This window comes from Pontibacter rugosus (assembly GCF_042678745.1).
GTDB classification, from domain to species: domain Bacteria; phylum Bacteroidota; class Bacteroidia; order Cytophagales; family Hymenobacteraceae; genus Pontibacter; species Pontibacter rugosus.
On the sequence record NZ_JBHTLD010000011.1, the window covers coordinates 1 to 46,433 of the forward strand.

Below are 46,433 nucleotides of genomic sequence, written 5' to 3' on the forward strand. Positions count from 1 at the left end.
TGTAATTTAACTATAATATCTTCATCATCTTTGTTTTTAACCATTTCAACTTCTCCTCCGGCGTAAAGTCTGCCGGGAGCCATGCGGTCAAAACGCAGAATCTTAAATATACCTAGTGCTTGTGTTCTTATGTCCATCTCACCATTCGGATGCTTTTTCTCTATGTTCAGCAATTTCATTTCTGTACCGAACAAGCCTACGCCATCCTGAATGTAGGTAGGTATACCAAACGTTACATCATTTTCGATGCACTCGAGCACCAGCTGTTTATAACGGGGCTCAAATACGTGTAGATTTAATTTCTCACCAGGAAATACAACAATACTTAAAGGGAAAAGCGGGAGGTATTTAGTCATAACGTTGGTTTTAAAACAGCAGTCTACTTCTAATAATGCTAAGATTGCGCATTTGTTTTACTGTAGGAGTCAATACTTTGCCAGTATAGAGGTACGCGTATGGCTATACGCTTGTTGAGGTAAGCAGGCACTATAGCAGTAGGAAAATGTTACAAACTGCTTACCTTTGCGGCCATAAAATAAGTTTTTAAAATGGCTAAAAAACGTTTGGGATGGAAGGCTGTTTGGCTACTTTTCTTGAAGCTGATGCTAAGCCTTTTCCTGATAAGTATAGTATGGGTGCTTTTGTACAGATGGGTTGCTCCGCCGGCTACTCTACATATGGTACAAAGGCGTGCAGAAGCAGGTACGGCAGAAAAAGAAAATCCTGAAATTAGCTATACATTTGTTTCGCTGGAGGAAATGTCGCCTCAGCTTCCGTTGGCTGTAGTAGCTTCTGAAGATCAGCTGTTTTTGCAGCACAGCGGCTTCGACTTCAATGCTATTTGGGATGCTTTTAAGAGAAACAACAAGGGTGGGAATATACGAGGCGGCAGCACCATCAGCCAGCAGGTTGCCAAAAATGTATTCCTGTGGCACGGGCGCAGCTATTTCCGGAAAGCCGTGGAAGCTTATTTTACTGTTTTGATAGAAGTACTTTGGGGTAAGGAGCGCATTATGGAAGTATACCTGAACATAGCAGAAATGGGAGATGGAGTTTTTGGTGTTGAGGCTGCTTCTCAAAAGTTCTTTAATAAACCCGCTAGTGAAGTAGGTCGGCAGCAGGCTGCTTTGCTGGCAGCAGTTCTACCTAACCCCATCAGGTATTCAGCAAACAAACCTTCCAGCTATGTGCGCACCCGCCGCGGACGTATTGCGCAGGCGATGCGCAGGTTAGGCGGCACAACATACATAGACAAAATTTTACCGCAGAAAGATGAGAAATAGCTTCTTCAGTATCGTATGCTTTGTATTTATACTTGCTACAGCGTGTGCGCCAAAGCAGCACACGCAAAGCCCAGCAAGCGCCAAAGCAGCAGTGCGCCAGGTGCTGGAGGAGCAGGCAAACTGCTGGAGTCGGGGAGACTTAGAATGCTATATGCAAGGCTACTGGAAGTCTGATTCGCTTTTGTTTGTGGGCTCCCGCGGCCTAACCTATGGCTGGCAACCAACGCTTGACAACTATAAGCGCGGCTATCCTGACACTGCTGCCATGGGAGAGTTGCAGTTTGATCTAAAAGAAATGCGCCAGCTTTCTCCTGAAACCATGTTAGTAGTAGGCAAGTGGCACCTGAAGCGAGAAGCCTCTAAGGGTGATCTAGAAGGCCATTTCTCCATCATCTTACAGTATTTTCCGGCAGGATGGAAAATTATAGCTGACCATTCCAGCTAAAAAGTGACAGGAGGAGGGTCAGCCGGCATAGGTTATACTTACAACTTCCACATCCTCTTCAATTCGGCCCATCTTTAGTTTCACTATTTCACCAGTTTTTGCCCCTATTACAGCATGTGCAATAGGAGCCATATAACTTATTTTGCCGGATTCAATAGAGGCTTCATCTACACCAACTATCTGGAACTTCCTTACTGTTTTTTTGCTGCCACCTAAAGTGTGTAACATGACCGTTGCACCAAACCTTACCTCGTTTACAGGCTGACTTTTCAAATCGATGACGCGAGCGCTGGCTAACCGGGAAGAAAGAGCACTCAACCTGCCGTTAAGAATAGTGAGTTGACGGGTGCGGTTTGCCTCATCTTCATGGTTCGCTTCAACGGCAGCCCTTTCGGCCTCCAGATCCGAAAACTCTTCTCGCAGTTGCTCCAGCCCTAGTGGTGTGACATAGTTGGTGGCACCAGGAGGTAAAGCTGCGCGTGGTGGTATGATAGGTGGGTCTCCGGAATCATCTTCTTTTACAAATGCTCTGCTCATGTCTTAAATAAACGCAGCACAAAAATATGAGTTATACATGCTCCGAAACGGATAAATAATTTGTTATAAATTTACTGAGTTCCAGTCCTCTTCCAGTATAGCAAACTCAAAATTATCAGACCAGCCGCTCTTAAGTGGCAGCACCTTTCTTTTGCGTCCTTCTTTAGCCATACCTACTTTTTCAAGTACCCGGATAGAAGCCGTGTTAGCTACAGCGCAACCAGCTTCTATGCGATGAAGTTCTAAAATCTCAAAGCCATACTTAAGTACGGCTTTTAAAGCCTCTGTTGCATATCCTTTTCCCCAATGAGCAACGTGCAGCTTATACCATACTTCACCACGGTTATACTTCTCGCTTCCAAGTTTCAGAGCTACCAGACCAACAAAAGACTTAGTGCCTTTGTCTCTTATAGAAAAAGTGTATGCTTTATTAGTGATTGCGTCGGATGCTGCTATCCAACTCTGAAGAATTTGCTTTGTCTGTTCAATATCTTCAGGTATTCCTAAGGTATTAAATTCATCTGTTTCAGGGAGTGCGTGTAAGGCGTGAACATCATTTAAATCACTAAGCTCCACCAGTTGCAGGGAAAGCCGGGTTGTGGACAGGGAAAGTAGCATTCAAAAAATATAAGTAAAAAAATTTTACAAGCTCTGTGTTAAAAAAGGCATGGAAACTCTGCTGAAAGGCGAGGTTCTATTTAGACTGACAGCTTTTAGCGGAACACATTTCTTAACTTATACCCCAGGCTCCTAGGTGTCCACTGTTTTACTATCACAACTTCACCTAACAGCATGTCTTCCACTTTTAAACTTATGTCACCCAAGTATAACGATTGCTTGTTGCTTATCTCTTTTTCAAGAGTTGTAAATCCGATATACCTGATAATTAAGGTGGCCTTAGGTAAATCAGCTGCAGGTAGAACTAATGTAAATCTACCATCAGCGTCAGTTGCTGTGCCTGTCTGTGTACCTTTAAGAAGTATGGCTACACCTGCTAGTGGAAGCAGTTCATCGGTATGTACAATTCTGCCGCTAACCTGCCTTAAGGAATCTGATAGCACTGGTGATTTCGCATCTGATTTAGTGGAAGCTGCTATAATAGAAGCAACGTTCAGCTTTGGTGCTGCTTTTGTGGGAAGAGAAATTATAGCAGCAAGTATACCTACCGAAGCAGCAAGTAAAGTGGATAATTTACATATACGCCCTTGCCCTTCATTTAAAAAACCAAGCTGTTCGGCACGGAACCTGCCACAGGTTTTTCTGTTTTCTTCAGTAAAGTATGCAAACAGTTGCTTCTGAGACATCTGAGTAAAATCAACAACTTCTTTGTGGCAGTTGTTACAATAGCCTCCTTTCTCTGTTGGCACAAAGTTGCTAAAGTCCTCCTTGCAAGGCTCTTTTAGAGAAATGTTGAATGACTTTGACATATAAAAGAGAAGTTGCAGGTGAATGGATCACATTAATATAGTCAAAAAAAATCATTCTACTCTTTTTAATATTGCCATGCAGCTGTACTATAAGTCTCCTTCCTCGTCTACTGCTGCCTCTTGTTCTACATCAGCTACTTTGTCCTGGTAGATAAAGCCACAATCGGCTGCATGGGCAGCGGCGGCGGCGGTATTCTTTACAAGCACCATCTCCACTTCACCTTCCTTCTTGAGTTCATCGGCAATGGTGGTTACCGCTTGTGCTCTCCTTTCTATATTAACATCCCGAATATAGATCGCCATTACCCGACCAGGGTGTTTCTCTACTACTTCGCGGTAAATAGTAGCATCAGCTTGCCCGCTATCTCCAATAAGTATAAAATTTAGTTTCGGATAGGTAATTAGTATGTTCTCAATCTCTTTATACTTATGGCTCATGTGGTCTGATTGCAGAAACTTCTTTTCATCAATACCGAAGTCGCGCAGCAGGAGGGGGCCCTGTGGGATTTCGTTCAGCTCCAGGAAATGGTAGAGTAAATCATAGCTGTTCCAGGGGCTGCTGCTCACATAAAAAAAAGGGTTGTTACGCTTTCCGTTTCGGCCTAGCTGCAAAGAGCGATAAAACTCCGAAACTCCGTGAAAAGGAATTCTGCTGTGGGCATTGTTCAACAGAACGTTTCTGCCCGTCTGCAATAAGCTGGTAGCCCCTGTTCTTACAATAGTATCATCTATGTCAGAAATCACACCATACTCCGCATCCGGCGGCGGCACCAGCACATGGGTAGTTTCTTTTATGCCTGGAGCAAAGTTTTTTACCGGAGCATCAATGAGTTCTATTTCAATTTCATGCCATATATCATCTAATTGCAGCGGAGACTCAGGTTGCAGGTTCATTACAAAATAGCCTTCTACATCTGTTGTAATCACATGCTCTTTACCCTGTAGCTTTAACATTAGTCGGGCATTGGGTATTTCATCGCTTTCAAAGCGGCGGTACATGTTCAAGAGGTTCTCCCAGGTGGTATCATTCTCTTCTGATCGGGCAATCCTTTTATCAACCAGCACACGACCTTTTACATACAACCTGGTAGGGGTTCCGTAGCTGCGGTAAGCAACAATCTGCAGCGGATTATTAAGCCCTAATTTGTTTTTAAGCTGAAAGGTGAGCAGGTCTAGCTTTTCTTCTCCCTTTAGTATGGTGTTTGTTACTTTATGTTTGATATTTTTCATGGTGCTATACTTTAAAAATTAATGCCTGCTGGTCTAGGGCAGGCATTTCATGTTTTATAGGCCAAGAGCGCTTTTAAGCTGTTGAAAGTCTGTGTCAGCAGCAGAGGCGGTGCGGCAATTGCGATCCTTTGCCAGCTGCTGTATATGCGCAATTCTGTTATCCGGGCTGGGGTGGGTACTAAGGAATTCTGGAGGTGCACCTTGCTGCGAATCCTGCTCCAGTTTAACAAAAAATCCAGCTGCCCCATCGCAGGCGTAGTGATTTGTTGCACCCAGGTACCTTACAGAAGTCTCATCGGCTTCTGTTTCTGCATCGCGGCTAAACTTAAGACCTGCCAAAGAACCTGAAAGCTGTGCTGCAATTTGCTTAAGCGTACCTGGGTCATTCCCTAAGGCTACAGATAAAAGCAAGGCTATGCCATAATCGCGTTGCAACTGCTTTATACTATGGCGCTTATCGGCATGTGCTATTTCGTGCGCCAATACGCCTGCAAAGTGGTCTTCGTCCTCTAGAAACTTTATCAAGCCTGTAAAAACATAGATATTACCGCCAGGAGTGGCAAAGGCATTCAGTGTTTCATCGTCCTTGATGATCTTCACTGTCCAGTTAAATTCCTGCTTATACTTTACCTCGCCTGAATTAAGGATACGGTTTACGATGCGGTCCAGGTTTTGATAAGCCTTCTGCACATTGGCGTTACTATTGCTGCGGTCTAGTAGTTGCCCTTTGGCTTTATAAGTGGAGTCTACCTCGTGTGCAACCTGCTGCCCTAGGTTTATATCATCTTGCGTAGAGAAGAGAACTCCGTCATTATCCTCACAACTGCTTAGTAATAACATACAGGCTGTTGCCAAAAAGAAACAGGGTAAGATATTCAGTCTTTTCATGTGTTTGTAGTTGTTCTGTAGCAACGTAAGCACCTGCTTCTGTTGTATAGCAGGTGGTCTAGTACCTTCGCTGCGTTGCCCAATGCTTTACGTTGCCTGTGGCAGGCAGGGTTGCAGCATGGTATGACTTGCCTTCATAATAGCCCTTTAACTAAAAAAAGCCATTGACTATCAATGGCTTTTTTTATGATTGATCTGAAGAAAAAATCTAACCTATACCTGAGGTTACCGTGTCTCTTTTATTACCTGTTTAGCAAACATCACAGAAACGGATAGGGTGAGAAGTGCGATGACAAGCATGGCCGTAGTTAGCAAAAACGCCATACCGGCTGTTTCGGTAGTATCTATACTATGCGGTTGCTGAATAAGGTTTAGCAGTTGAGAGAAATATGTTGCAGAACGCCAACCTAAAATAAGCGTTAGCAAGCCTGCCTCAATGGTGCCTAGTAAAAAGCCCCAGCGCTTGCCACGGTTCAGAAAATGACCTGCCGTTAAGCCAATCAATCCACCTGCTGCACCTGTTATTAAAGCTGTCATGGCCTGTTCGCCAGCCAAATCAACGGCCACTACACCACAAGCCAACATAAAGAACCCGAAAAAGGCATAGAGGTAGGAGATATTCTTATGCATAATTTACTTCTGGTGTTTTAGATGAATACCGTAAAGATAAAGCAGAAAGCTTGAAGTATAAAAATTGTTGAGATAAGAGTGAGGGAGTAACTTTAGTCATATAGCTATTCCATATTTACCCTGCTCAATTGCACAACTTTTGAGCAATTAGGGAGTATGTAGTGCAGGAGGTAAAACACGAGGCCTCAGAAGATGGGAAAGAGACAAGAACTACACGAACTATATGCTGACCCCAGCAAATCTGCTGAACTGGCAGGCTTACGTTATACATCAGATGACAGACCCGGCTATACCCGTAAAAAGGCAGGCAAAGGTTTCACTTTTCTGGATGAGAAAGGGGAGCGTATAGACGATGAGAAGAAACTGGAGCGCCTGAAGTCTCTGGTTATTCCGCCAGCCTGGGAAGATGTATGGATTTGTAAATCTCCTAAAGGGCATCTGCAGGTAACAGGCCGGGATGAAAAGGGACGAAAACAGTACATGTATCACCCGCAGTGGCAGGTGGCTCGCAACCTGACTAAGTTTGGGCGCATGATTGAGTTCGGAGAGCACCTTCCTAAGCTTCGCGAGCGGATAGAGCACGATATTTCATCCAGAAGCTTAAATAAACGAAAGGTTACGGCTGTAGTTCTTTCGCTTATGGATAATGCTTTGATTAGAATAGGTAACCGCCACTACGCCAAATCAAACAAATCTTATGGCCTTACCACTTTGCGCGATAAGCACGTAAAAATTGACGGCAGCAACATTAAATTCTCTTTCAAGGGCAAAAAAGGGGTAGAGCATGAGATCGACGTAAAGGATCGTCGGCTGGCCCGCCTTGTAAAGAAATGCAAGGATATTCCCGGGTATGATCTTTTTCAGTATTTTGATGAAGATGGGGAGCGGCATACGATTGAATCCGGAGATATAAACGAGTATCTGCACGAAGCTACCGACCTGGATTTTACAGCAAAGGATTTCAGAACCTGGGGAGGAACAGTTAAGATGGTTGAATGCCTGGAGGATGTGCTGGAATTACAACCAGAGCAATCAAAAGACAAAAGCATTAGAGAAGCTGTAAAGCAGGTAGCCAAAAGTTTAGGTAATACACCAACCGTCTGCAGCAAATACTACATACACCCAGAGGTGGTAAACCTGTTTAAAGAAGATAAATTACTTACTTATCTGAAGCGGCATGATGTAGAGGCGTCTAGTACGCAGCACCTCTCACCAACAGAGGAGCATGTACTGAAGATGCTGAAACGCGTGGCGAAGGAAAAGCAAAAGGAGGTATAAGAGAAAACCCGTTAATCCGGCACATTGTCCAGCGACTGCCACAGGTATTTACTGGCAATGGTGCGGTATGGCTTCCAGTTAGCAGCAATCTCCTGCATTTTCAGCTTGAGCTCTTTCCCTTTCAAATCGAGCCTATAGTGTCGCTTCATAGCATTTTGTATTCCCAAGTCATCTACCGGAAAAACATCAGGCCTTTCCAAGGCAAACATCAACAGCATTTCTACAGTCCATCTGCCTACACCTTTAATTTGGGTCAAGTGTTTGATAAGCGCCTCGTCTTCCATGGCATCAATCACAGCATGTTCCATATTTCCATCAGCAGCAAAAGCTGCCACATTTCGGATGTAGCCCATTTTCTGAGATGATAACCCTGCACTACGCAGCGTTTCATCTGATGCCGCTAAAACTAAGTGGGGGTGTGGGTAAGCATCTGGAAATAATTCGTTGAATCGTCTGAAAATCACAGCAGCTACTTTGGTGCTTAGCTGCTGTGATACAATAGATCCTACCAGCTTAAAGTACAAGTCTTCAGAACGGGAAGATTTTAACGGCTGCCCTTCCTGTATGATTTTATAAATAACAGGGTCTTTGGCCAGTACGGTCATTACATTCTGGTCAGGAAAAGCAACAGGTTCAGTCATGGCATAGAACTAAGGGTTAAGCAGAAAATGGTGCTTAAGAGCTACAAACACCATTTTTATGCTTAACATATGAATTAATATGTTGTATTAAGCAGGCACTTCCTGCTCATTCAGACTTTGGAGAACTTGTACTAAATTTTGCTGCATGTCGTCTGTAACATCAAGGTGCGTTACAAATCGGATCATTTGCGGTCCAAAGCTGGATGCCAGTATATTTTGCTGGGCAAGAGCCTGTACAAAGGCCGCATCTGTATACCTGTTGTTGAGTTTAAAGATGACAATGTTTGTTTCAACGGGCAGTACGCTCTCCACGTAATCAGACTGTAGAAGTACTTGCTCCAGTTCTTTAGCCTTCCGGTGATCGTCTTGCAGGCGCTCTGCGTGGTTGTCGAGCGCATACATGCAGGCGGCAGCCAGATAACCAGCCTGCCGCATTCCTCCACCCAAGACTTTTCGGATTCTTCGGGCTCTCTTAATGAAATCTTTGCTACCTAACAGAACAGAACCAACGGGAGCGCCCAAGCCTTTCGATAAGCAGATCGAGATACTGTCAAAGTATAAACCGTAGTCGCTTGCTTGGTCGCCTGATGCAGCTAAGGCATTGAATACGCGCGCTCCATCCAGGTGCAGCGCCAGGTTGTGCCGCTTGCATACTTCATAAATAGCTGCTATCTCCGCTAATGTGTAAAAAGCGCCACCGCCCTTGTTACAGGTGTTCTCCAAAGCTACTAACTTCGTCTCCGGAAAGTGAATGTTGTCGAGCGGACGAATATGCGCCTCTACCTGTTGCGGAGTCATTTTTCCGCGTTCACCATGTACAAGTGCCGTAGAGGCTGCTGAGTTAAAGGCAATGCCACCTCCTTCGTACTGATGGATGTGAGCTGAGATATCGCAAATAACCTCTGTTAAGGGGGCCGTGTGTACTTTAATGGCTATCTGATTAGTCATGGTGCCGGAAGGGCAGAAGAGGCCTGCCTCCATGCCAAATAAGGCTGCGGCCTTTTCTTCCAGCGCATTAATGGTTGGGTCTTCTCCATACACATCATCTCCAACAGGAGCGGCAAACATGGCATCGAGCATAGCCGGTGTTGGCTTGGTAACGGTGTCGGATCGTAAATCTATCTTCTGAATCATCAATTTGCTTTCTAAAATGCTTTACTTTGTAAAATTAAAAACTTACTTTTGCCGTTCAAATTAAATTATTGCAACGATGGGAGTTACTAGATTAAAAAGAAAAGATCGCAAAAATAAGGCTAGAGCAAACAACAAAGTAGCTAGAATTAAGCAGCTTTTGTTAACACCAGTAATCAAAAATGTTGATATGGACGAGCTGAGAGCTCAGTTCGGTGAAGCTCCTAAAAACAAACCAGCTACAGAAGAAACTGCTGCTGCTGAATAGTCGTTTTTTAGCACCTTTAGTAAGACCATCTGCCGCTGCTATTAATAAGCAAATGGCGGCGGCTTACTAACCAAAGACTTCAAGTGTGTTTGCCAAGGCGAGCACACTTTTTTTCATGCCCGTTTGCCCAGCTCTATTACCTGCAGGTCCTTTACCAGTCCTGCCTCCACACTAAAGCGCACCATAGTTCTGATTTTATGAAAACCATGTTTGCCAGCTGCACCCGGATTAATGTGCAACAGGTTGTTCAGGTTCTTATCTGACATAACTTTCAGTATGTGTGAGTGGCCCGTTATGTACAGCTTGGGCGGGTTTTCTTTGATGATGTCACGTACGTCCGGATGGTATTTACCCGGGTAGCCTCCTATATGCGTCATCAGCACGTCAAGGCCTTCTACATCAAACCGCTGCACCTTTGGGTGAACCTGGCGGATGTCCTGCCCATCCATGTTGCCATAAACACCGCGCAAAGGTGCTATTTCCTGTAATCTATCTGATACTTCTATACTTCCAAAGTCACCGGCATGCCAGATTTCATCACAGCCTGTTAAGAGCCTCATTATCTGATCATCTATATAGGAGTGGGTGTCGGAGAGCAGACCTATCTTCATTTTGTGTATGTTTGATTCTTGCTGTTTTACTAGTTGAGAGGGAAAGGGTTTATACTTGATCCGCCGTAGTATATCTCTTATGCTCGGAAAAGATGAATTCTAAAGCGGTACTAGTCACTCTAAGTACCTATTATACTTGATCGTACCAGCTACAGCTGTTACATGTAATCAATCGAATTTCAGAAACAAAGGGTGTATGCTTTAAGCTAATTTCATCCCTATACTTAGCTTCCTGAGTATAGGGATGAAATTAGCTTAAAGCATACTAAATACCTGTTATTGTGTAAGAAGCCCGGTAGAAGTATAGTGTCCCTTCCCCCGGTAGTTACGCTTCTGCGAATTGCGTGGGGAGGGGCACTCTATCAACAAGATCCTTTCAGGAGGACTAAATAGCTTAAGCTAAATTTGTCCGAGTTCTTGCTTATAAAAGCCTTTAACATGTACTTTTTTACGAGCTGAAAAGTATAAAAAAGCAGGTGCATAAAATGGCATCTACTTATACATAGCTTATTTGAGATGCTGTATGAAATTCATCCGCTTGCGCTTCAATGATGAACTTTCAGAAGAGTCTAAGGGAAACTAAATTCCCCAGGTTTCAGGAGATCTACGCCAGTCTGCTAACGTATCCATAGCAGATGCTGCAATGTAGCCATGCTCTGCTGCTGCTTCCACTAAGGCGTTGTAATCGCTCAGGCAATGCAATGGGATGCCTGCTTTATTGAAGTTCTCCTGCGCCAAAGCAAATCCATACGTAAAGATGGCTGCCATGCCTATTACGTCAGCACCAGCGGCTTTTACGGCCTCGGCTGCTTTTAAGGAGCTGCCTCCGGTAGAGATAAGGTCTTCTACCAGTACTACTTTCTGTCCTTCCAGTAAACGGCCTTCAATCTGATTTCCCATGCCGTGTTTCTTTGGCTCCGGACGCACGTACAAGAAGGGCATCTCCAGTAAATCAGCAACCAACGCACCTTGCGCTATACCTGCGGTTGCGACGCCTGCAATGGCATCGGCTTCCGGAAAATGAGTTTTTATTGATTCGGCTAGCTGCTGTTTTATATAACTGCGTATGTACGGAAACGAAAGCGTAACACGATTATCGCAGTATATAGGGGAGTTCCAGCCGCTGCTCCATTTGAAGGGTTGATCTGGCCTAAGCTTTACGGCCTCTGTTTCCAGCAGGAAAGAGGCTACCTGATGTGCTGTTGTCGTAGATTGCATGGCCGAATTTACATAAAAAGTCGTTCTTTTTCAGGGAACATGTTTTCATTACCGCTATTTATTTCTTGTTTTGTAAACTTAGTGTATCATCCTAAGCACCTAAACCACATGAACGTTTTTATTAACGATATTCCACTGATCCTCAAAAAAGCGAAAGAGAAGGTATATAAGCATGACTATGATCTTGTTATCAAGTCGGGCGAACATTTTACTTCTAAAGACCTTATAGGTGATGTGCTTTTTAAAGATGCTGATGTTGAGCTGATCGATAGACTGATACGCTTGATGGAAGTAAAGAAACTGAAAAAGCTGCGCTCTCTAACGCTGGTAACAGACAAAAAGAACAAGCTGATTGATCACCTGAAAGATCAGTTTAAAATAGTGAAAGCAGCCGGTGGCCTTGTAATCAAAGACGGTAAAATTCTGATGATGTACCGCCTGGGCGTTTGGGATTTACCTAAAGGCAAGCTGGAGAAAAAGGAAGAAGTGGAGGCCGGTGCTCTTAGAGAGGTAGAGGAGGAGTGTGGCATACAGGTAGAAGTGCTGGACAAGTTGCCTAAAACCTGGCATTCTTATGCCTTCAAGGGTAAAAAGATTCTGAAGAAGACCAGCTGGTTCTTGATGAACTGTACGGATGACAGCCTGATGAAGCCGCAAGCAGAGGAGTTTATCGAAGAAGTACGCTGGATGACACCTGAGGAAGTGCTTGAGGTTTTACCAAAGGCTTATACTTCTATTGCCTTCGTTATCAGACACTATCTGCAATCTCTGAAAACTGGAAAGGTATAAATTCATCTACGTTACCACCAAAGCGATGAATTTCGCGAATAATAGTTGAGCTGATGGCGGCTAATTGCGGTGATGTGATTAGGAATACGCTTTCCAGCTCCTTGTTTACATGACGATTGGCCTGTGCAATGGTATTCTCATACTCAAAGTCAGTGGTATTGCGCAGGCCACGCAGCAGGAAGTTAGCCCCAGACTCACGTGCGAACTCAGCTGTTAACCCTTTGAACTCTTGTACCTTAATATTGGCATGTCCCTCAAACAGTTTCTTCATTACCTGAAGCATTTTATCAACAGGAATATAGCGCTGCTTACTGCTGTTATTACCAATGGCTACAATCACTTCATCAAATAGCTTAGCCCCACGCATTACCACATCGTAGTGCCCGTTTGTGAACGGATCGAAAGAGCCAGGAAAAAGCGCAATTCTTTTCATAGTTTCAAGGTTGGATAACTGAATTGTTTATACGGAGTGTTTTATAGCTTATTAAAGAACTAAAGTCTCTGGTCCGATAACAGAGAACATGATGTTCTGTTACTGAAAACCGCATTTACTCACAGAGGTGAAGGCTATAGAGCTCGAAATAGCGATGCTCGAACACATTATCGAATTTATAGCTGTAATCCATGTCAGCGGGCCTTCTGCCTAATTTTATCTGCCGAATATACTTTTGCAGAATATTAAATAGAGAAGAATCATGCGTAATGTCTCCCCAGATGGTCAGCGTTTCCTGTTCCGGATTCATCTTCTGCTCCTGCATTACAAATATAATGAAGTAGATAAAGTCTTCAGGGCTGGCATAATGAAACACATTGCAAAACTCCAATCCTGCAGGACCTACTACTAGCAGAGTAACAAGGTTCCGCTCCACAAAGGCATACATACTTCGCAGGGTGGTACGCGGGGTTACATGTAGTATACTTCGTATCAGAGCACTTGTCTGGTGTATGTATTGCAGGTTTTGAGCAGGAAATAGGTCTTGCATGGCCTGCTGAACACCAGTATCAACGGCAAATATGTTGATGGCTTCCAGACCACTATGGCGATAGGTGAAGACCACGTCTTGCAGCGGGTTCAATTCTGCGTGCAGCCGCAGGTAATCGAACTGGTGGCTGGGATCGTAAAGGGTTTCCGGAACCAGGGTAAACTGCTGGTTGCTAACAGCTACGCGAACCAAACCCCAATCTGAACTTTGCAAAAAAGTATTTTCCTGCGCAATCAGGCGAAGTTGCTCTGCTACCTGCAGAGGAGTGAATACGGTGATCAGCTCATAATCTTCCAGCACTACAAATTTGTTCCGTGCCGTATCGGCTACGGCCAGGCGGATAGCTTTTTGACTTAACGATATGTATAGATGGCATTGGGCCGCCTGCGAAAGCGAGAACGCCTCATCCTGGATCTGGTAAGAAAGCCTGTAGTGTGTATTGATGGTATTCAAAGTATGCTGACGTCTTGAAAAAGCTTTGGCCGGATTATCCGACCTACTGCAAGTATAAAAAAAATATGCCAAATGGCAGCAAAGCCTGGCTTAAGCGATGAAATTATGCTTCATGCCCAGCAAGTCGTCCAGCGAAAACAGATACCACAGCGACTTGTGCTTATCAGAAGTAGGCAACTTTTGAATTTCTCTGACACTAAGCCAGCAGGTTTCTTCTATCAGCTGCTTTTCCGGCGTTACTTCCGGATCAGTGCCGGTAATTATTTCGCCTGCTTCTACAGCAACCTCAAAAAAGAACTCCACAGCGTGAAGCGGAGGGTTAACATACTCATTTACAAAAAGAAACCGGCAAACTTGTACCTGCAAGCCTGTTTCCTCCAGCATCTCCCGCTTCAGCCCCTGGTGCATTGTTTCACCAAACTCAATACCACCACCGGGAGGTGCCCAAAAAGCTTTGTTATCAATTGTGTTGGAGTGGCGAACCAGTAATAACTTATCTTCTTTGATACAGATGCCGCACACTCGCACACGCAGTTTATCGGCATACGGAAGGGCATTCGGATTTAGGTCTGGCATGTTGGTTGGGTATACTCGTGTTTTGGTCGTAAATTTACAGAATGATTAAGACGTATAATCCAGATTTTGAAAAAGACATACGTTTAAAGCTGGAACGACAGGGCTTCATGAAGCTTATGGGCTTTAACGTAACAAAAATAGAAGTCGGTAAGATAGAGGGTGAATTAGTATTAGAACCCCATCATCTGCAGCACAAAGGATTTACACATGGGGGAGTTACCGCAACACTAGCAGATATTGTAGCAGGCTTTGCTGCTGTTAGCCTGGTGCCAAAAGATCATCATATGGTTACAGCTGAAATAAAAGTGTCTTACTTTCATCCGGGAGTAGGAGATAAGCTGCTGGCAAAAGGATATGTGCTAAAGCCTGGGCGGAAGCTTAACTTTTGTGAATCAGAAATATACATTGTAAAAGGAAATGAAGAGCCGCTGCTTATTGCCAAAGCATCTGCCACCATGGCTACTATTAGCCCTGAAGACATTACGAGCAGAGTCACGAGTTCTGAGTCATGAGTGCTGAGTTGAAGGCTTTCTTGCAAGCTATTTTCACCCATTTGTAATTCTTAATTCATCATTCTTAATTAAAAATAAAATGCGCCCGGTAGAAGCTTTAAGAAATAGTTTTCCTTTTGAACCAACAGAGGACCAGGCGAAGCTTTTTGCTAAACTTGATGAGTTTATACTTAATAAGACTGACGAGCGGCAGGTGTTTTTGATAAAAGGATATGCCGGTACTGGAAAAACTACCGTCGTTACTTCCCTTGTTAAAATATTAAATCAATTTGGTTACAAGTATGTGCTGCTAGCCCCGACGGGACGTGCTGCCAAGGTGATGTCCAGCTACAGTGGCCGCTCCGCCCATACGATACATAAAAAAATCTATCGACAGACTTCCAATCCTTTTTCGGAAGGGCTTTCTTTTACACGCCAGCCGAACAAAGCAGATCATACTATTTACATTATAGATGAGGCATCCATGATCTCTGATGAAAGTAGCTTTGGACAGAACGGCTTATTACAGGACCTCCTTCAGTTCGTGTTTGATAAGAAGAATAACAAGCTGCTCTTGATTGGAGACACAGCCCAGTTGCCACCGGTGGGGCAGGCTTTAAGTCCGTCGCTGGATGAGGAGTATATGAAGCACAAGCAGCGCTGCCATGTGCAGCAAATAGAATTGCGCCATGTAATGCGGCAGGCCGAGTCATCAGGTATTTTGATGAATGCCACTCAGCTGCGTGACCGCATGAAGCAGGAGCCTATAGATATTAAGCTGTTTACCCGTGGTTGGCGCGATATCTATAAGATGACAGGAGAAAAGCTGGAAGACGGCTTACGCTATGCATATGATAAGTTTGGCACAGAAAATACAATTGTAATTTGCCGTTCCAATAAAACAGCTAACCAGTATAACCAGCACATACGGCGCACCATTTTTTTCTCAGAAGACGAGCTGGGCGTGGGGGATTACCTGATGATTGTTCGGAACAACTATTTCTGGCTGGCAAAAGATTCGGACATAGGTTTTATGGCTAACGGAGATTTTGTGGAGGTAACAAAGATTATTCGCTTCGAAGATATGTATGGCTTTCGGTTTGCAGATATACGTATACGCTTTGTTGATTATCCAGAGGCACAGGAAGAAGAGGTGAAGATTATGTTGGATACTCTTTATACAGATGCTCCTGCGCTACCGGCAGATCAAACCAAGAAGCTGTATGAAGAAGTGCTGCAGGATTACCAGGACATCAAGACAAAGAAGGAGCGAAGCAAAGAGCTGAAGAAGAACCCTTATTTAAATGCCTTGCAGGTAAAATTTGCCTATGCTCTTACCTGCCACAAGGCACAAGGTGGGCAGTGGCCTGCTGTTTTTGTTGATCAGGGGTACCTGAAAGATGAGATGGTGAACGAAGAATTTGCCAGATGGCTTTATACCGCGATTACCCGCTCATCAGAAGAGCTTTATTTGCTGAACTTTAACCAACATTTATTAGTTGACTGACAAAAGAAAATATTAATTTGCATCGTTTTTGATGTAAGTCAAGTATAAGTGCTATTGCTGTAACCATAACCTTTTTATAAGATGAAAAAATTACTCCTATCTTTTGCTTTTGCCGGCCTTATAGCTGGTGGTGCTGTAGCTCAGGAAAAACCAAAAGCATCTGCCCCACAGGAGCAGGCTAAAAATGGCCCGGCCATTACTTTCGAAGAAACTGAGTTTAACTTTGGTGACATCACACAAGGTGATGTAGTGGAGCATACGTTCAAATTCAAAAACACAGGAACACAGCCACTTGTAATCGATCGCGTTGATGTTACTTGCGGTTGTACTACGCCAGCTTGGTCTAAAGAGCCAGTAATGCCTGGTAAAACTGGTTTTGTTACGGCTAAATTTAATAGTGCCGGTAAACTTGGTCAGCAGAAAAAAGCTATCACGGTACACTCTAACGCTGCCGAAGGTGCAAAATATGTATATATCGTAACAGATATCAAAACGAAAACTACTGCTAGTGCCCAATAAATAAAGCAGAATTCCTAAACAGAAAGAGCGGCTCCTGATATAGGAGCCGCTCTTTCTGTTTAGGACATATAAATGAACTAATTTTAAAGCTTAAGGTATGCAAAATAGAAGCGGCAGGTAAAAAATTATACCTACTGCTTCTCATTTCAAACATAATGCTTAGAAAGCCTTTGCGATTGCATAGAATAAGGCACCCCAGCCTACAATTAGCAAAACGCCACCTATAGGTGTGATAGCGCCCAGCCACGTGATTCCTGTAGCGCATAAGGTATAGAGGGAGCCAGAGAAAATAAGTATGCCCAGAAAAAAGCACCAGGCAGCAACCTGTAGTGCCGGCTGCTCCACTTTAAACAGCAGAAGCCCTACAGCCAGTAAAGCCAGCGTATGATACATCTGGTATTTTACAGCAGTTTCAAATGTATCTGTACGGCCAGAAGCCTGTAGCATGGGAGCTAGCGCGTGCGCACCAAAAGCACCGATGGCTACTGTCAGTCCGCCTAATGCGCTTGCTATAAGAAGTATAATTTTTTGGGTCACGTTAATACGATTAGTGCTTGTTCAGGTAGGCTATATATAGCTACACCAGATTCCACATGCAGTAAAATGCCCTGCAGCTTAGAAGGCATGCAGGTATGAAAAATTGCGCTAACTAGTTGGGCTACTTCCAAATTCAGGTGTAGGTCCAGCTATATTATTCTGCTTCTAAAGCCTCAATAACCTGCTGCTCAAACTCTTCCTGGCTATCGTATTGCGTAAACTCCAGCGTTTTTCCTGCTGCTTTTAACTGCGATACTACATCAAGGGCAACTACAAGTGGCTCAGCCTCTTTACCAATTAAGTTGGTGTCCCAGTTGGCGCCAACCAGAAGTTCATCGCCATACATGCCTACGCACCAGTTCTCCAAAAATTCTACCAGTGAGATTGATTCGGTTGTATAGCTCTTCCATTCATCTTCGGCACAGGCAGCGGCTCCTTCTTTTTCAGACCAAAAAAGTATAACTTCTGTGTCTTCGAATTCTGAAGAGCTGGAAGTAGCCCACGTATCGTCTTGGGTAAGCCCCCACACTTCTCCTGTTTCTACAACACGCTGAACAAAAGTTTTATATTGCTTTTCGATTTCTTCGGCATGCTCTGTCATAGTAATTAATCTTTAGGTGAATTAGATGATTTCTTAGCAAAGTAATCAATTCTACAGATAAATGTGCAATTGGATTTTACCACCACTGCTTTTAAAGCTCCTGAAACAGGTTAGGGTAATCAGAAATAATGCCGTCCACACCCATAGTCTTTAGCCGCTTCATATCCTGTAGATCGTTTACCGTCCATGGAATCAGCTTTATACCCAAGCGCTGTGTTGCAGCTACCATGGCAGGAGTAACCAGCTTATAGTACGGGCTGTAAATGGTAGGGGTGAAGCTTAAACGAGCAAGATTTTTATCAAGCCCATGCATATTCTCTACAAGAAGGGCTGTTTTAACAGCAGGATATTTTGAGTGCAGTACTTCCAGCGTACGTGGATCAAAGGACTGTATAATTACATAAGGCAGAATATCTTTTTCTTTGATAACAGCCATAATCAAATCTACAAATTCCTCTGGTGCAGGATGATATTTGCCATCTCCGTCTGGTGCAGATTTTGTCTCGATGTTATAAAACACCTGTTGTAACTGGTGCTGATGAATATACTGCTGTACCGAGTCTATAACCTCTGAAAGCAAGGGCTTATAAGTTTTCTGCAGCTGCTGTTTCGGGAATTTTGCGTAGAATTTAGACCCAGTATCAAAAGCTTTAATATGATTGTAAGGCAACTGGTAGAGAATATACTTAGCAGCATCTTGCTTAGGGATATCCTCTCCTGTAGCCAGCAACTCATGTTCCGCATTTATGAAGGGCTCATGTGATAGCAGCACCTGCCCGTCACGGCTAATATGTGCGTCCATTTCTAAGGTTGTAACTCCTAACTCTACTGCTTTTAACATGGCAGGTAAGGAATTTTCGGGTGCTAAACCCCGTGCGCCCCGATGCCCCTGCGTATCAAAAGCAGGAACTCCTGTATCAGAGGATGTAGACTTGGCCATATCAGACGGTTTGCAGCAGGATAACAGCAGACATAAAAGCAGGGAAGTCTTGTATAGCGTGTTCATGAGCAGCGATGGTATCAAAAATCAAATTTGACTTACTGCGCTGTATTTAGAAAGCCGGAAGCAGATTAATAATGATTTGATAATATCGAGATGCTCTTCCGCTGGGACAGCATTAATAAGCTGCGCTAGCGAAAGTGATCAGCTGCTATGTTTTGCTGTAGTCCCGTGCTCCGAAAATGCCGCTGCCTACCCTGATCATGGTACTGCCTTCAGCTACGGCCAAAGCCCAGTCAGAAGTCATTCCCATAGAAATCTCCTTAAAATAATCACTGGCAAAGAAATAAGTCGACTTGAGTCTATCAAAACAGCTCCGTAAATTTTGGAATTCCTGCCGTAGTTGAGACTCGTTATCAGTATTTGTTGCGATACCCATCACACCCGTAATGCTGATGTGTTTCATTTGCCTGTATTCCTCTGAAGCAAGCAATGCTTCTGCTTCTTCACACGACATGCCATACTTCGTCTCTTCATCAGCGATGGCTATCTGAAGCATACAATTGATAGGCAGTGTTCGGCCAAACATTTCTGCGCGTTTATTTATCTCAATCAGCAGTTTCAGGCTATCTACAGATTGGATGGTGTCGATAAACTCAGCTATATATTTTACTTTGTTTGTCTGTAAGTGGCCGATCAGGTGCCAGTTAATATCGTGTGGCAGTTGTGCATATTTATCAACTAGCTCTTGCACTTTGTTTTCTCCAAAAATGCGATGCCCCGCATCATAAGCCTCTTGAATGCGCTCTACAGGATGAGTTTTGGAAACTGCCACTAAGCGGCATGGTGTCTGGCGCAGCTGCTGATCAAAATAAAGTATATTCTCTTTAATACTCATAGTCTTTGGTTAGTTAGAGTGCGTTTACTTTGTAAAATTATTAAAAGCCGAAATCCTTAGTTCTGCTTAGCAAATAAGCTTCAGCAACAGCGTTAATCTTCCAGCACATTAGCCAGAAAAGTATTTTTGAGCAGGAGCCAAAGCAGCAAGAGCAGCAGAGCCCACTTCAAGTATACCTGGTAATAATCACGGGTATCACGGAAACGCTTTTCTGTTACTTCTGTTCTTTCTAATTTGTTTATGTTCCGGAATATCTCTTGCAGTGTTGTCTTGCTTTCAGCTCTGAAGAAACTGCCTTGCCCGATATCAGCTATTTGCCGCAAAGTAGTTTCATCCATTTGAGTTTCCACATACAGCGTTTTCCCTGATTCGTCTACATCGTAAGGTACTTGTCCGTCTTTGCCAATACCTATTGTATACAATTTAATGTTATAAGCATAGGCGAGTTGAGCAGCTAATTCAGGATCAAGGCTTCCGGCAGTGTTTTCCCCGTCACTGATTAAGATGACTACCTGGCTTTTTGCGCTGGAATCCCGCAAGCGGTTGATGGCTACGGCCAAAGCACTGCCGATAGCGGTACCATCATTTGCTATCATTTTAAAACCAATGGACCTGATGCTTTCACGCAACAGTTCATAATCGGTAGTGAGTGGAGCAAGGGAATAAGCGTCGCCAGCAAACACGACCATACCAATACGGTCCTGCACCCGTCCGTTTATAAAGTTCAGAGCAACCTCTTTGGCCGCCTCTAAACGGCTGGGTTCGAAATCACTTAACTCCATCGAGCCAGATACATCCAGAACCAGCACAATGTCTATGCCTTCAGCAGTAAGCTCTAGCTGTTCGTTCACTCGTTGCGGCCGAGCCAGCGCCACGAGCACCAGCAACACAAAAAGTAGAAAAATAAAGCGCGGTACAAAGCGCAGCAACGTGCTCCACTGCCAGGAATGCCTGCCTTCAAATAAAGCCAGGTCAAGCTTATTGCGCGTGTTGCGCCTAAGTATAGACTTTAAGAGCAACAGGATGGGGACAAGCGGCAAAGCATACAGAACAAGTGGGTACACCCATTCAAAAGACTTAAGCGTACTGTAGGTAAACCAATCGAGGCTCAGCCAGTCCCAAAGATCATCGGTTAAATCTAGCATTTTTGATTAATTCACGGTGTGTACGATAGCGGTCTTTTGCTACACGGCGCAGCATACTGAGGGCAAGGTTTGTTTCGCCTTCCGACTCTGAATGGAGGTTGCCGTAGATAGCTTTGTCGCAGATGCGCAGGGCCGTGTTTACTTCTTCATCGTTGTCGTAAAACTCAACTATTTCTTTCGTGGTAAACGAGTTTATAGCGCTACGTTCAAGTTTAGTAAGATAGTTTTTCCAGAGCGAAACACCCTTTTCTATACTTGCCGCCGCGCCTGATTTCTCGAAACGGTCTTTGTGTGAGTTAAAGCGGGAGGCAAAGTATACATGGTCTTTCCGCAGCCGGTACAGCTTGTAACGCCGCTTTATAGATTGACCGAATATGATCCAGATAAGGGCGATCAAGGTTACGGATGCAAACACCCACAGCAGAAGCTCAGGCCAGTTAAAACGTTCCTCCACAGTAGCCAGCCGTAGGTCAGCTTTTACCTGAAGTGGCTCTTCCACCTGCTGCACTAATTGCTGCAAATGCACGGTTTTGGCTTTGGCGAATACTTTAAGTGTATCTCTCTGGTGTAGTATAAAAACAGGCAATGCCAGTTGCTGATTGGCATATGTCTCAAACGTCCGTAGCGTATAAACGGCACTATCTTTACTAATGCCGTTCTCGGTGCTAGTAGGGTAGTAATTTTTTTGTACCAGTTCAAATGGCGTAAAGTTATACTTCTCTGATGGAAGTATAACTTCTTGTGTAGCTGGGTGTTTAAATACTAAGCTATACTGCACCAGTTCCCCGATTTTGATGGTGTCCCGGCTAAAGCTGCCTGATGGCTGCTGTTCCTGCTGGCATTTTGCAGCGGCAGGCCACAAGTATAGTAGAGAGAGAAATAAAACTAATTTACGCACTTTTCTTCGTAGACTTATTGCGGAGCCTGAACAGGTTTACGAGTTGCGGCACGTAATCCTCGTCGGTTTCGATGGCAAGATAATTAGCCTGGTATTTCTGGCAAAGGCGCATGAGGTTATCCTGGTTGTTTTTATAATCTGCGTGGTAGCTTCTCCTGAATTCTTCGCTTGAGGTGTTTAACCAAAGGGTCTGACCTGATTCTTTATCAAGTATGGGAACGATGCCCATAGGCGGTAGTTTATGCTCGCGCATATCCAGCAAGTGGAGCACTATCAGGTCGTGGCGCCTGGCCAGCATGCTTAGTTCCTTCTCATAGTTGTTGTCAATAAAATCGGAGAGGAGCAGGATGATACTCCGGCGCTTTATAATATCTAGAGTAAGTTTTATACCTGTCGCTAAACCTGTTTTACGTGATTTTGGCACAAGTTCATTTAGCGCCTTGATAATAGTATAAGCCTGCTCGATGCCTTTTGCTGGCTTTATATACTTCTCTTTCTGATCAGAAATGCAAATGATGCCGATCTGGCTTTGTTGCCTTGCGGCAGAGAGTGCCAGTACACCGCATATTTCTTTGCCTATATCGAGCTTTTGTTGCGCGCCTGTTCCAATGGTTTGAGAGGCACTCACATCAAGCATCAAAAAAACAGACTGTTCTTTTTCCTCTCGGTACGTTTTCACAAAAGTACCATGCCCTTTGGCGCTCACATTCCAATCTATAGAGCGTACATCATCGCCATACTGATAAGCACGCACATCATCAAACTCCAGTCCAGTGCCTTTAAAAACAGAGTGGAAGTCTCCTTGCATTTGCGTGGTGATAGCCTTGCGAATCCGAATTTCATACTTGCGAAGCTTCTTGACAAGCTCTTTCATGGGCAGCTGCAGTTACGTCCGATTTTAAAATTATGATTTAATCTCGTAAATTTCACTTGTGAAAAGAGTTTTATACATAATATTCTGTTTCGGCCTGCTAAGCTGCCAAAACCAGAAAGAGCAACTACCTGTAAATATGATACCTCAGGATAAGATGGTCAGGATATTAGCAGATATTCATACTACAGAATCCATTATTGAAGGCAATGTCATGTATCCAGATACAGCCTTGATGGTGTTTAACCAGCAGCAAGCGCTTATTTTTGAACGTTATGGCGTTTCTAAAGAGCAGTTTAAGGAGACTTATACCTATTACCTAAATAACCTGAAGCAAATGGATGCGCTCTACGAAACAGTAGTAGATACGCTTAGTTTGCGCGAAACAAAAGCCAACCCTGACAAAGGCTCGGAAGAGTTAAGCCAATAATACTGCTGCTCTTCCTGCCATATCAGGTAAAAGGTTATTTCAGCTTGCTTCCGTTCGGGACAGTAGCCGCTGGCTGAGCTAAAATGATAGCACCTTCTTCGTCTTCAAAGCCTGTTACCAAGATTTCAGACATAAATTTACCAATCTGTTTCTTCCCCAGATTGGTGACACAAAGCACCTGCATGCCCACCAGTTCTTCTTTTGTATAGCGTGCTGTTATTTGGGCGCTAGTTTTTTTTATTCCCAAAGGACCAAGGTCTACAGTTAATTTGTACGCGGGGCGTCTGGCTTCCGGGAATTCATCTGCTGCGACAATAGTGCCTACGCGAATATCTGTTTGTTCAAAGTGCTGCCATGTAATAAGCTCTATGGCTTCAGAAGGTGCTGTCATTTCATTATTAAGTAAGTTGGGTGTGATATTAACAAATACTTCAGCCCCAGGCAAGCTTAACGACTTTTGCCATGTCTAAATTGCGCCAAAAGCGATACAAGAAGCCATTCCAGAAACATAAGCCAAGCGCCCTCGTAATTCTTTGCAAAAGTACTTGCACTTTTTCTGTGTGCGTACATCATCTATCAGAAAGAAGAAAACTATGAAACGAGCAAGCGGAGCCACCTTACCCATTTGGACAAGCCACACAAACCTGCCTCTGACACAACCCCTACTAGAAAACCTTACCTGCGATGTATGTGTTGTGGGAGCGGGTATAGCAGGATTAACAACGGCTTATCAGCTTTCGAAAGAAGGTAAGCGCGTTATCGTACTGGAGTCTAATAGTATAGGAGGTGGTGAAACGAGCCGCACAACGGCTCACCTTTCTAATGCGCTGGACGAACAGTATTATAACCTGATAAAGATGTTTGGGAAAGACGGTGCCCGCCTCGCCTGCCAAAGCCATGCACAGGCCATTGATAAAATAGAAGCAATATCGAAGGAAGAAAATATTGACAGTGACTTTGCCCGTGTTGATGGGTACCTTTTTGCTACCAACCAGGAAGAACAAGAAAAGCTGATGCAGGAACTTGAGGCGCTGCAACAAATTGGATGGCATGATGTAGTTCTGCGCAAGAAAGCCCCTTTACCGTCACTAACTGATCTGCCATGCCTGCATTACCCCAACCAGGGGCGTGTGCATATAATGAAATACCTGACAGGGTTGGCGGAGGCCATCACGAACCAGGGTGGACAGATTTTCACGGGTTCGCATGTAGCGGAATTTCAGGAAGGGACTGTAGCTACTGTGGTAACCGTAGACGGACACACTGTTACAGCCAACCATTTAGTAGTAGCTACTAACACGCCAGTCAACGATAAACTTACCATGCATACCAAACAAGCACCTTATAGAACTTATGCCATAGGCATACAGGTGCCTAAAGATTCTGTGCCGGATGCTTTGTACTGGGACATGAAAAATCCATATCATTATATAAGGCTTCAAAAGGAAACAGATGCGGATGCACAACATGATGTCTTGATTGTGGGAGGGGAGGATCATAAAACTGGCCAGCATGACAATCCTGCTGAATGCTTTATGGAGCTTGAACGCTGGACAAGACTTAAATTTCCGATGAGCCAGGAGGTACTGTACCGCTGGTCAGGGCAGGTGTATGAACCAGTTGATGGTTTAGCCTATATCGGACGAAATCCGGGCTCTCCAGATAATGTTTACATTTCCACCGGCGACTCCGGGCATGGTATAACGCACGGTACTATTGCAGGCATGTTGATCACAGACTTAATTATGGGGCGCCAAAACCCTTGGGCCAGCTTGTATGACCCGGCCAGAGTTAGTCTGAACTCACAGGCGGTAGGAGAATTCATCAAGGAAAACCTGAACGTGGCTGCACAAATGAAAGATTATGTGACAGCAGGCGAAGTGGAAGATGCCATGCAGGTAATGCCGGGAACGGGACGCATCATGCGGAAAGGGTCTACCAAAGTAGCTGTATACTGCGACCAGGAAGGGGTGAGGCACCAATGCTCGGCTGTATGCCCGCATATGGGCTGCTTGGTTAGTTGGAACAGTGTAGAAAGCTCCTGGGACTGCCCATGCCACGGCTCACGATTTGATCCATTTGGCAAAGTGGTAACCGGGCCTTCTAAAGAAGATTTAGGACCTGCCAATTAGCATAATAAAGGCAGCTCAAGCTATTACCTGTAGCTTAAGCTGCCTTTATACTTATTGATAAGCTTCGAGCTCCTGCAGACGAGTGTCTATGGCAGCAGCCCATATTTTTTCCTCTTCTTTATTCAAGCCATGTTTGCAGGCACTATCAAAGGCATCCTGTTCTGCTTTCCATTTACTAAAAGCTAAAGATACGACACTGTTAAGGCTTGTCTTCACAGAAGTGCAGCTAAGTTTCTGTAAATCACGGCGTAATTGGCGGGCGTGCACTTCTGTAAGATCGAAATGAAGCTGCTCATGCACCAGTAATTTCTCTGACGCTTTGTTTTTGCTCCACGACTCACTAGGTAAAAATACACAATTCACTACGTAGGTATAGCTGTTGTCTTTACACTTGGCATTAACAGCCAGATTTGCGGCAGTGAGGGCATGATGCGGGTTTGTATCATCAGGCTGCCCCTTGAAATCATCCCAAGACAATCTTCTGGTTGTAGACCAGATAACTTGTTCTTTAATAGAACTTTCTGATGAGCTGGTTACAGCATTACTAACAGGAGCAGGCAAACTTGCAGACTCACGTGGCGTAACCATGAGAAGCAATATTCTTGCCCACAAGGACAGGAATAGGGTAAAAGTAAACATGTGAACTCGGCTAAAAGTTGAAATCAGTTTCTAATACGGCAACAGCCGCTAAAAGCAAAAAGTGCCAAAGATTTGTACTTTACCTTACTTTTAATCGGTTACTAAGTGCCCGGAAGCGCCAAGCCAGCAAAACCGCCGCTACAGAAAGCCCGATCAATAAGCCTAACCAGATGCCATTCACACCGTAATCTGCTTTAAAGCAAAGGTAATACCCTATTGGCAGACCAATCACCCAGTATGCAAGTAACGAAATTAAACTTGGAATCCTAACATCTTCTAAACCTCGCAAAGCACCCAAGCCAACTACCTGTACACCATCTGAGATCTGAAAAATAGCAGCTATAATCAGTAAGCCGGAAGCAAGCTGTATCACTTGTGGGTCATCGATATAAAGCATCGGAATGAGTTCGTTGCAGAGCACCATTAAAAGGCCGCTGCACGTCATAAATATGGCTCCCATGGCCAGGTTGCTATAGCCTGCCATCCGCATGGCCCGGAAATTACCAAGTCCTTTTTGATTGCCTACCCGTATGGTAGCTGCGGCTGCAATACCACTTGCCATCATATAAGTGACAGATGCAACATTTATCGCTATCTGGTGGGCAGCCAGCTCTATTGCCCCTAACCAGCCTATCATTACCGCAGAAAAACTAAAGGCCCCCATTTCAAAAATCATTTGCCCTGATATAGGTAAGCCTAATTTGAAGATGCGGTACATGTGTATAAAAGACAGGTGGCGCAGGCGAAGAAAATGGCGGTATACATCAAACTTCTTAGCATATAGCACCCAGCCAGCCATAGTAATAGCCATTACTACCCTTGATATGAGCGTTGCCCAACCTGCACCAACCAAACCCATGGGCTCAAAGCCCCACTTACCGAATATAAAAAGGTAGTTTAAAAATACATTTAAGGCATTAGCAATAATTGATATATACATCGCCTGTTTAGTAAGCGAAAGTCCCTCAGCAAACTGGCGGAATGCCTGAAAAACCATGAGCGGCACCATCGACAGAAACAGGATGTTAATGTAAGGTATAGCTAAGTCTACCACGTTGGGTGGCTGGTCCAGCAAAGTGATGTAGGGAGAAAGGAAGTAGCCGGCTATAAAAAGGAGTATCCCCAGAAGCACATTAGATACCAAACCATTCAGTAAAAGAAGAGAGATGCGGGTATAGTTTCTGCGGCCGTCAGCAGCGGCAATCAAGGGTGTGATGCTGTAGGAAATTCCAAGGCCGAAGACAAGCGTAATAGTAAAGATACTGTTGCCTAAAGAGGCCGCTGCCAACGGAAGCGTTCCAATCTGCCCCACCATCAAGCTGTCGAAAACGCTGACAAGTATATGCCCTAGCTGGCTTAGTACAACTGGATAGGCAAGCGTAAAATTTTTGGCAAAGTTTTCTTTATAGGTAGCGGTTTCCATGCAGCTGCACTAGTCATTTTTGTTTGGCTGCAAAATTAGAAGAATTAACTTACAACCGCTGCTATAACTGCTGATTCAGATGTATTGGCTTAGATTACAGCGTTTCTTCCTCTGGTATCTTATTAACATGAAGCTATGCTATACATGATTGCATAAAATTTATGCTTGCAAGATTATATGCGAACTGACTTAAACCTATACTTGAAGGAAGCTAATTTTCTAAAGATCATATTCTTTTAATCAGGTTATACTATTGATGGATAGCTTTTGCTTGTATATATAGGGAGAATCGGCATCAATGTTTTATTAAAGTTGATTATTCAGGATGAAGTAAGAGCAGTAAACCTTGGCGAAGTCGCCTCAGAGCATCTTCTAGTCGTGGTGTCTCAACGGCAAACGACATACGTGCATGACCAGGAGCACCAAAATAATCACCCGGAGAAAGTTCTAAATTGTAGCAGGTGCGGAGATAGCGGCATAAATCTATACTTGTAAGTAAAGTTTCGCCAGTTATACTTGTGCGATTTAGGTAATGGCTGAAGTCAGGGAAGAAGTAGTATGCACCATCCGGCAAGTAATACTTAACCTCAGGTATGATATCTAATCCCTGCCGCATCACCTCCCGGTTGTGTTGCAGAACCTCCTGCATTGCTGGCAACAGCTTTTCTTTGCTTTCTATCGTAGCCTGTGCTGCATCCTGTACAAACTCGCTCACCCCTGACATGGTGGCATTCTGAAAATCAACACACTTGGTGATTAGCGCTTCCGGCCCAAGTATAAAGCCCAACCGCCAGCCAGACATTGCAAAAGACTTTGAAAAACCGTTTACAACGATGGTTCTTGCTGCTTTTGCCCCTTGGCAGGAAAGGATAGAAGTAACAGGGTTGCCGTAAGTAACAAGGTCGTAAATTTCATCTGATAGCACGTATAGGTTCTGAAAATCCTTTGTAACCTCCAGCAGCGCCTCTAGTTCTTGCTGACTGTATGTTCGGCCTGTGGGGTTGCCAGGGTTCGTTAGTAAAAGTATACGGGAACGCTCGGTAAGGGTGTTACGCAGCATGTCTGGTGTCAGTTGATAGCCCTCTTCCAGCTTTGTAGGCAGCGGCACTAAGGTGCCACTGTTATACTTCAGTAACTCATGAAATCCAAACCATGCCGGTGTAGGTACCACCACTTCATCGCCCTGGCGTAGCAAAATGGTGAACAGGTTGTAGAGCGCCTGCTTAGTACCCGGAGTTACAAGCACCTGCGCTGGCTCAATGGCTATACCTTCTGCTTTATACTTTTGGCTGATAGCTTTACGAAGCGCAGGAGTGCCCTGCGTGGGGCCGTAAAAGGTTTTGCCTTCCTGTAGCGCTTTTATAGCGGCCTCTGTGGCAGCTTCAGGGCTTTTGAAGTAACTTGATCCGGCGGCAAGCGAAATAACTTCCATGTATCTGGTATAGGTGTTATACTTAGGTTTACAATAGTAAAGAACAATTGAAATCGTAATCCTTTAAAAAAAACATCAGCAAGTATAAACATAATGATTTATACCTGCTGATGTAAAGAAGGAATGCTGCTTATACTTTATCGAACGGAAAAAAGTACGTCTGCAAATTTTTTCTGCCCATCATAGAAAACAGTCTCCACCTCAAAGCCGCAGGTACCCGCCAGCTCCTGAATAGAGCTTAAACTATACTTGTGTGAGTTTTCTGTGTGTATGGCCTCCCATGCATCAAAATGAAAAGTTTGCCCTGTTTCTTTGATTGCCACATCCTGATCAATTTTACTTACTAGGAAGCTGCGCATAACGCCTTCACCCGGGTTGTACATGGCATAATGGTAAAACTGTTCAACATCAAAATCCCCGCCTAGCTCCCGATTGATGCGGTGCAGCAGGTTTAGGTTAAAGGCTGCCGTAACGCCTGCTGCATCGTTATAGGCATCAAGTATAGTTTCAGGATCTTTACGCAGGTCTACGCCCATCAATAAGCGGTCGCCGGGTTGCAAGAAGCTACGGACACGCTGTAAAAAAGCTATACTTTCGCTTGTTTCAAAATTGCCGATGTTCGACCCTAGAAACAAAACAACTTTGCGCTCTGATTTATTTTCCTGAAGCCACTCCAGCGCCTTAAAATACTCGCCTACTACTGCTTCCACGTTTACTTGCGGCAGCTCAGTTCTGAGGCTATCGGAAAGCTGCTGCATGGCATCACCTGAGATATCAACAGGTACATAATCAAATAATTGCTGCTGCTTTGCCAGCTCTTGAATAAGTATTTTTGTTTTCAGCGCATCTCCGGCACCTAAATCAATTAGGTGAAAGAAGCCTTCACGGGAGAACTGCTGCGCCATGGCTTCCCTGTTTTCCGTCAGTACTTCAAACTCACTGCGGGTAAGATAGTATTCCGGCAAATCCATGATCTGTTGAAACAGCCTGCTCCCCTGGCCATCATAGAAATAGCGGGAGGGCAGGTGTTTCTGTCTTCTGCTTAATCCTTCTGCCACGTCCTGTGCAAAGGCAGCTATATCGTTTGTCCCGTCCTCTTTGCGACTAAGGTCTACCATGGGTTCTACTATTGTGTTCATCAAGTATAAAATTATCTGTTAGCCAGCCTGATACCATTGTATTGCCAGCGCTTATCCGGGTGAAAGAAATTACGGTAAGTAGGGCGGATATGGCTTTCTGAAGTAGCGCAGGAGCCGCCACGGAGCACCATCTGGTTTAGCATAAACTTTCCGTTGTATTCGCCTATTGCTCCTGGTGCTTTTTCAAAACCGGGGTAAGGGTGATAGGCACTGTAAGTCCATTCCCATACATCGCCGTATAGCTGTTGCAGACCATCGGTGTCGGGGTCTGCCGCAACAGGCTCCAATATACCACTCTCTATAAAATTGCCTGTTGCAGGAGGGTAGACCTGCGAAGCAGCTTCCCATTCAAACTCTGTTAACAGGCGCTTACCGGCCCAGTTCGCATAAGCATCAGCCTCATAAAAACTTATGTGACACACTGGTTCATCCGGATCTACTTTTTCCAAGCCATGCATGGTATACCGATGCCACTCATTTTCCTGCTTCACCCAGTATAAAGGAGCCTGCAACTGATCCCGGTTAACTAGCGCAAACCCTTCGTCCAGCCAATGTCTGAAATCACTGTAGCCTCCGTCGTTCATAAATGCCAGGTACTCCCCGTTAGTCACTAGTCTGTTCATTATCTCGAAATCCTGCACCAACACCTCGTGCACGCCTAATTCATTATCAAAACAAAACTCATCGCCCGTATAGCCAATTTTATACTTGCCCCCCGGCACTTCCAGAAATTTCGCCTCAACCGCACCTAAAGCTTTTTTAGGAACAGCTCTTGGTGTATAGACAGGCAGCATGGGGTTGGTGCTCAGGATATACTTAATATCAGTGATCAATAATTCCTGGTGCTGCTGTTCGTGCTGTAGTCCCAGCGCCAAAACAGGTTGCAACTCTTCGAATACACGATCATCAATGGTATGGAGCAACTGCTGCATGTGTTTATCTACGTACTGGCGGTAGGCATAAATGTCACGCAGTGGAGGGCGGGTGAGGGTGCTGCGCTGGTCGCGCTGCACACGGCTGCCTACTGCGTTATAGTAAGAGTTAAATAAATAGCTGAACTGTTCATGAAACACTTTATAGCCCGGCAGGTAAGGTGTTAAGACAAAGGTTTCAAAGAACCAGCTGGTGTGAGCCATGTGCCATTTAGGCGGACTCACATCAACAATAGGCTGAACTACTGTGTCTTCAGGTTCTAAAGGCTTACAAATAGCTTCGGTATAGCCACGTACATACTCATATTGCCGCAAGATGCCTTGTGATGCTGGTGCCGTAAGAGTGCTCATACAGAAATGTTTTAGGTGCGGGATATATTTTTAACAACAAGTAAAGCGGCTTCAGGTTATTTGCGAAAGAACATTTTCCAGAGTTTAACTGCCTTTCTTCTTTCTAGCTAATGCATAATGATTGAACTGAATACTGGGATAGGAGCCGTTTAGTTATACTTTGTTCTTCATCTACGTCAGTTTTAGTCAGATTGGTTTTATATTGCCACAACAAGCCAATTTAACATGAGTCTTCACCTTAGTTACAGCCGCCATACTTTGCAATTTAAATTTGATGCCCGCACCTCTCGGGGGGCTATATCGGAACATGAGGTGTATTATCTTAAAGTTTACAACCCCACAGATACATCCTTGTATGGCATAGGCGAGTGCGCACCTTTAGCTGGCTTAAGTATAGATTACCGGCCGGACCTGGAGCAAAAGATTCAGGAAGTGGTAAAACTCGTAAATGAGCAGCAAGTTCCGCTTGATGCAGGTCGTGATTTGCCTGCTGATTTACTTTCGTTAGAAGCATGGCCTGCTTTAACATTCGCGCTAGAAACTGCTTTACTGGATTTGAAGCATGGCGGTAACAGGAAATTGTACCAAAATAGCTTTAGCCAAGGCGAAGCAGGAATACCAATAAATGGCCTGGTTTGGATGGGTGACATAGCTTTTATGCAGGAACAGATTGAGAAAAAGCTAAAGGACGGCTATACTTGCCTGAAACTTAAAATTGGCAGCCTTAATTTCATGACTGAGCTGGAACTATTGCAAGGCATACGTGAGGTGGCAGGTCCTGAAGCCCTAACTATCAGAGTGGATGCGAATGGCGCATTCAGCCCTCAGGAGGCTTTCAAGAAATTAGAGCGCTTGGCGAAGTATGAACTGCACTCAATTGAGCAACCCATTAAGCAGGGGCAGTGGGAGGAGATGACGCAGCTTTGTAAGTATACTCCCGTGCCCATTGCACTGGATGAAGAGCTGATAGGGGTGCGGCAGCCACAGCTAAAAGAAGACCTGCTGAGAAGTATAAATCCTCAGTTCATTATACTTAAGCCAACGCTGGTAGGCGGGCTGGCGGAAAGTGCGCAATGGATAGGTATGGCAGAGGCGAGAGGCATAGGCTGGTGGCTCACATCTGCCCTGGAGTCTAATATTGGCTTGAATGCCATCAGTCAGTTTACCGCTCAATATAACATCAACATGCCACAGGGGCTCGGAACAGGCCAGCTTTATACGAATAACATTAGCTCTCCGCTAAAAATAGAACAGGGCGAGCTGTGGTATAAGCCTGAACTGCAACCCTGGGGTGAAGTATAAAGCTGCACATAGGATTAACCCATACTTGCACTAGGCAACATTAGTTGTTTTTATGAGCAGCTTACGGTATTTGGTGAATATGCTCGATTTAGAAACAAAGCCGAGATACGTCTCCCCCCGCAGCACGGGTAGATTCCAGGCTCCAGACTCATCGAACTTTTTCATAACGCTCGCCATGCTGTCGTCATATTGTACAATGGCAGGCGGCTTTATCATAAGCTCGGCCACTTTAACAACATTGTATTTTTCTGTTTTGAACATAATTTCCCGCACATTTTCAAGCAAAAGCACACCTGCAAGTTTTTTATCGGCGGTTACAACAGGAAATAAGTTTCGGCGGGAGCAGGCAATCAGTTGAACCAACTCGCCCAAAGTAGCATCTGGTGCTATAGGTTGAAACTCCGTCTCAATCAGATGACTTATTTTCATGATGTGCAGAATCGTCCTGTCTTTGTTAGGCGTTAGCAGCTGTCCTTTCTGAGCTAATTTCTTGGTATCGAGTGAGTACGGTTCAAAATACTTCACCATGGCGTAAGAGCTAGCAGCAACTACCATCAGCGGAATCATTAAAGTATAGCCTCCGGTAATTTCAGCAATAAGGAAGACCGCCGTTAGAGGGGCGTGCATTACGCCGCTAAGAATACCTGCCATGCCAACCATGGCAAAACTGCTGGTTGGCAGGTTGCTGATGTTTAAAAGATTTACAATACGAGCGAAAAAGAAGCCGGAGCAGGCACCCACAAACATAGAAGGAGCAAAGTTGCCTCCGTTACCACCCGAAGCAATGGTGATGGTAGTGGCAAAAACTTTTACGAGTGCCAACGCCCCCACAAAACCCAGTATCAGCCATTCGTTCGTGCCAAAAAAAGCCAACCAGCTATCCTGTAATAATTGTGCAGCGTTCTCAGACTCTAAAAGCAGAATGCTGTCATAGCCTTCGCCGAAAAGAGGCGGAAAAAGCATGATGAGCAGGCCCAGTAACATTCCTCCAACCAACGCCCGTGGGTAAACTTTTGCTTCGTAGGCTTCAAAATGCTCTTCTATCAGCAGTACCATGCGTGTATAGTATACTGACATCATACCGCATAGAATGCCGAGTAGCACATAAAAAGGCACGTGTTCAGCAGCAAAAATTTCGCGTTGGCCAATGTAAAAGAGAACATCCTCCTGCAGGATAATTTTAGAACAGAGTGCCCCAACAACTGCCGATATTATCAGCGGAATAAAAGCAGAAATACTGATATCGGTTATAAGAACTTCGATGGCAAACAGAACACCGGCAATAGGGGCATTAAAAACAGCAGCAATACCAGCAGCGGCACCCGAGGCAAGCAACAGGGTTCTGTCGCGGTAGTTGAGGTGATATTCGCGCCCGTAATTAGAGCCAATGGCAGAACCCGTTACCACAATAGGAGACTCAAGTCCGGCAGAGCCACCAAAACCAGCTGTAATGGCACTCGTAACCACATGCGAGTACATCTTATGCCGCTCCACCATACTTGACTTTTGGGAAATGCTATAAAGTATATTAGCCGTACCACGCCCGATTCCTCTCTTAAAGAACAATCGCACTACCAGCACTGTGAGTAAAATCCCAATCATAGGGAACACCACGAGCCAGTATGGCTGGTCGAGTAGGCGATTACCATATGCCAGCAGGACATGAATGTAGTGCACCATAGTCTTTAACACGACAGCGGCAAGACCGGCTGTAAGGCCAATCAACACACTGGAGATGAGCATGAACTCTCTGTCGGAGGTGTGGCGGCGCAGCCACAGCAGGGGAATTTTAGTTTTCTTGTAGGAGTAGGACATTTCAGATTTAAAGCCTGAAAATAAAATTTTCGGTGAAACGTAAAATTAGGAAGAACATTACCCACACCCAATTAAAAGCGCATTGTTTTTGCATGTATTTTGCTGATAAATATTTAGTTGCAGCCCAACCTGAAGATGCATTTTGCTGTTTATATATAGTTGTGGTTAGGCTGATGCCGCAAAAGAGACATTAATTATGAATAAAAGTATAAATCAACAGATGTATAATCTTGTTCTACCGGAACAACATGGCCCTTTTGATATCATAGGCGATGTGCATGGCTGTTTTAATGAGTTAGTTGAATTACTTAAGCGCCTGCATTATACTGTAGCATTTAATGAAGCTGAAGCGAAATTTGAAATCTCACACCCGGCAGGTCATAAAGCTGTGTTTGTAGGTGACTTGGTTGATCGTGGTCCGAACTCTCCGGAGGTACTGCGGCTGGTGATGGATATGGTAGAGCAGGAGATGGCTTTTTGCGTTAGCGGCAACCATGATGATAAACTACTGCGCATGCTGAAAGGCTGTAACGTGAAGGTAAGGCATGGTCTGGAGCTCACCAAGGCGCAACTGGAACGATACAACAGTGCATTTATCTCCCGTGTTATGCGTTTTCTGGACGGCTTGCCGCACCATATTATTTTAGACGAAGGCAGGCTGGTTGTAGCACATGCCGGACTGGAGGAAAATCTACACGGAAAAAATTCTAAGGGCGTGCGTGCGCTTTGCCTTTATGGCCCCACCTCCGGCGAAACAGATGAAAAGGGTTTACCAATTCGCCTGGATTGGGCAGCAGACTATTGCGGAGAGGCTATTGTAGTGTATGGCCATACTCCTGTTCACCAGCCCTGGTGGCGCAACAATACCTTGAATATTGATACAGGATGTGTTTTTGGAGGTAAACTAACGGCACTCACATATCCCGACCATATTATCACCTCTGTAGATGCTTTCGGTGAGTATGCGTCTTCTGTAAGACCTTTCGTAAAATATTCTGCTGAAGCTTCTTGAGGCACATTAATTAAACTCTTCCTTCTTGTCCGCTTCCTGTTTCTTATCTTCCTTATCCAAGTATTCTTTAAATTCTTTGATTTCCGTTTTCTTCCAGAACGGAATTTTTTTTAACACGGCCGTTCTTGTGATGGCATGCGCTGCAACAGGCGACGTAACTAAGGTAAAGAAGAGAATAGCCAGAATTTTGAGCATGATCTCAGGATCATTAAAGTAAATGCCAATTCCAAGCACAATCAACCCCATGCCCAACGTGGCACCCTTGGTAATGGCAGACATGCGTGTATAGAAATCTGGCAGTCTCAACAAGCCAATAGATGCTACCAGCATAAAAAACACGCCAGCCAGTATACAGATACTGCTGATGATCTCCTGAACAAAATTAAGATCTATATCCATGGGCAATTATCTTCTCAGCATGTAATAGGTAAAGGATATGGAACCCAGAAAACCGAATAGCGACAGAATCAACGCGACATCTATCAATTCAAAGTCTCTGGTCAGTTTACTGTAGATCACTATGATGCCGATCACGTTGGCCACAATCAAGTCAAAAGCAGTAATACGGTCCAGCAGGCTTGGCCCCATAGCAAAACGAATTGCTGCCAAAAGCAGACAGATGCCTAACACGAAAAAAGCGATTAAAAGTGTAGTATCGAAAATGTTCATCTGGTTATCTCTAAAATTCGTTTCTCAAAGCCGTTTTTCAACTCCAATTTTATATCCTCTATATTCTCATCGGCAGCATACAGCAAGTGTACGTAAAGCTTGGTTCTGTCTTCAGAAACATCCACACTTAGGGAGCCGGGCGTAAGGGTTAGCATATTAGCTAACAAGCTTATTTCTACATCTGTGGAGGCTTTCAGTGGTAAGGCAATTATAGCCGGATTCATAAAATAGCGGGGCGTGATGATGTCATAGGCTATTTTCAAATTAGCCATAATAAGCTCTTTCAGGAAAAAGAAAGATAAGCCGACCACTTTCGGTATTTTTCTGAAATAACTCTTATTGTAGAGAGCCGCACTTAACCACAACAGCATAAAAACGACAAAAAAAACAAGTAAGCTATTAAAAGCCGTAAAATGCAGCCAGTTCAGCTGTGTAAAAAACAGGTTCACGGCAAAAGCTGCAATCACAAAATGAATTAAAAAAGTTTTCATGGCTAAAGCTTAGTTTTATTTTAGTACGGCATTGATGTATGTTTCGCTGTGGAGCAACTGTTCAGCAGCTTGTTGAGATAGCTCTATGAATGGCTCTGCATAAACACCTAGCGCAAGTATAGCAACCAGTAATAACAGCATAGGCACCTGTAACATGCGCTGAAACTGCTTAACAGGTGGCGTGTTAGTCGGCTGCACCTTTAAAAATACATGGTGCCAAATTTTTGTCAGATAAATAAGCGTTACAAGCCCGGCTGCCAGCGAAAGACCTGCTAACACATAAAAGCCAGCATCAAAACCAGCTCTGGCTAACATTAATTTTCCCCAAAATCCAGAAAAGGGTGGAATACCGGCTAAAGACAAGGCAGAAACGAAATAGATGATCGCTACCAAGGGCTGCTGCTTATACATTCCACCCATGTTGCGAATATTGAATGTGCCCTGCTGCTGTGCGACAGCTCCTCCAATCATGAACAGATTCGTTTTCACGAGCATGTTGTGAATTATAAAATAGATAGAACCAGCAATGGCCAGTGGAGTGGATATGGCCAGCCCCATCAGCATATAACCTATTTGACTGACGATACTATAAGAGAGTATTTTCCTGTAGTCGTTGTGCGAAGCAGCCCCAATAACGCCTATAACGATAGTTAAACCGGCCATCACTAGTAGAACATACCCCGTAAAGCCCGTTTCAACGTTAAAAATGAGGGTAAACAAACGGAGCAGTACGTAAAGTCCAATTTTAGTGAGAAGGCCTGCCATGATGGCCGATACAGCGATAGGAGGCGTAGGATAGGAGGCAGGAAGCCAGAAGAACAAAGGGAAAGCACCTGCTTTGATACCTATACTCACAATAAAGAACATGCCAGCCACCACAAACAAGCCCTGCATGTGTGGCATCTGCTCAGCCTGAACAGCTATTTGAGCCATATTCAGGGACCCAACCATGCCGTAAATGGTTCCAATGCCCACCAAAAGCAAACCTGAGGCAATCAGGTTTATAGTAACGTATTTTAAAGCTCCTTCCAGCTGCTGTTTGGTACCGCCAATGGTAATCAGTACAAACGCACAAATCAGCAGAATTTCAAACCATACATAGAGGTTAAATAAATCTCCGGTTAGTAATACACCGCCTATGCCCATCTGCATGATCAAAACAACAGGGTAATAGCCGTACTGAATGCGCGGCTTGTCCAGGTCGTAAAAAGAGTAGAGCGTAACGGCCAGCGCTGCCAAAGAGCCCGCCACGAGCAACAGACAGCTTAGCAGGTCAGCGATAAGGGTTATTCCAAACGGAGCTGTCCAGCCGCCAATTTGTATGGTAACTATACCGTACTGCACTACATGCTTTGATAGCCACAAAGCACTGCCTATCAGGCTGAGTTGCGCTACCAGAGCTATGATTTTCTGGCTAAGCACGGCGCGCCAGCAGAAAATGCAAAGTATAGCACCCACAAATGGGACTAGTATCGGCAAAAGTAAAAGCAGGTTATCCTGTAACTGCATCTGCATTAGTTTTCAGTTGAATCAATTCGGTCTGTATGGTTTAAATCATCTATATCGTCTGTGCTGGTAACCTGATAAAGGCGCTTTACCAGCACAATGGCAAAAGCCTGTAGACCAAACCCGATGACGATGGCTGTTAAGATCAAGGCTTGTGGTACAGGGTCAGCGAATGGCTCCAGCGCTACGTCTGCATTACCGGGTATAATGGCACTCTGCTGGCGTGTAAGACGCCCGATGGCAAAAACATACAGGTTGCTGGCCAGCCCAAACACCATCAACCCAACGATAAATTTAAAGAGATGACGGTGCAATATTAAGTATAGCGAGGCTGCGAAAAGCAAGCCCACTGCTATGGCAAATAGTAAATCCATGTTGTTATTCTTTAGACATAACCATGACAATCTTGAGAACGACAGCAGACACGAGCAAATACACTCCGATATCAAATAGAAGGGGAGAACCTATTTTGCCGATCAGCGGCAATTCAGTTTTAGCCCATACTCCTGTAAGAAAATCTATTCCGCCCAGTAAAGGAATAATACCTGCCAGCAGTGACAAGGACATACCTACAGGAATGATATGGAGTGGCTCGATAATAAACTGCTTCACCAGCACCTTGTCTGCGTCTGGACGTGAGTACCACGGAATTAAGCCACGTAAGCGGTAGCCGACGTTGCGTAAAGTATAGCTCCACTTCGACTCCTGTTCTTTGCATTTCAGTGAGTAAACCCGCTTCAGAAACAGCTTATCCTGTGTAACATCCGCGCCATAAATCAGCACATGAAAAATAAACGGTATTACCAGAATCAAACCACCGATAAACCCACCACCGGGATGGTTGTGTCCTCTGATCAGGATATAGAATGAAAAGAAAATAAACAGCGGGAAAAACAGCCTGAGGGCAGCTGCAAGTATAATTGATTTCATAGCTGATCTCCTTTCTCTGGATAAAGTTTAAGCAAAGAGAAAATACCAATGGCTGCAACGGCGAGTACGGTTATCTCACCAAGTGTATCGAAGGCCCTGAAATCTACTAAGATCACATTCACAATATTTCGGCCTTTGGCTTCCAGCCAGCTGGTTGCGCCATAGTAGGCCTTTAGTTCTGAGGTTAAAGGATATTGCCGCACTAAGACCAGTACATAGGCCATGGTGAAGCCAAAAATGCCTGATAAGGTTATGTAGGCATAGTTTGTCTTATACTTGATAACAGGTTTAAGTGTAGGCAGCTTATGCAATACCAGCACAAATAGTACAGCCGTCAGTGTTTCTATTAGAAACTGCGTGGCTGCAAGGTCAGGTGCTCCAAAAAAGATATAGGCAAGCGCTATAGCATATCCAACCATACTTAAGGTAGTAATAGCAATAAGACGTGAATCTGTTTTACACACGAAGAGTGTGGCAGGCACAATAAGTAAAATCAGGATGTACTCGTTTAAGCGGATGTTACCAAAGGCGGATAGCATGGTATCGACAGTGATAACAGCATAAAGACTTTCCTGCCAGATAGCCCCTGCTACTAATAAGATAAAGGTGATAATAATAACAGCAACATAAGCATGTAGAGAACCCGTCTGTACCTGTGTCGTTAACCCTCTGGCGCCTCTTGCCGCTAAACGCTGTACCTTATGGTATAGCTCTCCAGGGCCTATGCTGTATATTCGCTCCAGGTGCACAGGCCATGACGTGAACTTCTCAGTTAAAAAGTAAAAGGCTGTACCAAGCACCAGAGTAAGTATAGTTAACAGCAGGATAGGGTTAAAGCCATGCCAAAGCGCCAGGTGCAATTCCTCTTGCTGATTAGTCGCTATAGAACCTGCGGCAGCGTTAAGTATGGGAGTAACAGAAAAGTTTGGAAGCAAGCCAAAAACTAAACCTAAGATTCCAAGGAGGAGCGGAGGAAGCCACAGCCCGAGTACAGGGTGTAGCTTGATTTCTGTTGCTTCGGAAGCTGATTGCCGGAAAAATATCCCATAGCTTAACCGTATAGCTACTGCCACAAAAGCGATTCCCGAAAATACGATAGCAACGGTAAGCGGAACTGCAAAGGCGGGCGCTTCAAAAGCACCTTCATAGAGTAATTCTTTTCCTATAAAGCCGAAAAACGGGATCATGCCCGCCATTGAAAGAGCGGCCAGTATAGCGGCAACAGAAACCAGCGGCATTCGCTTGCCAAGCAGGTGTAGTTTTGTAGTGTCTCGGGTTCCCGTTGCCACGTCCACAGTACCGGCCAGCATAAAGAGCGCCCCTTTGTAAAGCGCATGCGCCAGCAGGAAAACCAGCATAGCCTCTAACGCAAAAGTAGAGCCAATGCCTATCAAGGTAACTAAACTACCCAAAGCACTAATGGTGGTATAAGCAAGTATGGCTTTCAGGTCGAGCTGTTGCAAAGCTAGAAAAGCGCCTACTACAGCCGTTGTCGCTCCTACGGCCATAATAGTGTAATTCCAGGCTTCAGTACCTCCGAGCATTGGCGAGAAGCGCGCCAACAGGTAAATGCCAGCCTTTACCATAGTAGCGGAGTGCAGGTAAGCACTTACAGGCGTTGGAGCCGCCATGGCATTAGGCAACCAAATATGAAACGGAAACTGCGCAGACTTGGTAAAAGCGCCAAGCATCAGCAGCACAATAATGGGGATATAAAGCTCATGCTGCAGCAACTCAGGGCGCAATTGCAGCAATTCAGCAAAAGAGTAGGTGTTGTTGCCAGCAATTCCAAGCAATATCAAACCGGCCATCAGGCAAAGGCCGCCTCCGTTCGTTATCAGCAAGGCTTGCAAAGCTGAAGCCCTGGCTACCTTATCTTTATGCTTAAAGCTGATCAACAGGTAAGAACTGATGCTGGTTAGCTCCCAGAAAATTAGCAGAGCAAGCACATTGCTGGATAGCACTACACCCAGCATCGCTGTCATAAACATTGTCAGGTAGAGGTAGAAGCGCCCTAATTGTTCATTTCCTTTCAGATAAGCACCTGCATAGGCCATAATCAGCACACCAAAGCTGCTGATCAGCAAGGCGAAGAATAAGCTTAAACCGTCAAGAGTAAACTGCAGGTTTATACCTAAAGAAGGCACCCAACGATGCACCTGCACAACAGGACTGCCTTCCAAGACTGCTGAAATATGTGTACAGAAATAGGTGAATAATCCTGCAGGCAGCAGTACCATGGGTACCACAGTGAACTTGCCTAGCGCACGGTATAATAACGGCGCTGCAAAAGCTAAAACTAACCCAACAAGAATTGAAAGAAGCATGAAATTTGGATAGTTTGTAAAGGTTGTACAACTTGTAGCGTAAGTTCTATTAAACACTTAGTACCTGCCTGCGCTTATTTAGTTACAAAGTTTAAAAAAGGAATAGCGGGGAAGAGGGTATAAAAGGTGTTGTTGCTTGTAAAACCATAACCACAGAATATGAATACGCTAACCAGAATTACGGTTGGGCTCGACCTGACCGAGATGGACGAAACCCTTATTCGCTATGCTGCTTTTCTTTGCAGCCAGTCAGCCATAGAACAAGTATACTTTGTTCATACAGAGAAGCACCTCGATATTCCTGCCGAACTAATCGCCAACATACCTGCACCCGTTTCAGAAGCTAAAGCCATGAAGCAGGTAATAGAGCAGAAGGTGAAATTTTATTTTGACCAGCTGCCGCATGTGCAAGTGCAGGTTCAGATTATTGAAGGCTCGCCTGTAAAAGAAATGCTGCATCATGCCAAAGAAACAAATACGGAACTGATATTGGTAGGCCGTAAGCTTAGGCTACAGGGGAGTGGCGTGCTGGCTCAAAAACTGCTGCGTTCTGGCCGTGTAAGCGTACTGTTCGTGTCTGAAAATGCAGAACCTGTGTTAGGTCGGATAGTAGTAAGCGTAGATTTTTCTGAGTACTCCATGATGGCACTGGAGCGACTACTGCATTCTGCACTAGCGCTACCTAGTATAGAAATTGTATGTCTGCATGTATATGAGGTGCCTTCGGGCTACATTACGCTGGGAGAAAGCTTTGAAGCGTTTGATGACCGTATGAGAGGATTTGCCAAAGAGAAGTTTGATCAGGTTCTTCAGCGGTTCCCTCAGCTGGAAGGGCGCGCCTCTCTTAAACTGGTGCGCCAGGACACTAACGAAGACCTGGGAGGTTTGATAGTTCTGGAAGCTAGACGTGCACAGGCAGATCTATTAGTTATCGGTGCCAAAGGGAAATCAGCGGCAGCGTTGTTTGTGCTGGGAAGTGTGACAGAAAAAGTGCTGCGCCACAACGACGAAATTCCGTTGCTTGTATTTAAGAACAGAAAAGAAAGCATAGGCTTCTTGGATGCGATTTTGGGGAACGACTAAATAGATTAAATTTAAAAGACAGAGCCGATGCTAAAGATAACAGCATCGGATCTGCCTTTTAAATTCCTTTACTACTGCTTTGCGTTAGGGCAGGTTAGGGGCTGATAATGGCTGTTACGGCAAAATGCCCAGCCGGCGCCATTCTTCTTTCGGGAGCTCCAGGTCTTTGATATAACCTGACTTTATGTCCAGCACCCATCCATGTACTTCCGGTACCTCATTTGCTTTGAAAGCGCGATGCATCACCGAAGTTTTATAAATATTACCAACCTGGGCAATCACATTTAATTCCGATAGCTTATTCGTTCTTTTCTCCTCTGTAGGCAAGCTATCGATTTCAGCCCGGTGTTGCAGGTAGATTTCGCGGATAGGGTTCACCCAGCTCTCCACTACACCTGTGGCAGTACCAGCGTAAGCTGCCGTTACACCCCCGCAGAGGTAGTGGCCGCATACTACAATATGTTTCACTTTTAAAGCTTCTACAGCATACTCCAGCACTGCGAGCAGGTTCATGTCAGTTAGAGACACCTGGTTTGCCACATTGCGGTGTATAAAAAGTTCGCCCGCTTCCGTTTTCGTAAAACCATTCAAGGGCATGCGGCTGTCAGAGCATCCTATAAAAAGAAAAGGAGGTTTCTGGCCTTTAGCTAAACCTTCAAAATAGCCTGGCTGGCTCTCCAGCTTTTCTTCTGCCCACGCTGCATTGTTGCTGAGCAATTCATCGTATGTATGGTAATGCATGTTGCTATAGTTGATCAGGGTAAATCTACTTAAAAAAACAAATCTTATAATATGATCAATCTACAACCTCTTTGGATATATAACGGGAGTTTAAAATGCTTAAAGCGCCCATGTAGCGCAGGTTAAAGTGGAGCACGTCACCTACTTTATAGTTCTGTAGGTTCTCACCCAACTCTACCACCAGCATATCTGAGCTAGCCCCGATCACATTCAGACTTTCATCCTTTGGTAGCAAAAATTTGGGGTTGATATCGAGCAGCCCTACATCAAGTATGGCTCTGTGAGAGGTTTTTCCATACAGCGTCTCGTCTATTTCAAAGCTTTCACCGCTAGGATTCTCCGTCATCATACCGCTTGGTATCATGGGCTTTTCCGTCAGTTCGATAATTTCTGTCTCCAGTTCCAGTACATCGTGGTGCATGCCTTCAAAAGTCTCACCTGTAAATAGATTTAGTCCGAAGAACAAGGCCTCACCAACCCTGAAGTGATTGACTCCTTTTGGCAGCAGGTGATTAAATAGTAGCGGGATGGTAACAGAAGTGCCGCCCGAAACCCAGGGGATTTTAATATTGAACTTAGCTTCAATAATTTGGGTGTAAAGGCATAACTGTATTAATTTATCCTGTGTAGGCATTACACCATGCAGGCAGTTGAAGTTCGCCCCAAGCCCAATCACAGAAATTCCCGGCAGCTCAAATACATTGGCATAAAAATCCACCAGTTCATCACCCATCACACCCTCACGTAAATCACCCATCTCTATCATAATGATAATCTTGTGCACCTTTTGCTGGCGCACTGCCTCATCCGATAGCAGCCGAATAATGTCCAGTTCTGTCTGAAAGCTAACGTCTGCGTACTGAATTATATCCGGAATACTTTTTTTAGGAGCAGGCTTGATATACACGGTTTGTACATCAGGCGCTATTTGCTTGATAACTTTTAAGTTGGTAACCCTGGAATCATGTATTTCTTTAATGCCAAGTGCGAGTACTTCTTTTATAAAAAGCTCGTTGCCGCACATTAGTTTTGTTACGATGCCCCAGTCGATGTTGTGCTGTTTGAAGACTTTGTCCAGGTGCTGATAATTGTGATGGAGCTTCTCTTTGCACAGCTTTAAAACTGCCATATTATCTTGTTAGTCTATATTCTAAATACTTATTTGTAAAGCCCATTTTCTCGTAAAGATGTCTTGCCGGATTCTGTGGCTCCACATGCAAAGCTATACTTCCGGTTGTATTGTCTGCAGCCATTTGCACCAACTGCTTTCCTACGCCCTTGCCTCGCTGGCTGTTGTGTACAGCTACGTATACCAGAATATTCTCCGGAATATACCCATTCATGCCGGTATTGTTAAGAATCAAGGCACCCACTACCTGATCGCTTTCACGGGCCACCAATACAGACCCACCTTTGCCTTCAGCCGTGGAGAGGGCGTAGTCCATACATTTTGCTATATCTTCGCGCTTGTCGCCATACTCGTCCAGGTGGTGAAAAAGGAAATCAAGGACTTCATCCCGCTTCAGTTCCTGGTTATCGGTAGGAGTATAAATGCTGTAGTTAACGCTGGTATTCTCTGCCATGCTCTGTGTGCTTATTTTCTTGATAAATATAAGTTAATGATATGTAAAGTATAAGAGATGCGGTTAAGCCGAAAAGGTTGGGATCCAAGTTAAATGGAAGCCTGAAGACAAGATCAACCCAAGGTATGTGTACGATACTGTTTGCAGAAAGTGTACGGTTTAGCAGTTCCTGCAACTCAAAGTCACTAAGACTCAACCACGTTTGCGTTACTTCAGCAGGGAAATAGGGGTGTAGTGACTCCGCTAGCCCAATAAAATCAGCATCAGGAGCAGCTGGTGTAAGCATGAAAACCTGCAGCGTAACAGTTACAATTCCACCAACCAACATAGCCCAGAAAGCGGCCACGCTGCTACGGCGTTTCCAGAACAAAGCCCCTATGATAGGCACAAACAATCCGGATACCATGAAAGCGTAAGAGTAGAGCATCAGGTCAAGTACATTTGTCATCATGGTTGCCAGCCAAAGGGCAAAGGCACCTATGAGCAAAGTTACAAGCTGAGACAGGCGCAATGCTTTGGGAGAGTCCTGGTCGAACTTGTAGAAATAACTGAGCACATCGGTCACAATGTTGCCGGATGAAGCCATCAGACAACTATCTGCCGTGGATAGTATAGCCGAAAAATAGGAGGCAAGCATCAGCCCCATCAGCCCTACCGGCAATACAGTGCGCAAGAGCATAGGCAAACCTGTCTCGGGATCTATCATAGCTCCGGCAGCTCCTAAAGAGTCAAACATGCCTTGTTCTGCAGCTACTCTGGCCAGTATCCCCAAACTCACACCCATAAAGGCCATAATGGGCCACTCAAAAAGGCCAGCGATATACCAGGCACGCTTGGCTGTTTGGGTATCGCGGCAGGCATAGATGCGTTGGTACAGCGTCATTCCCACAAACCAAATAGGAATAATAGTGATAGCCCAGTTTACCACCTGCTGCCATGTAATATTGGTAAGGCTAAGAAATTCAGGAGGAAGTGTTGCATGTATGGCTGCCATACTCTTAGAAGACTGCGTAGTGAGGTATTCCAGACTGAACAGCTGTGAAAAGCTTAAAGAATCCATACCGCCAACTGCCAGGAAAGAAACAGGGATGCCTATAAAGACGAGTCCGCCCATCAAAATAGCCCATTGTATGGTGTCTGTATAGATCACCGCTTTCATGCCACCCATAACCGTATACACCACTGCTATAACTCCCATAATCAGGAGGGCGGTATTCAAATCGAGTGCAACAAATGTTCCGCTTGCCAGCTTTGCGCCAGCCAAAATCTGGGAACTGGTGAAGCCGGTATATCCGATAGCGGAAATGACACCTGCCAGAAGTGCGACCCTTTTATTGAAATAATAGCCGAAGATCTGCGGGAAAGTGAGAAACTTCGCAAAAGCAGGATTTCCCTTTACTTTAGGAATCAGGAAAACAGCTGCCAGCCAGGCACCAAGTAATCCTGTAAACAACATCCAGGAGCCAGACAATCCCATGGCGAAGCCTAGACCACCTAAACCAATAGAAAAACCCCCTCCCACGTCAGTAGCCACCACCGATAACCCGATATGGCCACTGCTCATGGTGCGCCCCCCTACATAGTAATCTTCAGCTCCTTCATTTTTCTTGAGAAAGTAAACCCCTACGCCTAACATGGCTACCATGTATAGCACAAAGATGGACAAGTCTATGTAGTGCATCTATTAATAAAGTATAATTT

The 46,433-nt window shown here is 44.7% G+C and carries 52 protein-coding genes; 13 read left to right on the forward strand and 39 right to left on the reverse strand.

Annotation, left to right across the window (positions count from 1 at the left end; translation table 11 throughout):
• Positions 1–356: LON peptidase substrate-binding domain-containing protein (locus tag ACFQ2O_RS02420; protein ID WP_377522624.1), on the reverse strand; the 356-nt coding region annotated here is incomplete at its 3' end.
• A gap of 192 nt (positions 357–548) precedes the next feature.
• Between ACFQ2O_RS02420 and mtgA the strand changes: the two genes are divergently transcribed.
• Both mtgA and ACFQ2O_RS02430 read left to right on the forward strand, forming a co-directional pair.
• On the forward strand, positions 549–1,283 hold the full coding sequence (mtgA, locus tag ACFQ2O_RS02425) for a monofunctional biosynthetic peptidoglycan transglycosylase (protein ID WP_377522625.1): 735 nt from the start codon (positions 549–551) through the stop codon (positions 1,281–1,283).
• On the forward strand, positions 1,273–1,728 hold the full coding sequence (locus ACFQ2O_RS02430; RefSeq protein ID WP_377522626.1) for a YybH family protein: 456 nt from the start codon (positions 1,273–1,275) through the stop codon (positions 1,726–1,728). Before mtgA ends, ACFQ2O_RS02430 begins: the two co-directional genes overlap by 11 nt.
• 18 nt (positions 1,729–1,746) lie before the next feature.
• Here the strand turns inward: ACFQ2O_RS02430 and ACFQ2O_RS02435 are convergent, their stop codons facing one another.
• From ACFQ2O_RS02435 to ACFQ2O_RS02460, 6 genes are all read right to left on the reverse strand, one after another.
• Positions 1,747–2,265, reverse strand: coding sequence for a GreA/GreB family elongation factor (locus tag ACFQ2O_RS02435; protein WP_377522627.1), 519 nt, complete (start codon positions 2,263–2,265; stop codon positions 1,747–1,749).
• 63 nt (positions 2,266–2,328) lie between these two features.
• Complete coding sequence (locus ACFQ2O_RS02440) at positions 2,329–2,883, reverse strand: GNAT family N-acetyltransferase (protein ID WP_377522629.1); 555 nt, start codon at positions 2,881–2,883, stop codon at positions 2,329–2,331.
• Positions 2,884–2,978: 95 nt separating this feature from the next.
• Entirely contained in the window at positions 2,979–3,692 is a 714-nt protein-coding gene (locus tag ACFQ2O_RS02445) for a carboxypeptidase-like regulatory domain-containing protein (RefSeq protein WP_377522631.1), read from the reverse strand.
• 87 nt (positions 3,693–3,779) lie between these two features.
• Positions 3,780–4,922 (reverse strand): App1 family protein, encoded by a 1,143-nt coding sequence (locus tag ACFQ2O_RS02450; RefSeq protein ID WP_377522633.1) that lies wholly within the window; start codon positions 4,920–4,922, stop codon positions 3,780–3,782.
• A 54-nt stretch (positions 4,923–4,976) separates the two neighbouring features.
• The gene (locus tag ACFQ2O_RS02455; RefSeq protein WP_377522635.1) at positions 4,977–5,762 is read right to left on the reverse strand and encodes a M48 family metalloprotease; all 786 of its coding nucleotides are present in this window, start codon (positions 5,760–5,762) and stop codon (positions 4,977–4,979) included.
• A 273-nt stretch (positions 5,763–6,035) separates the two neighbouring features.
• A complete protein-coding gene (locus ACFQ2O_RS02460; protein WP_377522637.1) occupies positions 6,036–6,440 on the reverse strand; it encodes a hypothetical protein in 405 nt (134 codons plus the stop codon).
• Positions 6,441–6,632: 192 nt separating this feature from the next.
• Here ACFQ2O_RS02460 and ACFQ2O_RS02465 point away from each other — a divergent pair, with 192 nt between their 5' ends.
• Entirely contained in the window at positions 6,633–7,718 is a 1,086-nt protein-coding gene (locus ACFQ2O_RS02465; protein WP_377522638.1) for a DNA topoisomerase IB, read from the forward strand.
• Positions 7,719–7,729: 11 nt separating this feature from the next.
• On the opposite strand, the gene ACFQ2O_RS02470 is transcribed toward ACFQ2O_RS02465, so the two are convergent.
• Complete coding sequence (locus tag ACFQ2O_RS02470; RefSeq protein WP_377522640.1) at positions 7,730–8,359, reverse strand: DNA-3-methyladenine glycosylase family protein; 630 nt, start codon at positions 8,357–8,359, stop codon at positions 7,730–7,732.
• Between the two features lie 87 nt (positions 8,360–8,446).
• Positions 8,447–9,493, reverse strand: coding sequence for a threonine aldolase family protein (locus ACFQ2O_RS02475; protein ID WP_377522642.1), 1,047 nt, complete (start codon positions 9,491–9,493; stop codon positions 8,447–8,449).
• A 76-nt stretch (positions 9,494–9,569) separates the two neighbouring features.
• Between ACFQ2O_RS02475 and ACFQ2O_RS02480 the strand changes: the two genes are divergently transcribed.
• Positions 9,570–9,758: a hypothetical protein gene (locus tag ACFQ2O_RS02480; protein ID WP_377522644.1), complete on the forward strand. Its 189-nt coding sequence runs from the start codon at positions 9,570–9,572 to the stop codon at positions 9,756–9,758.
• Positions 9,759–9,871: 113 nt separating this feature from the next.
• Here ACFQ2O_RS02480 and ACFQ2O_RS02485 read toward each other — a convergent pair whose 3' ends face one another.
• Positions 9,872–10,369 (reverse strand): metallophosphoesterase family protein, encoded by a 498-nt coding sequence (locus ACFQ2O_RS02485; protein ID WP_377522645.1) that lies wholly within the window; start codon positions 10,367–10,369, stop codon positions 9,872–9,874.
• A 579-nt stretch (positions 10,370–10,948) separates the two neighbouring features.
• On the reverse strand, positions 10,949–11,587 hold the full coding sequence (gene pyrE, locus ACFQ2O_RS02490) for an orotate phosphoribosyltransferase (RefSeq protein ID WP_377522649.1): 639 nt from the start codon (positions 11,585–11,587) through the stop codon (positions 10,949–10,951).
• Positions 11,588–11,695: 108 nt separating this feature from the next.
• On the opposite strand from pyrE, the gene ACFQ2O_RS02495 reads away from it, so the two are divergent.
• On the forward strand, positions 11,696–12,376 hold the full coding sequence (locus ACFQ2O_RS02495; RefSeq protein WP_377522650.1) for an NUDIX hydrolase: 681 nt from the start codon (positions 11,696–11,698) through the stop codon (positions 12,374–12,376).
• Here ACFQ2O_RS02495 and coaD read toward each other — a convergent pair.
• From coaD to ACFQ2O_RS02510, 3 genes are all read right to left on the reverse strand, one after another.
• Positions 12,336–12,809 carry a pantetheine-phosphate adenylyltransferase gene (gene coaD, locus ACFQ2O_RS02500; RefSeq protein ID WP_377522651.1) on the reverse strand — a complete coding sequence of 158 codons (474 nt, stop codon included), beginning with the start codon at positions 12,807–12,809 and terminating at the stop codon, positions 12,336–12,338. The two genes, ACFQ2O_RS02495 and coaD, sit on opposite strands and share 41 nt — an antisense overlap.
• A 115-nt stretch (positions 12,810–12,924) precedes the next feature.
• A complete protein-coding gene (locus ACFQ2O_RS02505; protein ID WP_377522652.1) occupies positions 12,925–13,812 on the reverse strand; it encodes a DUF3822 family protein in 888 nt (295 codons plus the stop codon).
• Positions 13,813–13,902: 90 nt separating this feature from the next.
• On the reverse strand, positions 13,903–14,388 hold the full coding sequence (locus ACFQ2O_RS02510) for an NUDIX domain-containing protein (RefSeq protein WP_377522654.1): 486 nt from the start codon (positions 14,386–14,388) through the stop codon (positions 13,903–13,905).
• Positions 14,389–14,429: 41 nt separating this feature from the next.
• Between ACFQ2O_RS02510 and ACFQ2O_RS02515 the strand changes: the two genes are divergently transcribed.
• From ACFQ2O_RS02515 to ACFQ2O_RS02525, 3 genes are all read left to right on the forward strand, one after another.
• Positions 14,430–14,900, forward strand: a complete 471-nt coding sequence (locus ACFQ2O_RS02515) for a PaaI family thioesterase (protein ID WP_377522657.1) — start codon at positions 14,430–14,432, stop codon at positions 14,898–14,900.
• Between the two features lie 79 nt (positions 14,901–14,979).
• Positions 14,980–16,386, forward strand: coding sequence for an ATP-dependent DNA helicase (locus ACFQ2O_RS02520; protein WP_377522659.1), 1,407 nt, complete (start codon positions 14,980–14,982; stop codon positions 16,384–16,386).
• 81 nt (positions 16,387–16,467) lie between these two features.
• Positions 16,468–16,905, forward strand: coding sequence for a DUF1573 domain-containing protein (locus ACFQ2O_RS02525; protein ID WP_377522660.1), 438 nt, complete (start codon positions 16,468–16,470; stop codon positions 16,903–16,905).
• A 159-nt stretch (positions 16,906–17,064) separates the two neighbouring features.
• On the opposite strand, the gene ACFQ2O_RS02530 is transcribed toward ACFQ2O_RS02525, so the two are convergent.
• The 7 genes from ACFQ2O_RS02530 to ACFQ2O_RS02560 form a co-directional block, all read right to left on the reverse strand.
• Positions 17,065–17,442 carry a DUF423 domain-containing protein gene (locus tag ACFQ2O_RS02530; RefSeq protein ID WP_377522661.1) on the reverse strand — a complete coding sequence of 126 codons (378 nt, stop codon included), beginning with the start codon at positions 17,440–17,442 and terminating at the stop codon, positions 17,065–17,067.
• A gap of 154 nt (positions 17,443–17,596) precedes the next feature.
• On the reverse strand, positions 17,597–18,043 hold the full coding sequence (locus ACFQ2O_RS02535; RefSeq protein WP_377522662.1) for a DUF2750 domain-containing protein: 447 nt from the start codon (positions 18,041–18,043) through the stop codon (positions 17,597–17,599).
• A gap of 91 nt (positions 18,044–18,134) precedes the next feature.
• Entirely contained in the window at positions 18,135–18,983 is an 849-nt protein-coding gene (locus ACFQ2O_RS02540) for a glycerophosphodiester phosphodiesterase family protein (RefSeq protein ID WP_377522663.1), read from the reverse strand.
• A gap of 211 nt (positions 18,984–19,194) precedes the next feature.
• Entirely contained in the window at positions 19,195–19,881 is a 687-nt protein-coding gene (locus ACFQ2O_RS02545) for a YggS family pyridoxal phosphate-dependent enzyme (RefSeq protein ID WP_377522665.1), read from the reverse strand.
• A gap of 92 nt (positions 19,882–19,973) precedes the next feature.
• Positions 19,974–21,026 carry a vWA domain-containing protein gene (locus tag ACFQ2O_RS02550; RefSeq protein WP_377522667.1) on the reverse strand — a complete coding sequence of 351 codons (1,053 nt, stop codon included), beginning with the start codon at positions 21,024–21,026 and terminating at the stop codon, positions 19,974–19,976.
• Complete coding sequence (locus tag ACFQ2O_RS02555; protein WP_377522670.1) at positions 21,007–21,924, reverse strand: hypothetical protein; 918 nt, start codon at positions 21,922–21,924, stop codon at positions 21,007–21,009. The genes ACFQ2O_RS02550 and ACFQ2O_RS02555 overlap by 20 nt, the downstream gene beginning before the upstream one ends.
• Entirely contained in the window at positions 21,917–22,798 is an 882-nt protein-coding gene (locus ACFQ2O_RS02560; protein ID WP_377522671.1) for a DUF58 domain-containing protein, read from the reverse strand. Before ACFQ2O_RS02560 ends, ACFQ2O_RS02555 begins: the two co-directional genes overlap by 8 nt.
• 136 nt (positions 22,799–22,934) lie before the next feature.
• On the opposite strand from ACFQ2O_RS02560, the gene ACFQ2O_RS02565 reads away from it, so the two are divergent.
• Positions 22,935–23,225: a DUF4296 domain-containing protein gene (locus tag ACFQ2O_RS02565; protein WP_377522672.1), complete on the forward strand. Its 291-nt coding sequence runs from the start codon at positions 22,935–22,937 to the stop codon at positions 23,223–23,225.
• Positions 23,226–23,259: 34 nt separating this feature from the next.
• Here the strand turns inward: ACFQ2O_RS02565 and ACFQ2O_RS02570 are convergent, their stop codons facing one another.
• Positions 23,260–23,616 carry a tRNA-binding protein gene (locus ACFQ2O_RS02570; RefSeq protein WP_377522673.1) on the reverse strand — a complete coding sequence of 119 codons (357 nt, stop codon included), beginning with the start codon at positions 23,614–23,616 and terminating at the stop codon, positions 23,260–23,262.
• Positions 23,617–23,818: 202 nt separating this feature from the next.
• Between ACFQ2O_RS02570 and ACFQ2O_RS02575 the strand changes: the two genes are divergently transcribed.
• Positions 23,819–25,357, forward strand: a complete 1,539-nt coding sequence (locus ACFQ2O_RS02575) for an FAD-dependent oxidoreductase (protein WP_377522674.1) — start codon at positions 23,819–23,821, stop codon at positions 25,355–25,357.
• A gap of 51 nt (positions 25,358–25,408) precedes the next feature.
• Here ACFQ2O_RS02575 and ACFQ2O_RS02580 read toward each other — a convergent pair whose 3' ends face one another.
• The 5 genes from ACFQ2O_RS02580 to egtB form a co-directional block, all read right to left on the reverse strand.
• Positions 25,409–25,996 (reverse strand): DUF922 domain-containing protein, encoded by a 588-nt coding sequence (locus ACFQ2O_RS02580; protein WP_377522675.1) that lies wholly within the window; start codon positions 25,994–25,996, stop codon positions 25,409–25,411.
• Between the two features lie 79 nt (positions 25,997–26,075).
• On the reverse strand, positions 26,076–27,419 hold the full coding sequence (locus tag ACFQ2O_RS02585; RefSeq protein WP_377522676.1) for an MATE family efflux transporter: 1,344 nt from the start codon (positions 27,417–27,419) through the stop codon (positions 26,076–26,078).
• A gap of 316 nt (positions 27,420–27,735) precedes the next feature.
• On the reverse strand, positions 27,736–28,851 hold the full coding sequence (locus ACFQ2O_RS02590; RefSeq protein ID WP_377522677.1) for a pyridoxal phosphate-dependent aminotransferase: 1,116 nt from the start codon (positions 28,849–28,851) through the stop codon (positions 27,736–27,738).
• A 137-nt stretch (positions 28,852–28,988) separates the two neighbouring features.
• Positions 28,989–29,990: an L-histidine N(alpha)-methyltransferase gene (gene egtD / locus ACFQ2O_RS02595; RefSeq protein ID WP_377522678.1), complete on the reverse strand. Its 1,002-nt coding sequence runs from the start codon at positions 29,988–29,990 to the stop codon at positions 28,989–28,991.
• A gap of 11 nt (positions 29,991–30,001) precedes the next feature.
• A complete protein-coding gene (gene egtB, locus ACFQ2O_RS02600) occupies positions 30,002–31,273 on the reverse strand; it encodes an ergothioneine biosynthesis protein EgtB (protein ID WP_377522679.1) in 1,272 nt (423 codons plus the stop codon).
• 225 nt (positions 31,274–31,498) lie between these two features.
• Between egtB and ACFQ2O_RS02605 the strand changes: the two genes are divergently transcribed.
• A complete protein-coding gene (locus ACFQ2O_RS02605) occupies positions 31,499–32,575 on the forward strand; it encodes an o-succinylbenzoate synthase (protein ID WP_377522684.1) in 1,077 nt (358 codons plus the stop codon).
• Positions 32,576–32,605: 30 nt separating this feature from the next.
• On the opposite strand, the gene ACFQ2O_RS02610 is transcribed toward ACFQ2O_RS02605, so the two are convergent.
• Complete coding sequence (locus ACFQ2O_RS02610; RefSeq protein ID WP_377522686.1) at positions 32,606–34,390, reverse strand: chloride channel protein; 1,785 nt, start codon at positions 34,388–34,390, stop codon at positions 32,606–32,608.
• 196 nt (positions 34,391–34,586) lie between these two features.
• On the opposite strand from ACFQ2O_RS02610, the gene ACFQ2O_RS02615 reads away from it, so the two are divergent.
• Positions 34,587–35,402: a metallophosphoesterase gene (locus ACFQ2O_RS02615; RefSeq protein ID WP_377522687.1), complete on the forward strand. Its 816-nt coding sequence runs from the start codon at positions 34,587–34,589 to the stop codon at positions 35,400–35,402.
• Positions 35,403–35,408: 6 nt separating this feature from the next.
• Here the strand turns inward: ACFQ2O_RS02615 and mnhG are convergent, their stop codons facing one another.
• Genes mnhG through mbhE form a run of 7 tightly spaced genes read right to left on the reverse strand, consistent with a single transcriptional unit; the run spans position 35,409 to position 41,325 of the window.
• A complete protein-coding gene (gene mnhG, locus ACFQ2O_RS02620) occupies positions 35,409–35,801 on the reverse strand; it encodes a monovalent cation/H(+) antiporter subunit G (protein WP_377522689.1) in 393 nt (130 codons plus the stop codon).
• Between the two features lie 6 nt (positions 35,802–35,807).
• Positions 35,808–36,071, reverse strand: a complete 264-nt coding sequence (locus tag ACFQ2O_RS02625) for a monovalent cation/H+ antiporter complex subunit F (protein WP_377522691.1) — start codon at positions 36,069–36,071, stop codon at positions 35,808–35,810.
• Entirely contained in the window at positions 36,068–36,562 is a 495-nt protein-coding gene (locus tag ACFQ2O_RS02630) for a Na+/H+ antiporter subunit E (protein WP_377522692.1), read from the reverse strand. Before ACFQ2O_RS02630 ends, ACFQ2O_RS02625 begins: the two co-directional genes overlap by 4 nt.
• A gap of 15 nt (positions 36,563–36,577) precedes the next feature.
• On the reverse strand, positions 36,578–38,077 hold the full coding sequence (locus ACFQ2O_RS02635; RefSeq protein ID WP_377522693.1) for a proton-conducting transporter transmembrane domain-containing protein: 1,500 nt from the start codon (positions 38,075–38,077) through the stop codon (positions 36,578–36,580).
• A complete protein-coding gene (locus tag ACFQ2O_RS02640; RefSeq protein ID WP_377522694.1) occupies positions 38,077–38,442 on the reverse strand; it encodes a Na+/H+ antiporter subunit C in 366 nt (121 codons plus the stop codon). The genes ACFQ2O_RS02635 and ACFQ2O_RS02640 overlap by 1 nt, the downstream gene beginning before the upstream one ends.
• A gap of 4 nt (positions 38,443–38,446) precedes the next feature.
• Positions 38,447–38,998 carry an MnhB domain-containing protein gene (locus ACFQ2O_RS02645; protein ID WP_377522696.1) on the reverse strand — a complete coding sequence of 184 codons (552 nt, stop codon included), beginning with the start codon at positions 38,996–38,998 and terminating at the stop codon, positions 38,447–38,449.
• Entirely contained in the window at positions 38,995–41,325 is a 2,331-nt protein-coding gene (gene mbhE, locus ACFQ2O_RS02650) for a hydrogen gas-evolving membrane-bound hydrogenase subunit E (protein ID WP_377522697.1), read from the reverse strand. Before mbhE ends, ACFQ2O_RS02645 begins: the two co-directional genes overlap by 4 nt.
• A 159-nt stretch (positions 41,326–41,484) precedes the next feature.
• Between mbhE and ACFQ2O_RS02655 the strand changes: the two genes are divergently transcribed.
• Positions 41,485–42,408, forward strand: a complete 924-nt coding sequence (locus ACFQ2O_RS02655; protein WP_377522699.1) for a universal stress protein — start codon at positions 41,485–41,487, stop codon at positions 42,406–42,408.
• Positions 42,409–42,522: 114 nt separating this feature from the next.
• On the opposite strand, the gene ACFQ2O_RS02660 is transcribed toward ACFQ2O_RS02655, so the two are convergent.
• Genes ACFQ2O_RS02660 through ACFQ2O_RS02675 form a run of 4 tightly spaced genes read right to left on the reverse strand, consistent with a single transcriptional unit; the run spans position 42,523 to position 46,413 of the window.
• On the reverse strand, positions 42,523–43,149 hold the full coding sequence (locus tag ACFQ2O_RS02660; RefSeq protein WP_377522701.1) for a carbonic anhydrase: 627 nt from the start codon (positions 43,147–43,149) through the stop codon (positions 42,523–42,525).
• Positions 43,150–43,204: 55 nt separating this feature from the next.
• Positions 43,205–44,278 carry an alanine racemase gene (locus tag ACFQ2O_RS02665; protein ID WP_377522703.1) on the reverse strand — a complete coding sequence of 358 codons (1,074 nt, stop codon included), beginning with the start codon at positions 44,276–44,278 and terminating at the stop codon, positions 43,205–43,207.
• Position 44,279: 1 nt separating this feature from the next.
• The gene (locus ACFQ2O_RS02670; protein WP_377522704.1) at positions 44,280–44,732 is read right to left on the reverse strand and encodes a GNAT family N-acetyltransferase; all 453 of its coding nucleotides are present in this window, start codon (positions 44,730–44,732) and stop codon (positions 44,280–44,282) included.
• The gene (locus ACFQ2O_RS02675) at positions 44,710–46,413 is read right to left on the reverse strand and encodes a sodium:solute symporter family protein (protein ID WP_377522706.1); all 1,704 of its coding nucleotides are present in this window, start codon (positions 46,411–46,413) and stop codon (positions 44,710–44,712) included. The genes ACFQ2O_RS02670 and ACFQ2O_RS02675 overlap by 23 nt, the downstream gene beginning before the upstream one ends.
• Positions 46,414–46,433: the final 20 nt, after the last annotated feature.

Bases quoted from the DNA above. Each gene is read 5' to 3' on its own strand.
- mtgA (WP_377522625.1), top strand. From the start codon at position 549: ATGGCTAAAAAACGTTTGGGATGGAAGGCTGTTTGGCTACTTTTCTTG.
- ACFQ2O_RS02430 (WP_377522626.1), top strand. From the start codon at position 1,273: ATGAGAAATAGCTTCTTCAGTATCGTATGCTTTGTATTTATACTTGCT.
- ACFQ2O_RS02435 (WP_377522627.1), bottom strand. From the start codon at position 2,265: ATGAGCAGAGCATTTGTAAAAGAAGATGATTCCGGAGACCCACCTATC.
- ACFQ2O_RS02440 (WP_377522629.1), bottom strand. From the start codon at position 2,883: ATGCTACTTTCCCTGTCCACAACCCGGCTTTCCCTGCAACTGGTGGAG.
- ACFQ2O_RS02445 (WP_377522631.1), bottom strand. From the start codon at position 3,692: ATGTCAAAGTCATTCAACATTTCTCTAAAAGAGCCTTGCAAGGAGGAC.
- ACFQ2O_RS02450 (WP_377522633.1), bottom strand. From the start codon at position 4,922: ATGAAAAATATCAAACATAAAGTAACAAACACCATACTAAAGGGAGAA.
- ACFQ2O_RS02455 (WP_377522635.1), bottom strand. From the start codon at position 5,762: ATGTTATTACTAAGCAGTTGTGAGGATAATGACGGAGTTCTCTTCTCT.
- ACFQ2O_RS02460 (WP_377522637.1), bottom strand. From the start codon at position 6,440: ATGCATAAGAATATCTCCTACCTCTATGCCTTTTTCGGGTTCTTTATG.
- ACFQ2O_RS02465 (WP_377522638.1), top strand. From the start codon at position 6,633: ATGGGAAAGAGACAAGAACTACACGAACTATATGCTGACCCCAGCAAA.
- ACFQ2O_RS02470 (WP_377522640.1), bottom strand. From the start codon at position 8,359: ATGACTGAACCTGTTGCTTTTCCTGACCAGAATGTAATGACCGTACTG.
- ACFQ2O_RS02475 (WP_377522642.1), bottom strand. From the start codon at position 9,493: ATGATTCAGAAGATAGATTTACGATCCGACACCGTTACCAAGCCAACA.
- ACFQ2O_RS02480 (WP_377522644.1), top strand. From the start codon at position 9,570: ATGGGAGTTACTAGATTAAAAAGAAAAGATCGCAAAAATAAGGCTAGA.
- ACFQ2O_RS02485 (WP_377522645.1), bottom strand. From the start codon at position 10,369: ATGAAGATAGGTCTGCTCTCCGACACCCACTCCTATATAGATGATCAG.
- pyrE (WP_377522649.1), bottom strand. From the start codon at position 11,587: ATGCAATCTACGACAACAGCACATCAGGTAGCCTCTTTCCTGCTGGAA.
- ACFQ2O_RS02495 (WP_377522650.1), top strand. From the start codon at position 11,696: ATGAACGTTTTTATTAACGATATTCCACTGATCCTCAAAAAAGCGAAA.
- coaD (WP_377522651.1), bottom strand. From the start codon at position 12,809: ATGAAAAGAATTGCGCTTTTTCCTGGCTCTTTCGATCCGTTCACAAAC.
- ACFQ2O_RS02510 (WP_377522654.1), bottom strand. From the start codon at position 14,388: ATGCCAGACCTAAATCCGAATGCCCTTCCGTATGCCGATAAACTGCGT.
- ACFQ2O_RS02515 (WP_377522657.1), top strand. From the start codon at position 14,430: ATGATTAAGACGTATAATCCAGATTTTGAAAAAGACATACGTTTAAAG.
- ACFQ2O_RS02520 (WP_377522659.1), top strand. From the start codon at position 14,980: ATGCGCCCGGTAGAAGCTTTAAGAAATAGTTTTCCTTTTGAACCAACA.
- ACFQ2O_RS02525 (WP_377522660.1), top strand. From the start codon at position 16,468: ATGAAAAAATTACTCCTATCTTTTGCTTTTGCCGGCCTTATAGCTGGT.
- ACFQ2O_RS02535 (WP_377522662.1), bottom strand. From the start codon at position 18,043: ATGACAGAGCATGCCGAAGAAATCGAAAAGCAATATAAAACTTTTGTT.
- ACFQ2O_RS02540 (WP_377522663.1), bottom strand. From the start codon at position 18,983: ATGGCCAAGTCTACATCCTCTGATACAGGAGTTCCTGCTTTTGATACG.
- ACFQ2O_RS02545 (WP_377522665.1), bottom strand. From the start codon at position 19,881: ATGAGTATTAAAGAGAATATACTTTATTTTGATCAGCAGCTGCGCCAG.
- ACFQ2O_RS02550 (WP_377522667.1), bottom strand. From the start codon at position 21,026: ATGCTAGATTTAACCGATGATCTTTGGGACTGGCTGAGCCTCGATTGG.
- ACFQ2O_RS02560 (WP_377522671.1), bottom strand. From the start codon at position 22,798: ATGAAAGAGCTTGTCAAGAAGCTTCGCAAGTATGAAATTCGGATTCGC.
- ACFQ2O_RS02565 (WP_377522672.1), top strand. From the start codon at position 22,935: ATGATACCTCAGGATAAGATGGTCAGGATATTAGCAGATATTCATACT.
- ACFQ2O_RS02570 (WP_377522673.1), bottom strand. From the start codon at position 23,616: ATGACAGCACCTTCTGAAGCCATAGAGCTTATTACATGGCAGCACTTT.
- ACFQ2O_RS02575 (WP_377522674.1), top strand. From the start codon at position 23,819: ATGAAACGAGCAAGCGGAGCCACCTTACCCATTTGGACAAGCCACACA.
- ACFQ2O_RS02580 (WP_377522675.1), bottom strand. From the start codon at position 25,996: ATGTTTACTTTTACCCTATTCCTGTCCTTGTGGGCAAGAATATTGCTT.
- ACFQ2O_RS02585 (WP_377522676.1), bottom strand. From the start codon at position 27,419: ATGGAAACCGCTACCTATAAAGAAAACTTTGCCAAAAATTTTACGCTT.
- ACFQ2O_RS02590 (WP_377522677.1), bottom strand. From the start codon at position 28,851: ATGGAAGTTATTTCGCTTGCCGCCGGATCAAGTTACTTCAAAAGCCCT.
- egtD (WP_377522678.1), bottom strand. From the start codon at position 29,990: ATGAACACAATAGTAGAACCCATGGTAGACCTTAGTCGCAAAGAGGAC.
- egtB (WP_377522679.1), bottom strand. From the start codon at position 31,273: ATGAGCACTCTTACGGCACCAGCATCACAAGGCATCTTGCGGCAATAT.
- ACFQ2O_RS02605 (WP_377522684.1), top strand. From the start codon at position 31,499: ATGAGTCTTCACCTTAGTTACAGCCGCCATACTTTGCAATTTAAATTT.
- ACFQ2O_RS02610 (WP_377522686.1), bottom strand. From the start codon at position 34,390: ATGTCCTACTCCTACAAGAAAACTAAAATTCCCCTGCTGTGGCTGCGC.
- ACFQ2O_RS02615 (WP_377522687.1), top strand. From the start codon at position 34,587: ATGAATAAAAGTATAAATCAACAGATGTATAATCTTGTTCTACCGGAA.
- mnhG (WP_377522689.1), bottom strand. From the start codon at position 35,801: ATGGATATAGATCTTAATTTTGTTCAGGAGATCATCAGCAGTATCTGT.
- ACFQ2O_RS02625 (WP_377522691.1), bottom strand. From the start codon at position 36,071: ATGAACATTTTCGATACTACACTTTTAATCGCTTTTTTCGTGTTAGGC.
- ACFQ2O_RS02630 (WP_377522692.1), bottom strand. From the start codon at position 36,562: ATGAAAACTTTTTTAATTCATTTTGTGATTGCAGCTTTTGCCGTGAAC.
- ACFQ2O_RS02635 (WP_377522693.1), bottom strand. From the start codon at position 38,077: ATGCAGATGCAGTTACAGGATAACCTGCTTTTACTTTTGCCGATACTA.
- ACFQ2O_RS02640 (WP_377522694.1), bottom strand. From the start codon at position 38,442: ATGGATTTACTATTTGCCATAGCAGTGGGCTTGCTTTTCGCAGCCTCG.
- ACFQ2O_RS02645 (WP_377522696.1), bottom strand. From the start codon at position 38,998: ATGAAATCAATTATACTTGCAGCTGCCCTCAGGCTGTTTTTCCCGCTG.
- mbhE (WP_377522697.1), bottom strand. From the start codon at position 41,325: ATGCTTCTTTCAATTCTTGTTGGGTTAGTTTTAGCTTTTGCAGCGCCG.
- ACFQ2O_RS02655 (WP_377522699.1), top strand. From the start codon at position 41,485: ATGAATACGCTAACCAGAATTACGGTTGGGCTCGACCTGACCGAGATG.
- ACFQ2O_RS02660 (WP_377522701.1), bottom strand. From the start codon at position 43,149: ATGCATTACCATACATACGATGAATTGCTCAGCAACAATGCAGCGTGG.
- ACFQ2O_RS02665 (WP_377522703.1), bottom strand. From the start codon at position 44,278: ATGGCAGTTTTAAAGCTGTGCAAAGAGAAGCTCCATCACAATTATCAG.
- ACFQ2O_RS02670 (WP_377522704.1), bottom strand. From the start codon at position 44,732: ATGGCAGAGAATACCAGCGTTAACTACAGCATTTATACTCCTACCGAT.
- ACFQ2O_RS02675 (WP_377522706.1), bottom strand. From the start codon at position 46,413: ATGCACTACATAGACTTGTCCATCTTTGTGCTATACATGGTAGCCATG.